This is a genomic window from Citrobacter sp. wls706 (assembly GCF_005281305.1).
In the GTDB taxonomy this organism is placed as follows: Bacteria; Pseudomonadota; Gammaproteobacteria; order Enterobacterales; family Enterobacteriaceae; genus Citrobacter; species Citrobacter werkmanii.
Window position 1 is genome coordinate 1 of sequence record NZ_SZXG01000012.1, and the last position, 41,858, is coordinate 41,858.

32 protein-coding genes are annotated in these 41,858 nt (G+C 52.7%); 11 read left to right on the forward strand and 21 right to left on the reverse strand.

The features are described from left to right. The first annotated feature begins 170 nt into the window (after positions 1–170). Genes ssuE through ssuB form a run of 5 tightly spaced genes read left to right on the forward strand, consistent with a single transcriptional unit; the run spans position 171 to position 4,422 of the window. Positions 171–746 carry an NADPH-dependent FMN reductase gene (ssuE, locus tag FDW92_RS04445; RefSeq protein ID WP_042309410.1) on the forward strand — a complete coding sequence of 192 codons (576 nt, stop codon included), beginning with the start codon at positions 171–173 and terminating at the stop codon, positions 744–746. Beyond that, the gene (locus FDW92_RS04450; protein ID WP_042309412.1) at positions 739–1,713 is read left to right on the forward strand and encodes a sulfonate ABC transporter substrate-binding protein; all 975 of its coding nucleotides are present in this window, start codon (positions 739–741) and stop codon (positions 1,711–1,713) included. Before ssuE ends, FDW92_RS04450 begins: the two co-directional genes overlap by 8 nt. Beyond that, entirely contained in the window at positions 1,710–2,855 is a 1,146-nt protein-coding gene (gene ssuD, locus FDW92_RS04455; protein ID WP_042309414.1) for an FMNH2-dependent alkanesulfonate monooxygenase, read from the forward strand. The genes FDW92_RS04450 and ssuD overlap by 4 nt, the downstream gene beginning before the upstream one ends. Positions 2,856–2,866: 11 nt before the next feature. Further along, complete coding sequence (gene ssuC / locus FDW92_RS04460; protein WP_042309415.1) at positions 2,867–3,658, forward strand: aliphatic sulfonate ABC transporter permease SsuC; 792 nt, start codon at positions 2,867–2,869, stop codon at positions 3,656–3,658. Then, the gene (gene ssuB / locus FDW92_RS04465) at positions 3,655–4,422 is read left to right on the forward strand and encodes an aliphatic sulfonates ABC transporter ATP-binding protein (protein ID WP_042309417.1); all 768 of its coding nucleotides are present in this window, start codon (positions 3,655–3,657) and stop codon (positions 4,420–4,422) included. Before ssuC ends, ssuB begins: the two co-directional genes overlap by 4 nt. A 96-nt stretch (positions 4,423–4,518) precedes the next feature. Here the strand turns inward: ssuB and pepN are convergent, their stop codons facing one another. Continuing rightward, a complete protein-coding gene (gene pepN, locus FDW92_RS04470) occupies positions 4,519–7,131 on the reverse strand; it encodes an aminopeptidase N (RefSeq protein WP_042309419.1) in 2,613 nt (870 codons plus the stop codon). A gap of 266 nt (positions 7,132–7,397) precedes the next feature. Between pepN and pncB the strand changes: the two genes are divergently transcribed. From pncB to aspC, 4 genes are all read left to right on the forward strand, one after another. After that, on the forward strand, positions 7,398–8,600 hold the full coding sequence (gene pncB, locus FDW92_RS04475) for a nicotinate phosphoribosyltransferase (protein ID WP_042309421.1): 1,203 nt from the start codon (positions 7,398–7,400) through the stop codon (positions 8,598–8,600). A 166-nt stretch (positions 8,601–8,766) separates the two neighbouring features. After that, complete coding sequence (asnS, locus tag FDW92_RS04480) at positions 8,767–10,167, forward strand: asparagine--tRNA ligase (RefSeq protein WP_042309423.1); 1,401 nt, start codon at positions 8,767–8,769, stop codon at positions 10,165–10,167. 605 nt (positions 10,168–10,772) lie between these two features. Then, a complete protein-coding gene (gene ompF, locus FDW92_RS04485; protein WP_042309425.1) occupies positions 10,773–11,846 on the forward strand; it encodes a porin OmpF in 1,074 nt (357 codons plus the stop codon). Positions 11,847–12,029: 183 nt separating this feature from the next. Then, the gene (aspC, locus tag FDW92_RS04490) at positions 12,030–13,220 is read left to right on the forward strand and encodes an aspartate transaminase (protein ID WP_042309427.1); all 1,191 of its coding nucleotides are present in this window, start codon (positions 12,030–12,032) and stop codon (positions 13,218–13,220) included. Positions 13,221–13,274: 54 nt separating this feature from the next. Here the strand turns inward: aspC and FDW92_RS04495 are convergent, their stop codons facing one another. The 7 genes from FDW92_RS04495 to cmoM form a co-directional block, all read right to left on the reverse strand. Further along, on the reverse strand, positions 13,275–13,922 hold the full coding sequence (locus tag FDW92_RS04495; RefSeq protein ID WP_042309428.1) for an MBL fold metallo-hydrolase: 648 nt from the start codon (positions 13,920–13,922) through the stop codon (positions 13,275–13,277). A gap of 28 nt (positions 13,923–13,950) precedes the next feature. Beyond that, the gene (locus FDW92_RS04500; RefSeq protein WP_003831948.1) at positions 13,951–14,499 is read right to left on the reverse strand and encodes a YcbK family protein; all 549 of its coding nucleotides are present in this window, start codon (positions 14,497–14,499) and stop codon (positions 13,951–13,953) included. Positions 14,500–14,676: 177 nt separating this feature from the next. Then, entirely contained in the window at positions 14,677–16,428 is a 1,752-nt protein-coding gene (gene ldtD / locus FDW92_RS04505) for a L,D-transpeptidase (protein WP_042309431.1), read from the reverse strand. 259 nt (positions 16,429–16,687) lie between these two features. Then, the gene (gene mukB, locus FDW92_RS04510; RefSeq protein WP_042309432.1) at positions 16,688–21,148 is read right to left on the reverse strand and encodes a chromosome partition protein MukB; all 4,461 of its coding nucleotides are present in this window, start codon (positions 21,146–21,148) and stop codon (positions 16,688–16,690) included. Continuing rightward, entirely contained in the window at positions 21,148–21,852 is a 705-nt protein-coding gene (gene mukE, locus FDW92_RS04515; RefSeq protein ID WP_042309434.1) for a chromosome partition protein MukE, read from the reverse strand. The genes mukB and mukE overlap by 1 nt, the downstream gene beginning before the upstream one ends. Next, positions 21,833–23,155: a chromosome partition protein MukF gene (gene mukF / locus FDW92_RS04520; RefSeq protein WP_042309436.1), complete on the reverse strand. Its 1,323-nt coding sequence runs from the start codon at positions 23,153–23,155 to the stop codon at positions 21,833–21,835. The genes mukE and mukF overlap by 20 nt, the downstream gene beginning before the upstream one ends. After that, positions 23,148–23,951, reverse strand: a complete 804-nt coding sequence (gene cmoM, locus FDW92_RS04525) for a tRNA uridine 5-oxyacetic acid(34) methyltransferase CmoM (RefSeq protein ID WP_137400552.1) — start codon at positions 23,949–23,951, stop codon at positions 23,148–23,150. Before cmoM ends, mukF begins: the two co-directional genes overlap by 8 nt. Before the next feature lie 135 nt (positions 23,952–24,086). Between cmoM and elyC the strand changes: the two genes are divergently transcribed. Next, positions 24,087–24,851, forward strand: a complete 765-nt coding sequence (gene elyC / locus FDW92_RS04530; RefSeq protein WP_042309440.1) for an envelope biogenesis factor ElyC — start codon at positions 24,087–24,089, stop codon at positions 24,849–24,851. A 58-nt stretch (positions 24,852–24,909) separates the two neighbouring features. Here elyC and FDW92_RS04535 read toward each other — a convergent pair whose 3' ends face one another. The 13 genes from FDW92_RS04535 to FDW92_RS04595 all read right to left on the reverse strand — a co-directional run bounded on the left by FDW92_RS04535 (position 24,910) and on the right by FDW92_RS04595 (position 39,881). Beyond that, positions 24,910–25,803, reverse strand: a complete 894-nt coding sequence (locus tag FDW92_RS04535; RefSeq protein ID WP_038639330.1) for a YcbJ family phosphotransferase — start codon at positions 25,801–25,803, stop codon at positions 24,910–24,912. Positions 25,804–25,968: 165 nt separating this feature from the next. Further along, positions 25,969–26,715: a 3-deoxy-manno-octulosonate cytidylyltransferase gene (kdsB, locus tag FDW92_RS04540; protein WP_042309444.1), complete on the reverse strand. Its 747-nt coding sequence runs from the start codon at positions 26,713–26,715 to the stop codon at positions 25,969–25,971. After that, a complete protein-coding gene (gene ycaR / locus FDW92_RS04545; protein WP_003035793.1) occupies positions 26,712–26,894 on the reverse strand; it encodes a protein YcaR in 183 nt (60 codons plus the stop codon). Before ycaR ends, kdsB begins: the two co-directional genes overlap by 4 nt. A gap of 51 nt (positions 26,895–26,945) precedes the next feature. Then, positions 26,946–28,178: a winged helix-turn-helix domain-containing protein gene (locus FDW92_RS04550; RefSeq protein ID WP_042309446.1), complete on the reverse strand. Its 1,233-nt coding sequence runs from the start codon at positions 28,176–28,178 to the stop codon at positions 26,946–26,948. Positions 28,179–28,219: 41 nt separating this feature from the next. Beyond that, complete coding sequence (lpxK, locus tag FDW92_RS04555) at positions 28,220–29,197, reverse strand: tetraacyldisaccharide 4'-kinase (RefSeq protein WP_042309447.1); 978 nt, start codon at positions 29,195–29,197, stop codon at positions 28,220–28,222. Then, complete coding sequence (msbA, locus tag FDW92_RS04560) at positions 29,194–30,942, reverse strand: lipid A ABC transporter ATP-binding protein/permease MsbA (RefSeq protein WP_042309449.1); 1,749 nt, start codon at positions 30,940–30,942, stop codon at positions 29,194–29,196. Before msbA ends, lpxK begins: the two co-directional genes overlap by 4 nt. Before the next feature lie 36 nt (positions 30,943–30,978). After that, positions 30,979–33,243, reverse strand: coding sequence for a ComEC family protein (locus tag FDW92_RS04565; protein ID WP_137400553.1), 2,265 nt, complete (start codon positions 33,241–33,243; stop codon positions 30,979–30,981). Between the two features lie 205 nt (positions 33,244–33,448). After that, on the reverse strand, positions 33,449–33,733 hold the full coding sequence (gene ihfB, locus FDW92_RS04570; protein ID WP_003035780.1) for an integration host factor subunit beta: 285 nt from the start codon (positions 33,731–33,733) through the stop codon (positions 33,449–33,451). A 159-nt stretch (positions 33,734–33,892) separates the two neighbouring features. Continuing rightward, complete coding sequence (gene rpsA / locus FDW92_RS04575) at positions 33,893–35,566, reverse strand: 30S ribosomal protein S1 (RefSeq protein WP_003035776.1); 1,674 nt, start codon at positions 35,564–35,566, stop codon at positions 33,893–33,895. 113 nt (positions 35,567–35,679) lie between these two features. Then, positions 35,680–36,363, reverse strand: a complete 684-nt coding sequence (gene cmk, locus FDW92_RS04580) for a (d)CMP kinase (RefSeq protein ID WP_032939922.1) — start codon at positions 36,361–36,363, stop codon at positions 35,680–35,682. 171 nt (positions 36,364–36,534) lie between these two features. Further along, positions 36,535–37,818, reverse strand: coding sequence for a 3-phosphoshikimate 1-carboxyvinyltransferase (gene aroA, locus FDW92_RS04585; protein ID WP_042309453.1), 1,284 nt, complete (start codon positions 37,816–37,818; stop codon positions 36,535–36,537). 68 nt (positions 37,819–37,886) lie between these two features. After that, positions 37,887–38,975, reverse strand: coding sequence for a 3-phosphoserine/phosphohydroxythreonine transaminase (gene serC, locus FDW92_RS04590; protein ID WP_042309454.1), 1,089 nt, complete (start codon positions 38,973–38,975; stop codon positions 37,887–37,889). Between the two features lie 213 nt (positions 38,976–39,188). Further along, entirely contained in the window at positions 39,189–39,881 is a 693-nt protein-coding gene (locus FDW92_RS04595) for a DUF421 domain-containing protein (protein WP_042309456.1), read from the reverse strand. 135 nt (positions 39,882–40,016) lie between these two features. Between FDW92_RS04595 and ycaO the strand changes: the two genes are divergently transcribed. Then, positions 40,017–41,777 (forward strand): 30S ribosomal protein S12 methylthiotransferase accessory factor YcaO, encoded by a 1,761-nt coding sequence (ycaO, locus tag FDW92_RS04600; RefSeq protein ID WP_042310147.1) that lies wholly within the window; start codon positions 40,017–40,019, stop codon positions 41,775–41,777. Positions 41,778–41,858 lie beyond the last annotated feature (81 nt).

Consider the following 41,858-nt stretch of genomic DNA (forward strand, 5'->3'; position numbering starts at 1 on the left):
CTGCGGCAATAAATAGCAATCGTTTTCCTGCTTCAGCCGTTTTATTCACTTTTCAACTTTTCTATGCCGTATAAATCATTTCGATAAACAAAATCTCTCTGCCAGACTGCACAAATTGTTATCAAGGTTAAATAAAAGCGAACAATTGGTTATAAGGGGAGATTGAACTTATGCGCGTCATTACTCTGGCGGGAAGCCCACGCTTCCCCTCTCGCTCCAGCGCGTTACTGGAATACGCCCGAGAAAAACTGAACAGCCAGGATGTCGAAGTCTGTCACTGGAATCTGCACAACTTTGCCCCAGAAGACCTGATTTATGCGCGCTTCGACAGCCCGGCGCTGAAAACCTTTGTCGAACAACTACACGACGCCGACGGATTGATTGTGGCAACACCAGTCTACAAAGCAGCTTACTCCGGTGCGTTGAAAACGTTGCTCGACCTGCTTCCCGAACGCGCACTGGAAGGCAAAGTGGTTTTGCCACTGGCAACAGGCGGTACCGTTGCGCATTTACTGGCCGTTGATTACGCACTTAAGCCGGTGCTGAGCGCGTTAAAAGCCCAGGAAATCCTGCACGGTGTTTTTGCTGATGATTCACAGGTGATTGATTATCAACATAAACCGCAGTTTACGCCCAACCTGCAACTGCGTCTGGACAATGCGCTCGACACCTTCTGGCTGGCGTTGCATCGTCGCGACGTCCAACTCCCTCAATTGAATGCTCTGCGAGGTGCCGCCCATGCTTAATCTGCTCAAACGTCACACGCCTTGGCTGGCGTTGACCGGATTGCTGTCACTTTCAACGCTCGCCCATGCCGCAGAGTCTGCACCAGACGCGCTGCGCATAGGCTACCAGAAAGGGAGCGTCAGCATGGTGCTGGCTAAAAGCCATCAGCTACTGGAGAAACGCTACCCACAGACCAAAATCTCGTGGATTGAGTTCCCGGCAGGGCCGCAAATGCTGGAAGCACTCAATATTGGCAGTATTGATCTCGGCAGTACCGGTGACATTCCACCGATTTTCGCCCAGGCCGCTGGAGCCGATCTGGTTTACGTTGGCGTCGAGCCGCCCAAACCAAAAGCCGAAGTGATTCTGGTGCCCAAAAACAGCCCGATCCAGAGCGTGGCGCAGCTCAAAGGGCATAAAGTCGCCTTCCAGAAAGGTTCCAGCGCCCACAATTTACTGCTGCGAGCCTTACAACAGGCCGGGCTGAAATTTACCGATATTCAACCAACATATCTGACACCCGCAGATGCCAGAGCAGCCTTCCAGCAAGGTAACGTTGATGCGTGGGCTATCTGGGATCCTTACTATTCCGCCGCGTTGCTGCAGGGTGATGTGCGCGTGCTAAAAGACGGCTCAGATCTCAAACAGACCGGCTCCTTTTATCTCGCCGCGCGTCCTTATGCCGAGAAAAATGGGGCATTTGTGCTTAGTGTGCTGGATACCTTTAGCCAGGCCGATGCGTTAACCCTCAGCCAGCGCCAACAAAGTATTACCCTGCTGGCCAAAACCATGGGGCTGCCAGAGCCGGTGATTGCGTCTTATCTTGATCACCGGCCGCCAACGACCATCTCGCCCGTCAGCGCCTCTGTTGCCGCTCTGCAACAACAAACCGCCGATCTGTTTTATGACAATCGTCTGGTGCCGAAAAAAATCGATATTCGCCAGCGTATCTGGCAACCCACTCAGCAGACAGGAGCAAAATTATGAGTCTGAACATGTTCTGGTTTTTACCTACCCACGGGGATGGCCACTATCTGGGGACGGAAGAAGGCTCGCGTCCGGTCGATCACAGTTATCTGCAGCAAATCGCACAGGCCGCCGATCGCCTGGGATTTACCGGCGTGTTGATCCCAACCGGTCGCTCCTGTGAAGATGCCTGGCTGGTAGCCGCCTCCATGATCCCTGTTACTCAGCGGCTCAAGTTTTTGGTCGCGCTGCGTCCAAGCGTAACATCGCCAACGGTTGCCGCGCGCCAGGCAGCAACGCTCGACAGACTCTCTAACGGCCGGGCGCTGTTTAACCTGGTGACCGGTAGCGATCCACAGGAGCTGGCTGGCGACGGCGTGTTTCTTGATCATACCGAGCGCTATGAAGCTTCTGCTGAATTCACCCAGATCTGGCGTCGGCTGTTACAGGGGGAAACTGTCGATTTCAACGGCAAACATATGCACGTCCGCGGCGCGAAGCTGTTTTTTCCTCCCGTACAACAACCCTGGCCGCCACTTTATTTCGGCGGTTCTTCCGATGTCGCGCAAGACCTGGCTGCCGAGCAGGTTGATCTCTATCTGACCTGGGGCGAGCCGCCTGAACAGGTGAAAGAGAAGATTGAGCAAGTGCGGGTCAAAGCGACAGCGCTTGGACGTAAGATCCGCTTCGGTATTCGTTTGCATGTGATCGTGCGGGAGACGACTGATGAGGCGTGGCAGGCAGCGGAACGTCTGATTTCTCATCTTGATGACGACACGATTGCCAAAGCTCAGGCCGCCTTCTCAAGAACGGATTCGGTTGGCCAGCAGCGGATGGCCGCACTGCATAACGGTAAACGCGACAAACTGGAGATTAGCCCAAACCTGTGGGCTGGCGTTGGACTGGTGCGTGGCGGCGCCGGGACCGCGCTGGTCGGTGACGGCCCTACCGTCGCGGCGCGTATCAACGAGTATGCCGCGCTGGGTATCGACAGTTTTGTGCTGTCGGGGTATCCGCATCTGGAAGAGGCATACAAAGTTGGCGAGCTACTGTTCCCGCATCTGGATGTATCGATCCCTGAAATTCCACAGCCACAGCGTCTGCACCAACAAGGCGAAGCGGTGGCTAACGAATTTATTCCTCGTAAGGTCGCGCAAAGCTAAGGAGCACGCTGATGACAACACCGAAAAACAGGTGGTTATTGCGCCTTGCCCCCTGGTTTTTGCCGGTAGGTCTGGTGGCGCTCTGGCAGATAGCCTCGTCAATGGGCTGGCTATCAACCCGCATCCTGCCCTCCCCGGAGGGCGTGGTCGAAGCCTTCTGGACGCTCTCCGCCAGCGGCGAGCTTTGGCAGCATCTGGCGATCAGCTCCTGGCGCGCGCTGATCGGATTCTCGATCGGTGGATCGTTAGGTTTGATGCTGGGACTCATTAGCGGTCTTTCACGCTGGGGGGAACGCCTGTTGGATACGTCGGTACAGATGCTGCGTAACGTCCCCCATCTGGCGCTGATCCCGCTGGTGATTTTGTGGTTCGGCATTGATGAATCCGCCAAAATCTTTCTCGTCGCCTTGGGCACTCTGTTCCCGATTTACATCAACACCTGGCACGGGATCCGCAATATCGATCGCGGCCTGGTGGAGATGGCGCGCAGCTATGGGTTGTCCGGCTTTTCACTGTTTATCCATGTGATCCTCCCCGGCGCCCTGCCCTCGATTATGGTTGGCGTACGTTTTGCTCTCGGCCTGATGTGGCTGACGCTGATCGTTGCGGAGACTATTTCAGCCAATGCCGGCATTGGTTATCTGGCGATGAATGCCCGAGAATTTCTGCAAACCGACGTGGTGGTAGTGGCCATCATTCTCTATGCCCTGCTCGGCAAACTTGCCGATGTCAGCGCCCAACTGCTGGAGCGGATCTGGCTGCGCTGGAACCCGGCTTACCATGTGAAGGAGGCTACTGTATGAATACCGCTCGCTTGAATCAGGGTACGCCGCTTTTGCTGAGCGCAGTGACCAAACAATACGCCGCCAATACGGTGCTGAATCAATTAGATCTGCATATTCCGGCAGGGCAATTTGTTGCCGTAGTGGGCCGCAGCGGCGGTGGCAAAAGCACCTTGCTGCGCCTGCTGGCTGGGCTGGAATCGCCCACTTCAGGCGCATTACTTGCCGGAACCACCCCACTGGCAGAGATTCAGGATGATACACGCATGATGTTTCAGGATGCGCGTCTGCTGCCATGGAAAACGGTTATCGATAACGTTGGTCTGGGGCTGAAAGGTCAATGGCGCGATGCGGCCCGTAATGCGTTGGCCGCTGTTGGCCTGGAAAACCGGGCACAGGAGTGGCCTGCCGCCCTGTCTGGCGGGCAAAAACAGCGCGTGGCCCTGGCGCGGGCATTAATTCACCGCCCTGGTCTGTTGTTACTGGATGAACCGCTCGGCGCGCTGGATGCGTTAACCCGTCTTGAGATGCAGGATCTGATCGTCTCGCTGTGGCAGGATCACGGCTTTACGGTGCTGCTGGTGACGCACGATGTCAGTGAGGCCGTCGCGATGGCAGACCGCGTGCTGTTGATCGAAGATGGCAAAATCGGGCTGGATCTGACGGTGGATATTCAGCGCCCCCGCCGTTTGGGATCGGTGCGGTTAGCCGAGCTGGAAGCGGAAGTGTTGAACCGGGTTATGAAACGCGGCGAGACGGAACAACCGATCCGTCGACATGGATAAACACTCAGAAAACAAGGCCCGGTAGCGCTTACCGGGCCTTTTGCCGGATGGCGGCGTTACCGCCTTATCCGGCCTACTAAACTACAGGTCAACGTTTCAGGCTAACGCTTTGTCAATCTTCTCAAACAGATCGCCGGAGAGATTCTCGAGGCCTTTCAACTGTTCCAGCGCCGCACGCATCTTCGCCTGACGTTTGGCATCATAACGTTTTAAACGAATCAACGGCTCAATCAGACGTGACGCCACCTGCGGATTGCGGCTGTTCAGTTCAGTCAGCATGTCGACCAGGAACTGATAACCGCTGCCATCTTCCGCATGGAAAGCCGCCGGGTTGCTGCCCGCAAAAGCACCAATCAGCGAACGGATGCGGTTCGGATTACTCATACTGAAGGAACGATGCTTCAGCAGACCGCGTACCGTTTCCAGCACGTTTCTCGCCGGGCTGGTGGATTGCAGGATAAACCATTTATCCATCACCAGACCGTCATGATGCCACTTATCGTCATACTCCTGCATCAATGCGTCGCGGCATGGCAGTTGCGCCGCCACAGCAGCGGACAGCGCCGCCAGGGCGTCAGTCATATTGTTCGCTTCACGGTACTGCTTGCTGACCAGCGTGTCAGCCAGATGGGTTTCGCCAAAGGCCAGGAAGCGCAGGCAGGCATTGCGCAGCGTACGTTTGCCAATATCAGCATGCTCAACGCGGTACTCGTCAAGATGATTAGCGTTATAGATGGCGAGGAATTCATCCGCCAGTTCAGCCGCCAGAGTGCGGGTCAATGCTTCGCGAACCTCCGTTATCGCCACGGGATCAATGATGTCGAACAGTTCGGCAATTTCATTCACCGAAGGCAACGTCAGGATTTCTGCCGCCAGCGCCGGATCGATTTTCTCATCGAGCAAAATCGCGCGGAATGCATCGGCCACATGTACCGGCAGCGACAGCGGCTGTCCCTGCTGATGACGGGCAACGTTGAGCTTAATATAGGTCGCCAGCAGACTTTGCGCCGCATCCCAACGCGAGAAATCGTTACGCGCATGACGCATCAGGAAGGTTAGTTGCTGATCGCTCCATTTGTATTCCAGTTTTACCGGTGCGGAGAATTCGCACAGCAGTGCCGGAACCGGCTGGAAGTAGACGTTATCAAAGACAAACGTCTGTTCTGCCTGGGTCACGTTGAGCACGGCATTCACCGGATGCCCGCCTTTTTGTAGCGGGATCACTTTCCCTTCGTTGTCATACAACTCGAGGGCGAAAGGAATATGCAGCGGTTGTTTCTCGGCCTGATCCGGCGTGGCTGGCGTACGCTGACTGATGGTCAGCGTGTATTGTTCCGTTGACGGATTGTAGTCATCACGCACGGTCAGAATCGGCGTACCGGACTGACTGTACCAGCGACGGAAATGTGAGAGGTCGACGTTGGACGCATCTTCCATCGCCTGCACAAAATCATCACAGGTAGCAGCGCTGCCGTCATGACGCTCAAAGTACAGCTGCATCCCTTTCTGGAAGTTAGCCTCACCCAGCAGGGTGTGGATCATACGAATGACTTCAGCACCTTTTTCGTACACGGTCAGGGTATAGAAGTTGTTCATTTCGATGACCATATCCGGGCGGATAGGGTGCGCCATCGGACTGGCGTCTTCGGCAAACTGCAAGCCGCGCATGGTACGTACATTGCTGATACGGTTTACCGCGCGTGAGCCGAGATCGGAACTGAACTCCTGATCGCGGAACACGGTTAAACCCTCTTTCAGACTCAACTGGAACCAGTCGCGACAGGTCACACGGTTGCCGGTCCAGTTATGGAAATATTCGTGACCAATAACGCGTTCAATATCGAGATAGTCTTTGTCGGTGGCCGTATCGGTGCGGGCCAGCACATATTTGGAGTTAAAGATGTTCAGACCTTTATTCTCCATCGCGCCCATATTGAAGAAATCAACGGCGACAATCATATAGATGTCGAGGTCATACTCGAGGCCGAAACGCTCCTCATCCCATTTCATGGAGTTTTTCAGCGAGGTCATTGCCCACGGCGCACGGTCCAGATTGCCGCGATCGACGTACAGTTCCAGCGCCACTTCTCGTCCTGAGCGGGTGGTAAAGGTGTCACGCAGGACATCGAAATCACCGGCTACCAGCGCAAACAGATAGCACGGTTTCGGGAACGGATCCTGCCACTGCACCCAGTGCCGACCGTTTTCCAGTTCACCCTGCGCCACGCGGTTGCCGTTAGAGAGCAGGAACGGATATTGGGTTTTATCGGCGATAATTTTGGTGGTAAAACGCGCCAGAACATCGGGTCTGTCGAGATACCAGGTAATATGGCGGAACCCTTCCGCTTCACACTGGGTGCACAGCGCATCGCCGGACTTATACAGTCCTTCCAGCGCGGTATTGGCCGCCGGACTAATCTCATTCACGATCTGCAGCGTAAAACGTTCCGGCAGCTGACTGATAACCAGAGCGCCCTCTTCTTCTTTATATGCTGTCCACGGTTCGTCGTTCACGTGGATTGACACCAGGGTCAGATCTTCGCCATTCAGCCGCAGGGGCGCATCGGACGCACCATGACGGACAGCCTGGCTCACTGCGGTGACCACGGTTTTTTCAGCATCCAGGTCAAAGGTCAAGTCAATATCAGTAATCTGGTAATCCGGCGCACGATAGTCGTGACGGTATTTGGCTTGTGGCTGTTGTGTCATAAAAAAACCTTTAGCATCTTTGGTAGAGTCTCGGCTTCAGTCTATTCCTGTTGCGTAAATCGCGCTACGCAGAATGTTCATCTTTTCAGGCACAAACACCCTTTTTGCTACATTTTCATAACACGTGGCACGAATTGCCCTCGACCAGAAAGAGAGCTTATGGTGTGATCGGGGTTCAATAAATCGCTAAACAGGGTATACTCCAGCGGTTTTCTTAGTTGTTTATTGTACTAAACGCTCCCGTGAGAGGATGCTACTGCGCACCTATGACACAATTCGCTTCTCCTGTTCTGCACTCGCTGCTGGATACAGACGCTTATAAGTTGCATATGCAGCAAGCCGTTTTTCACCACTACTATGATGTACAAGTAGCGGCTGAATTTCGTTGCCGTGGCGATGACCTGCTCGGTATTTACGCTGATGCTATTCGTGAGCAGGTGAATGCTATGCAGCACCTGCGGCTGCAGGAGGACGAGTACCAGTGGCTCTCCGGCCTGCCTTTCTTTAAAGCTGATTACCTCGCCTGGTTACGCGATTTCCGTTATAAGCCGGAACAAGTTTGCGTCACCAACGATAACGGTAAGCTGAACATCCGCTTAACCGGTCCATGGCGTGAAGTGATCATGTGGGAAGTCCCGCTGCTGGCAGTTATCAGCGAACTGGTGCACCGTTACCGTTCGCCCGAATCAGGCGTTCCACAGGCACTCAATGAGCTGGAAAGCAAACTAGTCGAATTCTCTGCTTTAACGAAAGATGTCGATATGTCCCGCTTCCATCTGATGGATTTCGGTACGCGCCGTCGTTTTTCACGCGAAGTACAGCAGGCCATTGTTAAACGCTTGCAGCAAGAATCCTGGTTTGTCGGCACCAGCAACTACGATCTCGCCCGCCGTCTGTCATTAACCCCGATGGGTACACAGGCGCATGAGTGGTTCCAGGCTCATCAGCAAATCAGCCCAGAGCTTGCCACCAGCCAGCGTGTTGCGCTGGCCGCATGGTTAAATGAATATCCTGACCAACTCGGGATTGCACTGACCGACTGCATCACCATGGACGCGTTTTTACGCGACTTTGGCGTCGAGTTTGCGACCCGTTACCAGGGCTTACGTCACGACTCAGGCGATCCGGTAGAATGGGGTGAAAAAGCCATTGCCCATTATGAAAAACTGGGGATTGATCCGCTGAGCAAAACGCTGGTGTTCTCAGATAACCTCGATCTGAAAAAAGCGATTGAGCTCTACCGCCACTTCTCTTCTCGCGTACAGTTGAGTTTTGGCATTGGTACACGGCTAACGTGTGATATTCCGCAGGTTAAGCCACTCAATATTGTTATCAAGCTGGTGGAGTGTAACGGTAAACCGGTGGCGAAGTTATCTGACAGCCCCGGCAAAACCATCTGCCACGATAAAGCGTTTGTTCGTGCGTTGCGCAAAGCTTTCGATTTGCCGCATATTAAAAAAGCCAGTTAATCCTCACAGGGAGCCACATCGGCTCCCTTTTCGCGTTTATTTCCGAAATCTTTCACTCCAGCAACGAATTCTGCTTGTCTGATTGCAGATGCCAGGTAACATAGGTATCCCCCCCATTACGGGTGGACATGTGTTTATATATCCGACTATTAACAGAGAGAATATTATGAGCGTTGTGCCTGTAGCCGACGTACTCCAGGGCCGCGTAGCCGTTGACAGCGAAGTCACCGTGCGCGGATGGGTGCGTACCCGCCGAGATTCAAAAGCTGGCATCTCCTTCCTCGCCGTTTATGACGGTTCCTGCTTTGATCCTGTACAGGCCGTCATCAATAATTCTCTGCCCAATTACAATCAGGACGTATTGCGCCTGACAACGGGCTGTTCAGTTATCGTAACGGGTAAAGTCGTTGCGTCGCCTGGACAGGGACAGAGCTTTGAAATTCAGACCACTGAGGTTGAAGTCGCGGGCTGGGTTGAAGATCCTGACACCTACCCGATGGCGGCCAAGCGTCACAGCATTGAGTATCTGCGTGAAGTCGCGCATATGCGTCCGCGTACCAACATGATTGGTGCGGTAGCGCGTGTACGTCATACGCTGGCGCAAGCGCTGCATCGTTTTTTCCACGAGCAGGGTTTCTTTTGGGTATCCACGCCGCTGATTACAGCTTCCGATACGGAAGGTGCGGGTGAAATGTTCCGCGTTTCTACGCTGGATCTGGAAAACCTGCCGCGTAACGATCAGGGAAAAGTTGATTTCGATAAAGACTTCTTCGGTAAAGAAGCCTTCCTGACCGTTTCTGGTCAGTTGAACGGCGAAACCTACGCCTGCGCCCTGTCCAAAATTTATACCTTTGGCCCGACGTTCCGTGCAGAAAACTCTAACACCAGCCGTCACCTGGCGGAGTTCTGGATGCTGGAGCCAGAAGTGGCTTTCGCCAACCTGGACGACGTGGCAGGCCTCGCTGAAGCCATGCTGAAGTATGCTTTCAAGGCCGTACTGGCAGAGCGCGCGGATGATATGAAATTCTTCGCTGAACGTGTCGACAAAGATGCGATTTCACGCCTGGAACGTTTCATTGACGCCGACTTCGCGCAGGTGGACTACACCGACGCGGTAAGCATTCTCGAAAAATGCGGCAAACAGTTTGAAAACCCGGTTTACTGGGGTGTGGATCTCTCTTCCGAGCACGAACGTTATCTTGCTGAAGAGCACTTCAAAGCGCCAGTCGTGGTTAAAAACTATCCGAAAGATATTAAAGCGTTTTATATGCGCCTTAACGAAGACGGTAAAACCGTTGCGGCAATGGACGTACTGGCCCCGGGAATCGGTGAAATCATCGGTGGTTCTCAGCGTGAAGAGCGTCTGGACGTGCTGGATGCCCGTATGCTGGAGATGGGTCTGAACAAAGAAGATTACTGGTGGTATCGCGACCTGCGCCGCTACGGTACTGTTCCGCATTCCGGCTTCGGCTTAGGCTTCGAGCGTCTGATTGCCTACGTTACTGGCGTGCAGAACGTCCGTGATGTCATTCCGTTCCCACGTACTCCGCGTAACGCCAGCTTCTAAAGCTGAATTTTTAATTCAAAGGCCAGCATTCATTGCTGGCCTTTTTTGTAACCGCTCCACGTAACAGGGATCCCCATCACACGTTAAATACAACCCTTCGATTCCCCTCTTCCTGTTACGTAATATTTCACCGCAACACATTTGCACAAAAAATAATCAGCAATTTTATTGTGGATTAGCATTTTCTGATTAAATAGTACATTTTTTAACCTTTTACATAGCAATCCAGATGTCCATAAATTGCCTTCGGTAAAATCAGTCCTTTTAGTCACAGCAGAGAAAAAGCGGTCTTAGCAAAATTAAACATAAGAAAATCATATAAATAGAAATAACGGCGGCGATTTTTAGCGCGCAGACATCTGAACTTTGAAGTTGTTCACAAAGTTGCACAAAAATAACATCTTGTTACATATTTTTTCTTTTTGAAACTAAATCTTTATATTTGTAGCACTTTGAGAGTAGCGAAACGGTAGTTTGAATGGAAAGATGCCTGTCAGACACATAAAGACACCAAACTCTCATCAATAGTTCCGTAAATTTTAATTGACGGAATTTATTGGCGGCAGTGGCAGGTGTCATATAAAAACCGATGAGGGTAATAAATAATGATGAAGCGCAATATTCTGGCAGTGGTTATCCCTGCTCTGCTGGTAGCCGGGGCAGCTAACGCTGCAGAAGTTTATAACAAAGATGGCAACAAAGTAGATATCTACGGTAAAGCCGTAGGTCTGCACTATTTTTCCAAGCACAACGGTGAAAATGCCTACGCTGCTAACGGCGATCAGACATACGCCCGTCTTGGTTTCAAAGGGGAAACTCAGATTAACGACCAACTGACCGGCTACGGCCAGTGGGAATACAACTTTGCCGGCAACAATGCTGAAGGCTCAAACGCGCAGGACGGTAACAAAACTCGTCTGGCGTTTGCCGGTCTGAAATTCGGCGATGCAGGCTCCTTCGACTACGGTCGTAACTACGGTGTCGTATACGATGCACTGGGTTACACCGATATGCTGCCAGAATTCGGTGGTGATACCGCCGCTTCTGACCAGTTCTTCTCCCAGCGTAACGGCGGTCTCGCAACCTACCGTAACTCCAACTTCTTCGGTCTGGTTGAAGGCCTGAACTTCGCCGTTCAGTACTTGGGCAAAAACGAGCGTGATGACGTTCGTCGCTCTAACGGCGATGGCGTTGGCGGTTCTATCAGCTACGAATTCGACGGCTTCGGTATCGTAGGTGCTTATGGTGCGGCTGACCGTACCGATGCTCAACAAAACCCGGCTCTGCGCGGTCATGGCGACAAAGCTGAGCAGTGGGCGACCGGCGTTAAGTACGATGCGAACAACATCTACCTGGCGGCGAACTACAGCGAAACCCACAACGCAACCCGTATCGCTAACGGTTATGCTAACAAAACTGAAGACGTGCTGTTGGTTGCCCAGTATCAGTTCGACTTCGGCCTGCGTCCGTCCCTCGCCTATACCAAATCTAAAGGTAAGGACATTGAAGGTATCGGTGACGTAGATCTGGTGAACTACTTCGAAGTGGGTGCGACTTACTACTTCAACAAAAACATGTCCACCTATGTTGATTACATCATCAACCAGATCGATTCTGACAACAAACTGGGCGTAGGCTCTGACGACACCGTTGCAGTGGGTATCGTTTACCAGTTCTAATAGCAGACCTCTTTGTTAAATGCCTAAAAAACAGGACTTCGGTCCTGTTTTTTTATCTCTGCTAGCGGATTCTTGCGTCTTAAAAAAACACCTCAGCTTTTCGTCAGTAACGGTTGGCATTTTGTAAATCTACCGTTAACCTGATAGCGGACTTCTCTTCTGTAATCACTATGGAACCTCGTCATGTTTGAGAACATTACCGCCGCTCCTGCCGACCCCATTTTGGGTCTGGCTGATTTGTTTCGTGCCGATGACCGCCCAGGAAAAATAAACCTCGGGATCGGTGTATATAAAGATGAGACAGGCAAAACGCCGGTACTGACCAGCGTTAAAAAAGCCGAGCAATATATACTGGAAAATGAAACCACCAAAAACTACCTTGGCATTGACGGTATTCCAGAGTTTGGTCGTTGCACTCAGGAATTACTGTTTGGCAAAGAGAGTTCGCTTATCAACGACAAACGCGCACGTACGGCACAGACCCCAGGCGGCACTGGCGCACTGCGTGTAGCAGCTGATTTCCTGGCAAAAAACACCTCGGCTAAACGCGTTTGGGTAAGCAACCCGAGCTGGCCGAACCATAAGAGCGTCTTTAACTCTGCCGGTCTGGAAGTTCGTGAATATAATTATTACGATGCGGCAAACCATTCATTAGACTTTGATGCGATGCTGGCAAGCCTCAGCGAAGCGCAGGCAGGCGACGTGGTGTTATTCCACGGCTGCTGCCATAACCCAACCGGTATCGATCCTACGCTGGAGCAGTGGCAAACGCTGGCTCAGCTTTCCGTCGATAAAGGTTGGTTGCCGCTGTTTGACTTCGCCTACCAGGGTTTTGCCCGTGGTCTGGAAGAAGATGCGGAAGGTCTGCGCGCATTCGCGGCACTGCACAAAGAGCTGATCGTCGCCAGCTCCTACTCCAAGAACTTTGGTTTGTACAATGAGCGCGTAGGTGCCTGTACGTTGGTTGCAGCCGATGCTGAAACCGTTGACCGCGCGTTTAGCCAGATGAAATCAGCCATTCGTGCTAACTATTCCAACCCGCCTGCACACGGCGCATCCGTAGTCGCTACGATTCTGAGCAACGACGCGCTGCGCGCCATCTGGGAACAAGAGCTGACTGATATGCGCCAACGCATTCAGCGCATGCGTTTACTGTTCGTGAATACGCTGCAGGAGAAAGGTGCAAGCCGCGACTTCAGCTTTATCATCAAACAAAACGGCATGTTCTCATTCAGCGGCCTGACCAAAGAGCAGGTTCTGCGCCTGCGTGAAGAGTTTGGTGTCTATGCCGTCGCTTCCGGACGTGTAAACGTAGCCGGAATGACGCCAGATAACATGGCGCCGCTGTGCGAAGCGATTGTCGCAGTACTGTAATCAATAGCGCACAAAAAAAGGCCGCAATCGCGGCCTTTTTATTTATCTGCGGTTTTACCAGACAGGCATTTCATCCTGCAGAAACGGGTTATGTAACCGTTCGTGGCCCAGCGTAGAAAGTGGACCGTGGCCCGGAATAAACGTCACGTCATCGCCCAGCGGCAACAGTTTACGTTTAATCGAATCGATCAATTGACTGTGATCGCCGCGCGGGAAATCACTGCGCCCTACGCCACCTTTGAAAATCACGTCACCCGAAATCAGTAACTTTGACTGCTCATCAAAGAAGACCACATGCCCTGGCGTGTGACCGGGACAATGGAGCACCTGTAATGTGACATTACCCACGCTTACCCGATCGCCTTCATTTAACCAGCGATCGGGCGTCAGCGGCTCACAATCTCCCAGGCCAAACATCCGGCTCTGAGCAGGCAACCCCTGTAACCAGAACTCATCTTCTTTTTCCGGGCCAATAACCGGTACACCATAATGCTGTGCCAGTTCAGCCGCCGCCCCTACGTGGTCAAGATGACCATGGGTAAGCAGGATCTGCATAAGCGTCAGACCGCTGGCATCCACTTCCTGTTTGATTTTCCCGGCATCGCCGCCGGGATCGACCAGCGCGGCCAGACGTGTCTGCTCACACCAGATTAACGAGCAGTTCTGGGCAAATGCAGTGACCGGAATAATACGATAGTTCATACAGCTCCTGTTTCATTAAGCTTACGGATCACCAGTGCCGTGCAGGTCCGGTGTCAATATGCACAAAGTTACTGCTGGGGTAGTATCCTACACCACCTGCGCGCATAGATAACGCAGCTTTGCGAATATTACTTAATGCGATGCCTTCAATATGGAAATCCATAGCCTGGCCTTTCGTGTGGTAGCTTTTCTTAGCGACACCACGGCTGCGCGCACGGAGTTCATTATTGGTATCGATTGAGCGATAGCCAGAGATCAGCTGTACGGGTTTACGCGTGCCCAGCAGACCCTGCAGACGGAAGAGTTGGTCAAACAATCCCGGGTCAATGGATTTCACTTTATTGGCCCGAAAATCACGGAAAAAGTGGTTAAGTTTTGCTAATTCGTCCTGAATATAGCCCCTGCCATCAAAAAACTCTGCTTTTATTGACTCACCGGTATGCAGGTTATTCAGAGTCAATATACGCGGACGTGGGGTGGAGAGTGTGGCAAACGCAGGCGTAGGCAGGATGGCAGCGCCGAGGGCAATGCCACCAAGCGCCAGCAGTTTGCGGCGATTAGCGTCAAATTTGTCCATGGTATTAAGGTCTACAAGGTCAATGTTATCGTATGTATGCTCTAGCGCACGCGGGAAACCTTATCTGGCTAAGTAGTCCACGTCAAGGCTCCCAACCCCAGGAAATACGGGGCTTGCAGCCATTTAGCCCCATTTCCAACATAACTTACGACAATCATTTTCCTCGAACTGCTTCATTTATCTGATTAATTGTTCGGCTTTTGACACAATTTGTGCGCTGGATCGCGCTGTCAGATCGTAATTGTAAATATCTGTACGATACTGCGTCCGCCCATCCGCCCCCACAAACGCGGTCAGGTAGTAAAGATTGACCGGAATATTCTGACGAATATTCACGTACCGCGTATCCCCTTGCTTCAGGGCGTCCGAGATGCGCGTATCATTCCAGCCCGCATCCTGTAGCAGCATATTCGCCAGCTCAGATGCCTTATTCACACGCACGCAGCCTGAGCTAAGCGCCCGCGTATCTTTCTGGAACAGGTTGTGGTTTGGCGTATCGTGCAGATAAATAGCATCTGAACTCGGCATATTAAATTTATAACGGCCGAGCGAGTTACGCGCGCCCGGCGCCTGCTGGAAGCGGAACGGCAGATTCGATGCGGTAATGGTCGCCCAGTCAACCTGCCATGGATCTATCGTCTCTTTGCTATTCCAGCCGCGCATTACGGTATAGCCGTGACGCTCAAGGTATCCCGGGTCATTCCACACCTTAGGCAGAATATCTTTACGTGCCAGCGTCGGCGGTACGTTCCACGGTGGGTTAACGACCACATTATTCAGCGCACTGCTCATCATCGGCGTTTTGCGATCGGGACGCCCGACAATAACGCGTGAGGCTAGCACCTGATTGCCGTTCTGATAATAAACCAGCGAGTAGGCAGGAATATTCACCATGATACCGGTAGACAAATCACTCGGCAGCAGGCGCAAACGCTGAATATTCAACGCCAGCACACCTGCACGCTGAGCGGGCGTTACGTTCAGCCAGTCACGCGTTGCGGGTCCAATGGCGCCATCGGCCCCCAACCCCTGCCACGTCTGGAAACGCTTCACTGCCGCAACCAGTTCACTGCCGTAAGCGCTACGCCCTTCTTTAGCAGCCGTACTGACGACTGATTCAAGCATCCCGGTGCGGCGTAAGATTTCACGCAACGCGGGGATATCGTTACTCCACTCGCCAGGACGCAGCGTCGCGGTACTGGTTAACTGCGGCCAGGGACGCGTATCGCTCACCAGTTTTAACAACGATTCATGCATGGCTGCATACTGCGGATGCTGAGGCGCCAGGCCGGTAATAAACGACGTCAGTTGCCCATTATCCAGCGCCACCTGCCATTGGTTGATCACGGAAATCGGCGGAGTTGCCAGCGCATAGGGCTTATTACTGTAGAGCCAGCGATTACCTTTGACGGGGATATTTGCGATAAAGTGCAGATATCCCATCAGGGCATCAGAAAGCACGATGTCTCGCGCCTGACCCGTTACCGCCGGGTCGGTAAGCAATGCGACCCAGGTGGTAAATTGCGGCTGAAATCCGGCAATCGCCACCTCGGCTAACTGTTGCTGAAACGCTTTTACCGCATCTCGATTTTCCCACATCGGTTTCATTTCGCGAGCGGCATACAGCAATTCCAGCTGGCTCATATAAACCGGCGTGAAGCCCGCGGGAAGTTGAGATTGTAATTTGGCGCGAGCGCTATCGACAGACACGCCCTCCGGCAGCGGTTGAATACCCGCCATGATAGCAGTCGCGGAAGATTGAACCTGCGGTTGCGGTAACGCTGTTGGCTGTTCACTGACGGACGCTGAGCTATCGCCAGGGATCATTTCAGGCTCATCGGCCTGCGCATTGAACAGTGGAGCGAATGTTACGGCCAGGCACAAACTAATTGCCGACAGCCGACGACCACACATTTTATTAAGCAACATCCCTTGCCCCCTGTTTTCTTTATCATACTTTGAGTAGCCAGGCCGTAGCATTCCCCTTTTGTTTGCTGGGGTCGGACCTGTAAAACGCCAATACACGCTGAAGTATGACTAGCAAGCCTGCCACGAGTTAGGCTTACCTTTAGTATATAAACATCAAATAGTTTTTGCCTAACCTAATGTAAAGAAGTCTAAAGAAATTACACCAGGCATTATGTGCTTTTCAGAAAAGAAGAAGGCGGCTATTTAGCCGCCTTCTTACTTAGCTTGCCTGCGAGGAAGCGTCTTCCGTTCCTGGCAGTGGCTCAGGTAACTGCGGGGCAAACCCGCGCAGGCCCACCACGTGAACATGCTCGGTGTTCTGGAAGACTTTACGTACCAGTTTATAGGTGGTGCCTTTCTCCGGGCTGATGTTTTCCGGCGCAGCGATAATCAGTTGCATCTGCAAACGCTCGCACAGTTCAAACAGGGTCGCGATAGATCGGGCATCAAGTCGCGCAGCTTCATCAAGGAACAGCAGACGACAAGGCGAGATATCTTTACCGCGCAGTCTGCGACCTTCGTCTTCCCAGCTCTGCACAACCATCACCAGAATAGACATCCCGGTACCGATCGCCTCACCCGTTGACAGTGCGCCAGATTCAGCACGCAGCCAGCCGTCTGAACCACGGTTAACCTCGACTTCCATTTCCAGATAGTTACGGTAGTCCAGCAGCTCTTCACCAATGGTTTGCGGCGTGCGTTGCCCCATATCAATCTGCGGATTCAGACGCTGATACAGCTTCGCCAGCGCTTCAGAGAAGGTCAGACGGTTGCTGTTAAACAGATCCTGATGCTGTTCATGCTGCTCGGAAAGTACGTCCAGCAAGGTGGCGTGGGTTTCACGCACGTTGACGTTCAGACGAACGCTATTTACCTGGCCAAACGATACGCTTTGCAGACCCTGGTTCAACATACGGATACGGTTTTGTTCGCGCTGAATCGTCTTACGAATGATGTTCGCCACGCTGCGGGAGCTGATCGCCAGCTTCTGTTCACGCGAGGTTAATTCTTCCGTCAAACGGCTCAGTTCGATCTCCATCTGTTCAATCGCTTCCACCGGATCGTCGGTACGAATAATATCCTGACGAATACGTTCACGCAGATGCTGATAAACCGCGACAAAGAACTGAATTTTACGCTCCGGGCGCTTCGGATCTTCAGACATGCGCAACACATCACGCAGGTGTTCGTTATCCGCCACCGCCAGACGCAGCGCGCCCAACGCCTTATCCGACATCGAACGCAGTTCATCGCCAGAAAGATACGCCAGCTCGCGACGGTGCAGACGGCGTTCAACGCCATTGTCTTTCACCATGCGCATGACCGCACACCAGCCGGCTTTCGCGGTGACTACCTGTTCGCGCATCTCAAAATAATCGCGTTCCAGTTTGCGCAATTTGCGGGTCAGGTTATCCATCTCCGCTTCGCAGAAGGTCAGCGCTTTTTCCAGTTGGTTACGGCGCGCACGGTTGTTACTGAGCTGCGCATGCAGTTCATCACGACGGATACGGGCACGCTCTTCCGCGCCGCTGTCAGCACGAACGCCGATATCCTGCAGTTCACGTTGTAAATCGTTGAGCAGTTCTTTTTTAGTGTCATAGGAGCTTTTCAGCGACGCCATGACCTGGTTGTACTGGCTTAACTGCGCGGCGTGGCTGCGCAGCGCTTCACGAGCGCGGGTACGTTCAGCTTCCGCCTGTTCCAGACGCTGGCGCAGTTTTTCGTTCAGATCGCTGTTGCCGCTCAGCATTTCGGCTGAATCGGAATAGCTAAAGTGCGCCCGGCGTTGTACGACCTCAGTCAGCGCAAACGCCTGCTGACGCGCATCACGCTGCATCTGCTGGGAATACGCGTAATCTTCCTTCAGTTGTTCAAACTGCTCAGGGTCATTTTGCAGAACCGAAACCATCGGTTCCAGTTTGGCTAACTGATTACCGTGCTGCTGCACAAAACGCGCCGCTTCCTGAGCTTCATCCAGACGCTCGCGAATTTCGTCCACGCGATCGGCCAGCGTTTCATCGGCCAGCAGATTCAAACGCGGCAGCAGGCGGTTCAGCGCAGAAACCCCCTCTTTCGCCTGTTCAAACTGCATACGGCTTTGCTGGTTATCATTTTCATGATTGGTCAGCGCACGCTCCAGCTCAACGCGGCGGCTGTTCAACTGACGAATTTCGGCTTCTGGATCGGCTTCAAACGCCACTGACAAATGGCTGCCGATAAAGCGGCTGAACGCCTGATGCAGACGCTGGGTTTTCTGGACGTCAAAAGAGAGCGTGGCAAAACGTTCAGACAGCCCTTCACGCTCGGCATGCAGGGTTTCGATACGGCTTTCGCGCGCCGCACGACCAAAAATCGGCACCGTCGGGAAGCGGGAATAACGCCACTGGCGCTCGGCGGTTTTCACCACCACCGCTTTTTCCAGCTCATCGACGCTGAAAACGCTGTCATCAAATGACTGCGGATCCCCTTCGATAAAATAGAGATCTTCCGGACAATCCGTCAGTCCTTCAAGCTGTTCGGTAATCAGCGACAGATCCGGCACCACGATAGCATGGCGTGAGGGGCCGTACAGCGCGGAGAAGTACGGCGCATCTTCAAGGCTAACGTCGTCATAAATTTCTGACAGCAGCACGCCACCGAAGCGTTCCGCCAGCGCGTTCAGACGTTGATCTTCCGCCCCGCCCGGCTGACTTAAACGTTCAATTTCTTCATCAACCGCGTTTTTGCGCGCGCCAACTTCATCGCGCTCAACAATGGCTTCACGCTCGCGCTCCAGCAATTGCTGCAGATACTCGGTCACGTCCTGGCTGGAGGTAAACTCTTCGCCGCACTGTTCGCTAAGTTGATTCAGGCTATTTTGCGCGGCCAGCCAGACCGGTGCGCGTTTCATCAAATGCTGGATACGCGACTGCAGCTGTTCCTGTTCCTGACGCAACGTCATTCGCTGTTCGCTGGCGGACGATACGCTGTCCGACAAGGCGGCGATACGCGCTTCCAGTTCCTGATGTAGCGCTTCCAGTTCATCAATATCGAACTGTTTACCCTGGCGTTTGCAGAATTCAGCCAGCAGCCGCTCGGCGTCCTGCTGCTCGCGCAGACGCTGCTCCAGTTCGCTAAGACGCATACGCAACGGCTGAACCTGTTCCGCCAGGTGACGCTGCTCAACACCTTCCCGCAGCAGTTCACGCGCCACGCTCCAGGCCTCACTACGCGCCAGTGGGCCGTTGATCGCCGCCACCAGCTGATAAGCCTGTTCAAACTGACTGTGCGCGGTTTGCGCCACGCTCATTTTTTGTTCCAGCGTCAACAGTTTTTCTGTAGCTTCCTGCTCTTTGGCCTGGAAGGTTTCCAGCCATTCAGCAGCGCTGTCGGCTGTCAGATCCGGTAAGTGACACAGCTCTTTGGCCCGGCTTAACGCCTGAATTGCCTGGGCATACTGGATAGCTCGCGTTTGCTGGACATCCAGCGCCTGCTGGTAATCGGCAAGCTGACTTTTCAGCTCATCCACCTCCAGCTCAGCAGCTTCCGCGCGGGCTTCGTTTTCATCCTGGCGGTCAACGGCTTCCGCGACCACTTCATTTTGCTCTTCGAGACGGACCTGTAATTCTTCGAGATCCGCTTCATAGCGTTCAATTTTTTCCTGCTGACGCAGCGCGGTTTGCACCAGATTGAGGTGATCGCTTGCCGCCTGGTAATCAGCTTCCAGATCGCCTTCCGCACCGTTGTGCTCGCCCAGCTCGCGCGCCATATCTACGTGTTTATACTGCTCAGCAGCCAACTGCTTGCGTGAGGTATGCAGTTCACGACGATATTCCAGCGCTTTATCCAGATGAATACGGCGCTCGTTGGCATGGCGCATATAATCCGCTGCCACATAGTTGGTCGCTTCGCTGATCAAATGCTTAAACAGATCGCGGTCAGACTGGGTTACGCGAATCGCTTCCAGCGTCATGCGGTTTTCACGCAGCGCGGCTTCCATATCCTGGAACGCTTTGCGCACGCCACCGTTTTCTGGCAGCAGGTAATCACGCAGTGAGCGAGTAATGGCGCTGGAGATACCGCCATACAGCGAGGCTTCAATCAGACGATAGAATTTACTACGATCGGACGCAGAGCGCAGACGACGGGCAATGATGCCCAGATCGAACATCAGCGAGTGATAATCCGTTATCGAGTTGAACTGCTTAAACTGCACGCCTTCCATCTCATCAAGCTTCTCTTTCAGCTCAGGGAGAGACAGGACGCGCGCCTGGCGTTCATTCAGCGTTTCCGTAACCAACTGAGTGGGCTGCACCGACATCGGTAGCCCCTGAATGGCAAACGGCTTGATATCCACTTTACGATCGCGACCGGCAACCTGTTGCAGACGAACGCCGACAACCACGCGCTGATGGCGGGAGTTGAGGACGTCAAGCATTGAGTAACAGACACCCGCTTTGAGCTTACCGTGCAGACCTTTGTCACGTGAACCGCTGGTCGCACCGGCTTCGGTGGTATTACGGAAATGCAGCAGGGTTAAATCCGGGATGAGCGCCGTAACAAATGCCGCCATGGTCGTGGATTTACCCGCACCGTTACCACCGGACAGCGTGGTAACCAGTTCATCCAGGTCGAACGTACGGGCAAAAAAACCATTCCAGTTAATCAGCGTAAGTGAGCGAAATTTACCGCGTTCAATCATTATTCTTCTTCTCCACTGTCCGGCTGATTCTCTTCGGGCTCATCGTTAAGCTGCAGGCGGTTTTCGACCGGCATCGCTTCGCCATCACGAATTAAGCGACGCTGGGCTTCACGCGGATCGTCACCGCTGCGCACGTCCGCGCCAAAGCGGAAGACCGATTCCGTAATACGGAATTTGCTGCTGTCGTGGCCCAGAAACCACACCATGCCTAAGCGACGCAGACGGTTTAGCGAAGAACGTACCTTTTCCTGTAGCTTCTGACGGTCAACGTCCGAACCGGTTGAACGATTGTTCACCAACTTCAGCAGTTTCGCTTCGTCCGCCAGCGTCAACAGCTCGTCGTACAACTCTTGTTGGGTAAAAATCCCTTCATTCGCCAGGCGTTCCGGGCTGAGATAGAGATAGCAAAGAATTTTACCCACCATCATGTCCAGTTCGGACAGAACCGAACGCGGAATGAGCGTCGTTGAACGCGGGCGAAGATAGAAGAACCCTTCCGGCGCGCGGATCAGTTCCACGTTATAGCGGCTGTAAAATTCTTCAAAATACTCCTGAAAATCCATCAGGAAGGCATGATTATCCAGTTCATCCAGGCCGATATGTCGGCCCGAACGTAAGGCGCTATCCAGCGCCGGAAATAACGGATTCGCCAGCGCCTGCGCCAGCTTTACCGGCATCACTTGTTCAATATTTGTCAATGACATGCGCCTGTACCTTGGCTCCGTAATCATTAATCGGCTGCCATTTAGCTGGCAGTCCGGTGAAATCTGCTTGCGCTACGCCAAGACGTACCGCCTGATCGATAACAATACGCGCGACGTCGAAGTGACGCGCACGTGGATATTGCGCCAGATACTCGCGCACTACCAAACCGAGATCCAGTGGCGTTTGTCTGGATTTGTAGATAGCCAACTGTTCTTCGATGATCGCCGCCAGTTGCTCACGGATCTCGTTAAACTCTTCATATTCCAGATCTGTCGGAAGTTCACCGGTGACCTCTTCGTCACGCAGGACCATCTCTTCATCACGCATATCGAGCAGACGGTCGGCATTGGCATAAGTCAGCGCCCACGGTTCGTCAAAATAAGTCTGCACGGACTGGCGCAAACGCTGGGCAAAGACGCGGTTTTTATCCATATCAATCGCGGTACGGATAAACTTATGCACATGACGATCGTAACCAATCCACAAATCAATAGACTGCTGACCCCAACTGATAATGCGGTCGAGTTTGCTTTGTAAGTCAAACACCAGCCTGTCGACAAAATGCAAATCGTCATGCGTCATCGTGGCATCCTGGATGCGTAACAGGTTTGCCTGTAGCTTATCCCCCGCCGCTTCCAACGTATCCTGCAGTTCGCGCAGCGTCCCGGAAGTTTCAGAAAGCAGCAGTTCACAGCTGGAAATCGCCGCCCGCCAGTCTTTGTTCAGCAACTGCGCGATATCGTCTTTCACCTGCTGCTGCTGTTCATCCATGATGCGCTGGGTGAGATCGATACTGTCAAAAATCTCCGCCACCGAATATTTCAATGGCGCATATACATTGCGATGCCAGTGAAACTCATCGCCACCTTCCGCTGCCGCATCCGCCGCGCGCTTCAATTCACCGGCCACAATCGACAACTGCATAGAAAGACGCAGTGTAGAGAATTCGCGTTGACGAATATAATAATCGGTGATGCCAATGCCGAGCGGCGTCAAACGATAAATCGCGTTTCCTTCTGCCTGCTCGCTGGTAAAGCGGTTCAGCAGACGTTGACGCACCATATCGTTGATCGCGTTGTTCGCGCGTACACCAATGGTTTCGCTGGTTTGCTCAAACGCATCACTCACATGGCGGAACGCATCCACCAGCTCACCTTCACTCATCTCGCCGTCAAGTCGCTCGCCGTTCAGAGTGGCGACCGCCAGCAGGAACGAAAGTCTGTCTACCGGCAGAGAGATGGAGAAGTCATTTTTTCTGGCCCAGGCAACCAGTTCGGGGACTGTCTGGGAAAATTCACTCATAGGTTATCCTTGCATCTGCGGCTCGGGCCGGACTTTTAATCGCGGTGACATGAATATAGCGCCCAAGGCTGATATACGGTTCCTGGCGGCAATAGCGCGTTTCTAACTCAAGTAACATTTCGTAGTCGTCATGCTGTTTATGCTTATCCCGCAGATAATCATGAAACACACGGACGCCTGTTTTACTCGTTACCTGCCAACCGATCTCTTCCAGCCACTGGTAAACCTGCCCCGGATCGCGTGGGTAGTCCGGTGAAAGCGTACGCTTTTTACGTTTCGGCATCCCCACCTGCACATAGTCAAAGTTCCCTGCGACCATGTTATGCATCAACAGACCGTTAGCATTGTAGAACATTAACGACAGCGCGCCGCCGGGACGCAATACTGACCACAGCGTCTGTAATACGCTGACGGGATCCGTCACCCATTCCAGCACAGCATGAAACAATATCAGATCAACCGGGGTTTCCAAATGCGCAGTAACGTCCTGAGCGGCGCATTGTATAAAATGCATGTTTCCGCTCACACCTTTTGCCTCTGCCGCCTGTTTCGCACGGGCGATCATTTCGCCTGACAGATCGCATAATGTCACGAAGTGCCCACGTTGCGCCATCTTGATGGCCGTTTGCCCTTCACCACCGCCGGCATCCAGAATGTGCAATTTTTGCTCACCGAATGTCGCTAATAATCGATCCAAATCCTGCCAAAGGATAGCCTGTCTTAATTGACCTTTGGTGGTGCCGTAAATGTTACGGGAAAACTTCTCTGCAATGTCATCAAAATTGCGATCCCGCATCGGGCTCTCCACATGCTGGCTTTAGGGTGACTAAGTAAAACCGCTATTTTGTCACACCCACGCCGAGAATGAACCTTCCTGGTGTAATATCCCTGCAGATCCCCTGCTGTATGGTTAAAAAAGGAACCAAAAAGGATGCTTTTTACGCTGAAGAAAGTGATTGGCGGTATGATGCTGCCGCTTCCGCTGATGCTAACGATGATGGGTATTGGCCTGGCGCTGGTCTGGTTTAGCCGCTTTCAAAAAACAGGGAAAGTGTGTATCAGCCTGAGTTGGCTGGCGCTATTACTCCTGAGCTTGCAACCCGTCGCCGACAGCTTGCTGAAACCTATTGAGGATAGCTATCCCACCTGGCAGGATACGCAAAAAGTAGAATATGTTGTGGTGCTGGGCGGAGGATATACCTGGAACCCACAGTGGGCGCCGAGTTCAAACCTGATTAGCAATAGCCTTCCACGTTTGAATGAAGGTATTCGCCTATGGCGCGCGAATCCAGGGTCGAAGCTTATCTTTACCGGTGCCGCCGCAAAAACGAATAACGTTAGTACCGCGGAAGCCGGCGCCCGCGTAGCACAGTCGCTGGGGGTGCCGCCGGGTGACATCATCACGCTGGATCAACCCAAAGATACTGAAGAAGAAGCAGTGGCAGTAAAGCAGGCCATCGGCAACGCGCCGTTTCTGCTGGTGACCTCCGCATCGCACTTACCGCGTGCCATGATTTTCTTCCAGCAGGCCGGGCTACACCCGCTGCCAGCACCTGCCAATCAGTTAGCGATTGATTCCCCGCTTAATCCATGGGAGCGGGCAATTCCCTCGCCCGTCTGGTTAATGCACAGCGATCGTGTCGGATACGAAACGCTGGGACGCATCTGGCAGTGGCTGAAAGGAAGGGAACATTGACAGAAATGTTGCCTCTTATCAGGCCTACAGATTCAGCGCAGAATTCCAGGCCGGATAGTCAGGCGAGCCACGGCAGCAGTGATTTTGTCGCCAGATCAAAGTTGGAACGATTAAAGCGTCCGGTATTGACCAGTTGCGCCACCTCATCCCATAACACATACAACCAGCGCCGCCAGATGAATGACTCCGCCACTGGCGCGCGTTGCAGATATTGCCAAAGCAGGCTTTCCGCCAGCGCATTGTCCATTAAGCGGAACAATTCATATTCTCTTGGCGCCCATAGCATCAAGCCCGGTCCCACCATCGCCAGGAGCTGATCGCTACGAGCATCTTTGAGCATGCTGCGTAAACTGAAATTGCCGTGGATCAGCACGCAGTTATCATTAAATCCGGCAAATAAGTCGGGTAAACATTCACGGGTACGGAACAGAATCCGCTTGTCCTGCATCGTCAGCCCAGTATTGTTGAACTGATTCAACGTGCTCCACAATACCTCGACACGCTGGCGATACCAGGACGGCCAGATATTCTCTTGCGTGTTATCCACCGCTCCCACGCAGCCGCGGCTATCCTGCCGATGCCATGACAGCAAACCTTCTACGATTTGATCTTTTAAATGTTCCCAGCGCTCGGGCGTTCGGGCAGGCGCTTCCACCGGCACGCCGCGTAGACGCTCAAGCAAGAGCACATCAGGACCGGGATGCTCCTCATGCGTTAAGACGCCATAAATGACCGGCATACGTACCGTGCCACTGCGCGCCAGCATGGAGGTTTTCCATGCCAGCTGCTGCGCCATCCCCGGCGTGGTGAAACTTCTCGCCATCAGCGGCATCGGATTACCCTGACTGTCGTACAGTGACCACAGAGCGGTATCCACTTTCTCATTCACGCATTCAATACGACTGAGTTTTTCACCCAGCAGATGGCTGAGTTCGGCACGCAACTGTTCCATTTCAGATTGCCCTCATAAAAGCTACTGCTTTCATAATGAGCGTCGCGCAGACAGATGTCACCCGGATGAGATCAATTGATGAAAAGAAAAGCACAGGGAAAACGTAACGATACGACACTCCTCCCAAAAATACGCGGCATTATGGGGGGAGTGCCATGAGAAAAACTAACGCATTTCGGCGCGAACGCGCTCAAGATCCTCGGCAGTGTCTACGCCAGTACCCGGTACTTCTTTAGCGACGGCCACGTGAATTTTTTCGCCGTACCACAGCACACGCAGTTGCTCCAGCATTTCAATATGCTCAAGCGGGCTGGGCTGCCAGTTAACATAGCGGCGAATAAAACCTGCGCGATAACCGTAAATCCCCAGATGACGCAGGAAGGTATCGCCTACCGTTTCCAGGCTTTTGGCAAAACGGTCACGATCCCAGGGGATGGTTGCGCGTGAAAAATAGAGCGCATAGCCTTCGTTGTCCAGAACGACTTTAACCGCATTCGGATTAAATGCTTCTTCCGCACTATGAATGGGAGCCGCAAGGGTCGCCATGCCAACCTGGCGTTGCGCCAGATTTTCGGCCACCTGACGAATAATGACCGCTGGGATCATCGGCTCATCACCCTGAACGTTCACAATAACGGTATCATCGCTAAAGCCACATTTCTCGACGACTTCCGCCAGACGCTCGGTACCAGACTGGTGATCGGCACGGGTCATGCAGACTTCCCCCCCCACCGCTTCTACCGCACGAGCGACATCTTCATGATCGGTGGCAACGATAATGCGTTCAGCGCCAGATTCACGCGCACGCTCCAGCACATGCACGATCATCGGCTTGCCGTTAATATCCAGCAGCGGCTTGCCCGGCAAACGTGTGGACGCATAACGCGCAGGAATAATGACCACAAAACTCATGATTTACTCTCATCCGCAGTCAGAACACGGGCTTCGGTTTCCAGTAAAACGGGAATGCCATCACGCAGTGGGAAAGCAAGGTTATCCAGTTTACAAATCAGTTCCTGTTTTTCCTGGTTAAACCAGAGTTTGCCATTGCATACCGGGCAGGCAATGATTTCAAGCAGACGATGATCCATAGTTCCTCCAGATGGACCGGATTGTGAATCCGTAAATATTAACATAATCGCTTAACGGGCTGGGGCTATTTCCCAACCATGACGTGCGCCAGCAAATAAACCTTCTGGGCAGCGCCCCAGCGTCACGCGCGTTGCCTGCTGCCAGCGGGCAAAATCATCAATCGCCTGGAACAACCCTTTTTGCAGAGTAACGCCAGGTTTGACCCCATCCTGTAACCATAGAGAAATCACCTCCAGCACACCTGTTTTACGGTGCATTTTGGCATCCATCCTCCCCACTAACTGTCCACGATGCAGCAACGGCAGGACAAAATAACCGTACTGACGTTTCGCTGCTGGCGTATAACATTCCAGCCGATAGCTAAAATCGAATAGCTGCTCTGCCCGTTTGCGATCCCAGACCACCGGATCAAAAGGTGATAAAACCGTGCTATGCGTTGCCGTTAATTTCCCCGCCAGTGCCTGCTCAAGCTGCGGTTGAAGATCGCTATGCAACCACAGGGTTCCCAGCCCTTCAACATCGACAGGAATAATTTGTTGCTGTTCCTTGCGCACGTCACACCAGTTTTTCAACGCCGGGCGCTTCAGGCGGTAGTAGTCTGCCAGCCACTGCTCGCGAAAAATCCCCAGACTGCGGGCGCTGTTATCCAGCATGATAATTTCGGCTTCCTCTTGTGAAAGCCTGTCACGTTCATCATCCCAGTGCGGCATGACGCGATGGGTTAAATCATAGACTCGCTGGAAACTACGCCGCTCCACCACCATCACTTTCCCGGCAGTAAACAGTCCTTCAAGGTGTCGCTTATGCGGCTTCCATTCCCACCAGCCGTTGGCTCCCTTACGTGGATGTTCAAAATCGACTGAGCGTACCGGCCCGTTATGGTGGATATGCTGGAGCAATTGCTCAATCTCATGGGCATGTTCTGTCATCCACGCCGCTTTATATTTCCAGCCCATTTTCTCCGGCGCCAGCATGCGGTGGCGTATCAGCATAAAGTCACTGCGCGGCATAAAACAGGCCTCGTGCGCCCAGTACTCCATCAGTTCACCCTGCCGTAGCGAGTCATCCAGCCATTGCGGGGAATAATCACCCAATCGACTGAACAGCACCAGGTAAGGACTACGCGCCACAATATTAATGGTATCGATTTGCAATAAAGACATGCGCGAAATGGTGGCAAGAATATCGGCAGGAGATGCCCGGCGGCGTGTTTTTTTCAGCAGTCCTTGGGCGGCAAGATGAAGATGACGAGCATCCGTCAGAGAAAGGTGCGGCAACGACATTTATGACCTCATAAATGATTCGCTGCCGCAGCTTGAATCCGTTAGCGAGTCAGCGAGATTAAGCTATCCAGCAACATATCAGGCCGTTCGCCTGACAAATGTGCGTCCACGGGTAAATACCACCAGTTATCATCAGCAAATGCGCGGCATTTAACCGCATCTTTTTCCGTCATCACCAGCGTTTGCCCTGCGTCTGAAAACGCACTGACGTCACTGTAGGTCAGAGATTGATGATCTGCCAGCGCAATACATTTTTGTGGTTTGGCTCCGCACGCTTCAAGCGTGGCAAAAAAACGGGGCGGATGGCCAATACCCGCCATGGCAACTATATTGCTTAGCTTTGCCACATCACGACGTTCACCCGTGCGTAAATTAACGGCCAGCCCGGGTTCAAGTCGCATGGGGATCTCCCCCGGCTGCGGACTGCCACCGTTAACGATTGTCGCATCCACCGATTTAAGCCGACCTGCGCGTTCCCGCATTGGACCGGCCGGAAGCCACCAGCCATTGCCAAACCGACGTTCGCCGTCAATCACCACGATTTCAATATCTCGCGCCAGACGATAATGCTGTAGACCATCGTCCGTCACAATAATCTGCACATCATGATGCGCCAAAATGGCTTTTACCGCATCCGCTCTGTTCGGAGAGACCGCTACAGGCACGCCTGTACGCTGGTAGATGAGCACTGGTTCATCGCCCGCTTCTGCAGTTGTGGTATCCGTTGTCAGCAACAGCGGGTAAGCCGCGGCTTTTCCGCCATAACCACGAGAAACCACGCCCACGCGGATACCACGTTGCTGTAGTCGTTCAACCAGCCAAATCACCACCGGCGTTTTACCGTTCCCGCCTGCGGTAAGATTTCCCACTACGACAACGGGTACTGGCGCGCGCCATGCGCGCTTGAGCCCAAGCTTGTAGCATAAGCGGATCCCCCCACTCACCAGACCATACAGCCAGGAGAGTGGAAGTAATAAGCGCCACAGCGGCGATTCACCAGACCAGATACGTGCGATCATTGACCAAATTGCATTTTGTGTAATTGCGCATACACGCCGCGTTGCTCAATCAGCTCGTTATGGGTTCCGCGCTCAACAATCACCCCGTCTTCCACCACGATGATTTCGTCCGCCTGCTCAATGGTAGAAAGACGGTGTGCAATGACCAGAGAAGTACGGTTTTTCTGTAGCTCATCCAGTGCAGCCTGAATCGCGCGTTCAGATTCAGTATCAAGAGCCGACGTAGCTTCATCAAGGATCAGGATCGGGCTGTCACGCAGTAAGGCACGAGCGATAGCGATACGTTGACGCTGTCCGCCGGAAAGCAATACGCCGTTTTCACCAATCACCGTATCCAGACCATTATCCATCTTATTGATGAAATCCATGGCATAGGCCATCTGCGCCGCTTTTTCAATCTGCTCACGGCTGTATAAATCGGTACGCGCGTAGGCGATGTTATTCGCGACCGTATCATTAAACAGGTGCACATTCTGCGAAACCAAAGCAACCTGATCGCGCAGTGATGCCAGGGTATATTCGCGCAGATCGTGTCCGTCCATCAGAATCTGCCCTTCATCGATATCGTAGAAGCGCGTGATCAGACTGGCGATGGTAGATTTACCTGAACCCGAACGACCAACCAGAGCGACGGTTTTACCCGCCGGAATATTCAGGTTGATGTTACGCAGCGCAGGGACTTCACGTCCTGGATAAGTAAAGGTCACATTGCGGAATTCCAGATCGCCGGTAGCGCGTTCGATAACGCGTTTACCTTCGTCTTTCTCCTGTTCGCTATCCAGAATCGTGAATAAGGTCTGGCATGCCGCCATACCACGCTGGAACTGCGCGTTGACGTTAGTTAGCGATTTCAACGGACGCATCAGCGCGATCATTGACGAGAAGACAACGGTAATGGTCCCTGCCGTCAGGTTTTCCATGACGCTTGGGAAACTGGCTGCATATAACACGAAGGCCAGAGCCAGAGACGCAATCAACTGGATGATAGGATCGGAGATCGAAGAGGCGGAAACCATCTTCATACCCTGTAAACGCATCTTGTTGCTGACTTTATCAAAGCGTTTAGTTTCGACTTCCTGCCCACCAAAAATCAGAACTTCTTTGTGGCCTTTCAGCATCTGCTCCGCACTGGTCGTAACCTGCCCCATGGTGTTTTGCATGTTTTTACTGATGCTACGAAAGCGCTTAGAAACCACACGAATCGCCACTGATACAATTGGCGCCAGTACTATCAGAATCAATGACAGCTGCCAGCTGTAATAGAACATCATGATGAACAGGCCAATAATTGAGGCCCCTTCACGTACCACGGTGATCAGCGCGCCGGAAGACGATGACGCTACCTGCTCTGAATCATAGGTAATACGTGACAGCAACGTACCTGTAGACTGTTTATCAAAAAAGGAGACTGGCATGCCCATCATGTGACCAAACAGGCGACGGCGCATGGTCATAACCACTTTACCCGACACCCATGAGATACAATAGCTGGAGACATAGCTGGTTAAACCACGAACTATCATCAGCCCAATGACCACCAGCGGCATCCACAGCAGCACCGAGCGGTCAGTTTTACCAAAACCATCATCCAGTAATGGCTTGAGGAGCGATAACATGAAGGTATCGCTGGCCGCGTTAAGGACTAACGCTATACCCGCCACGATCAGACCCGATTTAAAAGGCGCTATGGTTGGCCATAGTCGGCGAAACGTCTGCCACGTAGAGAGATCTTTATCGTTATGCATTCAAAAAACCAGCATTTGTTAGAATAGCCGCATATTCTACCCGTTATCCTCCGACACGCCAAACCACTGATGATACCAACGGGGTAAAATCTGATCCCGCATGCTGCGCATTTGCCAGGTTTGTGGGTAAAAATCCAGCGTAATCTGCCCCTGATGTGGCGTGTCCAGCCATTGATAATCTTGTTGCCGATAGCGCCGCTTCACCTTCCAGGATGGCAGTCGCCAGGCATTGTAACGGGATGCCGAGGCCAACGCCGCCTGTCCGCCAACACGCTGAATCAGCGCCAGTGATGACGAAGTATTGCTGCCATGGTGTGGAACCTGCATGACAGTTGACTGCAGATGAGACCAGTAGTGACTTAGCATTTTTTGTTCAGCGGGAGACTCAATATCACCGGTCAGAAGAATACTCTGGTATCCGTCATCGACTTTAACCACGCAGGATTGGTTATTCCCCCGCGCTTTATTTCCGCGCAGGGGCCAGTGTGCACTGAACGTTAATCCTTGCCATTGCCAGCGTTCCCCGCGAAAACACGGGAGATGACCTTTCCAGCCTAGTGGGCTTCTTATCCATAAGAATGGCCATGCTTGTTGCAGCGAGCGCAACCCACCCCGGTGATCCATATGCTCGTGGCTTAAAATTATCCCTTCTGGCTTGAGGTTGTGCCAGCGTAACCAGGGAATGATCAATTGCTGCGCGCTATCTCCCTCAGGCCATGCCAGCCCCGTATCATATAGAATTGCTTTCCCATTGCGGGCGATCACCATCGCCAGTCCCTGCCCGACGTCCAGCATATGCACTTGCCATGCATCCGTGCGTGGCGCCCGCCAGAGCGGTTCACTCAGCAAAAATAGCACTGTGAAACAAAGCATCGGTAGAGTACGCCAGGCATTCAGTCGCCATGCGATGAGCATCAGCCCAGGTGCCAATGCAAGCCATTGCCAGCGAGCATCTATATTGATCCAGCCTTGAGGCAGAGCATTAAGTCCCCAAAATAACAGCGCCAGAGAGCGATCGGCTAAATACCACAGTCCCGATTCCAGCCCTCCCAGACTGGTTAAATGCACCAGCATGCCGGCTAATATCAGCGGTACGGAAACAAACGTGACCAGCGGTACGGCAAATAAATTAGCCACCAATGAAGTCAGGCTGATGCCGTGAAACATCGAAATTTGCACAGGCAGAAGCAGAATCGTGATCCCCAGTTGCAGATGCGCGAGGGCCAGCAGTATGCGTCCAATGCGAGAGAGAGACCAGGCAGGTAAAGGTACCCACTGATACCAGAATATCAGCGCCGCGACGGCAAAAGCAGATAACCACAGACTCTGTGACAGAATAGCGAGAGGATCCGCCACCACGATGGCTGCGAGACAACAGACCCAGACCGACCATCCGCTCCACTGCCTGCCGCTTAGCTTCAGCGCCCCCCAGACCATCAGCGCGACAATCGTGCGCAATGCAGGAGGCTGAAGCCCCGTTAACCAGGCATAGAATGTCGCGCAGATAATCCCGCCAACCAACGGAACCTGCCAGCAAATCCATTTGGTTGGCATAAAAAATTGTCCACCGCGAATCAGTCCTCCCGCCAGAAGTGCGGCAAACGCAATATGCAGCCCGGAGATAGCCATCAAATGCGCTGTGCCGGTATCACGCATAATGGCTTTTACCTCTTGTGACACGGACAGGCGCTCCCCCATACCCAGCCCCAGTATGACCTGCTGCCAGGGATAGTTGGCGAGCTGGATTTTCAACGAAGAGAGATACTTCGAACGTAAGCTACATTGTGGCGCGATGACCGAAGCCTGCAAGAACCGTCCCGTCAGCGGCTGATGCTGTGCTAACGCATAACGTTGACTGTCAAATCCCCCCTCGTTCAATTGGCCGTGTACAGCGCGAACTTTAAGCGTCATCGCCCATGTCTGGCCCGCGCAAACGTCGCCGGGCAGGTACTCCCCATACAGAACAATTCCTTGCGCTGGAAAGATTCGCCGCCCCTGCAGGTGCGTGATCTGACCATAGTGCGTGGTCATATTGTCGGTTCCGGTTATGCGCACGATTGCCTGCTGGTTTTTAGCAGGAAGCGTATTACCCGCCCAAAGCGCATCTTTCGCCGCCATTATTCCCCAAAGTAAAAACAGCAGGGTTAATCCGGCGAGACGCATATGTTTGTGGGGAAAAAGACAGAGCAGACATGCCAGACAAAATACAACGCCGATGCTCAGCATTTCAGGCAGCGCGGGTAATAGCATCAGAGGGAGAATGCCGCACAATGCACACGTACTCACCGTTGTTATTTTCATCAATACCTCCCTGTTGCGGGAAGTGTGCAGTAATACTCAACGGTTGTCTGGCGACAATTTACTGTTATACGGCACGCGTTCCGCTGATATTCAGCAGCGGATGTAACGTGCGAATTAACTGGGATGAGGATTCCAGTATGAACCTGCAGAAATGAAAAAAGCACCCATACAGGTGCTTTTCTCGGCGTTAAGTCTCGCTAAAAACTTAACCGTAAATATTGGCGCGATCGCGCAGTTCTTTACCTGGTTTAAAGTGCGGAACGTATTTCCCTTCCAGATCCACTTTATCGCCGGTCTTCGGATTACGTCCGGTGCGAGGTGCGCGGTAATGCAAAGAGAAGCTGCCGAAACCGCGGATTTCAATACGCTCGCCCTGCGCAAGAGTCGAGGCCATATGTTCCAGCATCTCTTTTACTGCATCTTCAACCGCTTTCGCGGGAATATGAGGTTGCTGGGTTGCAAGTCTTTCAATCAATTCTGACTTGGTCATGATTCCTCCGGTTCCTTAAAGGCATAATTAGCTGCTGCATTGATTAAGGGCGGCCGTAGCCGCCCTTTGTCATTGATTACAGGACGAATCCTGTAATCTGTCAAGCTACTCGTCACCCTTTGTGCTGTTAACGGCACAAAGGATTTAGAGAACTCGATATTACTCGCCTTTAGCTGCTTTGAAAGCTTCAGCCATTGCGTTGTTAGAGAAGTTTGCATCTTCCTGTTTGTTAACAGTTGCGATTGCATCTTTCTCATCAGCTTCGTCTTTAGCACGAACAGACAGGCTGATTGCACGGTTCTTACGATCAACGCCGGTGAATTTAGCTTCAACGTCGTCGCCTACGCTCAGAACCAGAGTTGCATCTTCAACGCGGTCACGGGAAGCTTCAGAAGCGCGCAGGTAACCTTCAACGCCGTCAGCCAGTTCTACGGTTGCGCCTTTAGCGTCAACTGCAGTGACTTTACCGTTTACGATTGCGCCTTTCTTGTTCAGTGCAACCCAGTTGTTGAACGGATCTTCTGCGAGCTGTTTAACGCCCAGAGAGATACGCTCACGCTCTGCGTCAACCTGCAGAACAACTGCTGCGATTTCGTCGCCTTTTTTGTATTCACGTACTGCTTCTTCGCCTGCAACGTTCCAGGAGATGTCAGACAGGTGAACCAGGCCGTCGATGCCGCCGTCCAGGCCGATGAAGATACCGAAGTCAGTGATAGACTTGATTTTACCTTCAACACGGTCGCCCTTGTTGTGGGTTTCCGCGAACTGCTGCCATGGGTTGTTTTTGCACTGCTTCAGACCCAGGGAGATACGACGACGTTCTTCGTCGATATCCAGAACCATAACTTCCACTACATCGCCAACGTTAACAACTTTGGACGGGTGGATGTTTTTGTTGGTCCAATCCATCTCGGAAACGTGAACCAGGCCTTCAACGCCTTCTTCGATTTCAACGAAGCAGCCGTAGTCGGTCAGGTTGGTCACGCGACCAGTCAGTTTGGTACCTTCCGGATAACGCTTAGCGATAGCTACCCATGGATCTTCGCCCAGCTGTTTCAGGCCCAGAGATACACGAGTACGCTCGCGGTCGAACTTCAGCACTTTAACAGTGATTTCGTCGCCAACGTTTACGATTTCGCTCGGATGCTTAACGCGTTTCCATGCCATGTCGGTGATGTGCAGCAGGCCGTCAACGCCACCCAGATCAACGAATGCACCGTAGTCAGTGAGGTTCTTAACGATACCTTTAACTTCCATGCCTTCCTGCAGGTTTTCCAGCAGCTGATCGCGTTCTGCGCTGTTTTCGGATTCGATAACGGCACGACGGGAAACAACAACGTTGTTACGCTTCTGATCCAGCTTGATGACTTTGAACTCAAGCTCTTTGCCTTCCAGGTGCAGCGTGTCGCGGACCGGACGAACGTCTACCAGGGAACCCGGCAGGAACGCGCGAATACCATTCAGCTCAACAGTGAAGCCACCCTTGACTTTGCCATTGATAACACCAGTAACGGTTGCAGCTTCTTCGTAAGCTTTTTCCAGCGTGATCCAAGCTTCGTGACGTTTAGCTTTCTCACGGGACAGCAGGGTTTCACCGAAGCCGTCTTCTACTGCATCCAGAGCAACGTCAACTTCGTCACCAACCTGGATTTCCAGTTCGCCCTGGGCGTTTTTGAACTGCTCTGCCGGAATGGCGGACTCAGATTTCAGACCGGCGTCAACCAGTACTACGTCTTTGTCGATAGCAACAACAACACCACGAACGATGGAACCCGGACGGGTTTCGATTTCTTTTAAGGATTCTTCAAACAGTTGAGCAAAAGATTCAGTCATGTTTAATCTTCAGGTTTCATATTTAACGTCCACCTGGCTCCATGCCGGATGGGGTTGTTTAACATACCCGCTGTCAGTCCATTGCAACGGGGGTACTGCAAATTCGGTCGCACTTAAGCGAGTGCCAGTTTTTGGCGCGCATATTGTAACGCTTTTTCAATCACTTGCTCAATGCTTAATCGGGTTGAATCCAAAACTAAAGCATCAGCAGCGGGAACCAGCGGCGCTACAGCGCGGTTACGATCGCGGTAATCGCGTTCTTCGATCTCGGCCAAAAGGCGTTCAAAGTTAACACTAAAGCCCTTCTCCTGCAACTGTAGCATACGTCTATGCGCACGTTCGTGCGAGGAGGCGTCCAGAAAAATTTTCACCGGCGCATCCGGGAACACGACGGTTCCCATATCGCGTCCGTCGGCAATCAGGCCAGGCGCTTCGCGAAACGCGCGTTGACGACGTAAAAGCGCTTCGCGCACGCGGGGAAAAGCAGCCACCTGGGATGCGGCGTTCGCCACTTCCTGAGTGCGGATTTCGCCACTAACATCTTCACCTTCCAGAATGACTTCCAGGTTGCCGTCCGTTGAGATAAAACGCACATCCAGGTGTGAGGCAAGCGGTACCAGAGCATCTTCAGAGGTAACATCGACATGATGATGTAACGCTGCGAGCGCCAGTACGCGATAGATCGCGCCTGAATCTAACAGATGCCACTGCAATGCTTCCGCCATTGCCTTGCACAAGGTGCCTTTACCTGCACCGCTTGGGCCATCAATGGTAATAACCGGGGCAATTGCCGTCATCTTTTTCTCCTTAAACGGGCATACGTTAACGTGAACGCCGCGCATTATACGCGCCAACGGCAACGATCGTTATCTTTGTGTGAAAAATGCAGAATCATTGAAGCTGAGTGTAGAAGAAATAGACAATCAGGGATGACAGAATGTGCCGCACCTGATAGTGCGGCAATAAAATCAGGCCGGCGCGCTAATACGCGCCAGTTGTTCGAAATAATCCGGGAAGGTTTTGGCGGTACATTTGGGGTCAAGAATGGTCACAGGGGTGTCAGACAGCGCCACCAGCGAGAAACACATCGCCATACGGTGATCGTTATAGGTTGCGATATCCGCAAACTGCAGCGTCGCTGGTGGTGTGATGCGGATGAAGTCATGCCCCTCTTCAACTTCCGCGCCCACTTTGCGTAATTCCGTCGCCATTGCAAACAGACGGTCGGTCTCTTTGACGCGCCAGTTGTAGATGTTGCGTAGGGTTGTGGTGCCTTTAGCAAACAGCGCGGTCGTGGCAATAGTCATCGCCGCGTCGGGAATATGGTTCATATCCATATCCACAGCGTTCAGTTCACCGTGAGTACAGGCAATAAAGTCATCGCCCCAGGTAATGGTCGCGCCCATTTTTTCCAGTACATCAGCGAAGCGAATATCGCCCTGCATACTGTTGCGGCCAATGCCAGTGACTTTTACTGTACCACCTTTAATGGCGCCTGCCGCGAGGAAGTATGAAGCAGAAGAAGCATCGCCCTCAACCAGATAGGCACCCGGTGACTGATACTGCTGCTGCCCCTGCACAACAAAGCGCTGGTAGTTCTGATTCTCAATTTCAACACCAAACGTCTTCATCAGATTCAGGGTGATATCAATATAAGGTTTGGATACCAGCTCGCCTTTAATGGCGATCGTTGTATCCTGCGGCGCCAGCGGTGCAGTCATCAGTAACGCAGTGAGGAACTGGCTGGATACGCTGCCGTCCACCTCAACCTGACCGCCGCTAAAACCACCGCGCAGACGAAGCGGAGGATAGTTTTCCTGCTCCAGGTACTCAATGCCGGCCCCCCCCTGGCGCAACGCATCAACCAGATGGCCAATCGGACGCTCCTTCATGCGCGGTTCGCCCGTCAACACGATGTCATTACTGCCCAGACACAGCGCCGCGGCCAGTGGACGCATAGCGGTTCCGGCATTGCCAAGAAACAGTTCCACTGCCCCTTCGGCATGTAATGCGCCACCGTTGCCGATAATCTCGCAGCGAGTGCGATCGGCGGAAAGGGTATAGCTAATCCCTAACGCATTCAATGCATTGAGCATATGACGGACATCGTCGCTGTCCAGCAGGTTGGTCAGAACAGTGGTGCCATTTGCTAATGCGGCCAGCAGCAAAGCGCGGTTAGATACACTTTTGGATCCAGGCAGATTGATGGTGCCATCCACCCGCGCAATGGGTTGTAACGTCAGGGATTCCATGAAACTCAACTCTCAAAACAGATATAAAAACCCCACAGGCGGGCTGTGGGGATGAAAAGTACAGCAGATTAACCGCGGCGGCGTTCGAAATCGACCATGAAATCGGTCAGTGCTTTTACGCCTTCAAGCGGCATCGCATTATAGATAGACGCACGCATACCGCCGACCACACGATGGCCTTTCAGCGCATGCAGCCCCGCAGCGAAAGACTCCTCCAGGAAGAGTTTATCCAGGGCGCTGTCAGCCAGTTGGAACGGGACGTTCATACGTGAACGGTTCGACTTCGCGACATCGTTACGATAGAAGTCGCTGTTGTCGATCACGCCATACAACAGCTCTGCTTTTTGCTGGTTAATTTTATTCATCGCATTAACACCGCCCTGCTCTTTCAGCCACTTAAAGACCAGACCAGACAGATACCAGGCAAAGGTTGGCGGCGTGTTGAACATGGAGTCGTTGTCATTCAGCACGGTGTAGTCGAGGATTGACGGGCATGAAACATGCGCTTTACCCAGCAGATCTTCTCGTACAATGACAATCGTCAGTCCCGCAGGACCAATGTTTTTCTGCGCCCCGGCATAGATTACGCCATAGCGGTTAACATCAAGCGGCGCGGAGAGGATGGTAGAAGAGAGATCCGCCGTGACGACCACATTGCTGGCAAAGTTCGGCGTTTCATCAATCGCAATGCCATCGATGGTTTCATTCGGGCAATAGTGCAGATAGGCGGCGTTGTCAGAAAGCTGCCATTCGCTCATTGGCTTAACAGCGCGCAGACCGTCAACGGTGACTTTGGCATCGATAACGTTTGGCGTGCAGTACTTTTTCGCTTCTTTAATTGCACTGGCGGCCCAGTAACCGGCATCGACGTAATCCGCCGTCGTTTTATCACCGAGAATATTTAACGGGATACCGGCGAATTGTCCACGGCCACCGCCATGACAGAACAACACTTTATAGTTGGAGGGGATGCTGAGAAGATCGCGAAAATCCTGCTCTGCTTCCTCTGCCACCTGGATAAACTCTTTGCCCCGGTGGCTAATTTCCATGACCGACGTGCCAAGACCGTTCCAGTCGCGAAGATCCTGTTGAGCCAGTTTAAGTACTTCCGCCGGTAGCATTGCCGGACCTGAACTAAAATTGAAGACCTGAGCCATTTCCCCTCACCACGTTGTGTTGTTATCCAATCAACATCCTGTCATTGACGATAATCCTGCGACAGACATTGGGTATAAGTTATTCCTGTGGATATCGGTTTTATCATTCAGTGACACGCGCCGCAATGGGTAAAACTGGCTGGGGTAAAAATGAGTCATCGATCACACAACAGAATCTATCGGATTGACGGACAAAAACCGATATTTTCGCTGTCAGGTGACCCGTTTTGCCCGACTGGCCTTCGACCATTCTGGATTTGCGCAGCGCGGACATAATTGATGATCCCCCGCGCTCATTTGCACCACTTCACTACACCGTACACATGCATAGTCGCCTGTTTCAGGCACCACCTTAAATCGCTGTGTACAATGTTTAGGCAGGATACTGAGTCCCGGTTTTACGTCTTCATCGGCAAAGAAGTAAACGCTGATCTGCCCATTCGTCTCCAGAATAGCGAGTTTCACCTGCCCCAGTTGCTCTACGCCGTTCAAACGCAGCTCCATAAAGAATTCGAATTCCGTCATATTGGCGCGATTAAGCTTTGACCATGACAATTCACCGTCTTCAATGATGACCACTGGCTTGCCTTCCAGTAGATCTTCCAGCTTTTCGCTGTGTGACATCAGCCACATGACAATACGATAAAGCAGCGCCAGGGTAATAAAAACCACCAGCACCGGAATCATCGGCACATCGTCATAAAATGCAACATCGCCCGCCGCAGAGCCCAGCGTAAGAATAATCAGCACTTCAAAAAGCGACATCTGCCGTACGCCACGCCGCCCTGTAAGCTTTAAAAACAGAAAAACCAATATAAAGGTATAGAGACTGCGCAGCGCAACCTCACCAAGAAACTCCATTGGCACCTTATCCAGTGCCATACGCTGTAAATCGAATGCTTTCATTTTGTGCTCTTAACATTGTTGACTGTGTGAAAGCATAGCCAATAGTTTTATTTACGCCTGGGCTCCGGCGGCGATAGCGCCGTTCATTGAAAACCCGTATCATTGCGCGCTTTCCGTACGACAAAAGTGATTTTCATGACGCAAACATTTATTCCCGGCAAAGATGCCGCTCTGGAAGACTCCATCGCTCGCTTCCAGCAAAAATTACTCGACCTTGGTTTTCAGATTGAAGAAGCCTCCTGGTTGAACCCTGTGCCTAACGTTTGGTCTGTGCATATTCGCGACAAAGAATGCGCGCTGTGCTTTACCAACGGTAAAGGCGCGACGAAAAAAGCGGCGCTGGCCTCCGCGCTGGGTGAATATTTTGAGCGTCTGTCTACGAACTACTTCTTTGCAGATTTCTGGCTCGGCGAAACCATCGCCAACGGCCCGTTCGTGCATTATCCGAACGAAAAATGGTTCCCGCTGACGGAAGACGACGACGTGCCGGAAGGTCTGCTGGATGCGCGTCTGCGCGCGTTTTACGATCCAGAGAACGAATTGACCGGAAGCATGCTTATCGATCTGCAATCCGGTAATGAAGATCGTGGCGTCTGCGGCCTGCCGTTTACCCGTCAATCTGATAACCAGACCGTCTATATTCCGATGAATATTATCGGCAACCTGTACGTTTCTAACGGCATGTCTGCGGGTAACACGCCTAATGAAGCGCGCGTTCAGGGCCTGTCTGAAGTCTTTGAACGTTATGTGAAGAACCGCATTATCGCGGAAAGCATTAGTCTGCCGGAAATCCCGGCCGAGGTGATGGCGCGCTACCCGGCGGTAGTGGAGTCTATCGCCAAACTGGAAGCGGAAGGTTTCCCGATTTTCGCCTACGATGGCTCGCTGGGCGGCAAGTACCCGGTGATTTGCGTTGTCCTGTTCAACCCGGCCAACGGTACCTGCTTTGCGTCCTTCGGCGCGCACCCGGATTTCGGTGTTGCGCTGGAGCGTACCGTTACCGAACTGCTGCAGGGTCGTGGCCTGAAAGATCTTGATGTCTTCACCCCGCCGACCTTCGACGATGAAGAAGTGGCTGAACACACTAACCTTGAAACCCACTTCATTGATTCCAGCGGTCTGATCTCCTGGGATCTGTTCAAGCAGGATGCTGATTATCCGTTCGTTGACTGGAATTTCTCCGGCACTACGGAAGAAGAGTTCGCCACCCTGATGGCCATCTTCAACGCAGAAGATAAAGAAGTGTATATCGCCGACTACGAACATCTGGGGGTATACGCCTGCCGCATTATCGTTCCGGGCATGTCTGACATCTATCCGGCTGAAGATCTGTGGTTAGCCAACAACGCAATGGGTGCCCATCTGCGCGAAACAATCCTCTCTCTGCCTGGCAGTGAGTGGGATAAAGAAGACTATCTCAATCTGCTCGAGCAACTGGATGAAGAAGGTTTTGACGACTTCACCCGCGTACGCGAACTGCTTGGTCTGGCGACCGGTGCGGATAACGGTTGGTACACCCTGCGCATTGGCGAGCTTAAAGTGATGCTGGCGCTGGCCGGTGGTGACCTGGAGCAAGCGCTGGTATGGACAGAATGGACGATGGAATTCAACGCCTCCGTGTTTAGCGCTGAACGTGCAAACTACTACCGTTGCCTGCAAACGCTGCTGCTATTGTCGCAGGAAGAGGAGCGTCAGCCGCTGCAATATCTGAACGCGTTTGTCCGCATGTACGGCGCCGATGCGGTTGAAGCGGCAAGTGCGGCATTGAGTGGTGAAGCCGCATTTTATGGTCTTCAGCCAGTAGACAGCGATCTGCACGCGTTCCCGGCGCATCAGTCTCTGCTGAAAGCCTATGAAAAACTGCAGCGCGCGAAAGCAGCGCACTGGTCAAAATAGTGCCAAACAGCCTGCGTTAAGTAGGCTAAATGTATTGTCTGGGCTATATTACGGGGCGCTTTAAGCGCCCTGTTTTTTATT

Excerpts from the sequence above, each read along its gene's own strand:
- ssuE (WP_042309410.1), top strand. The coding sequence starts at position 171 with ATGCGCGTCATTACTCTGGCGGGAAGCCCACGCTTCCCCTCTCGCTCC.
- FDW92_RS04450 (WP_042309412.1), top strand. The coding sequence starts at position 739 with ATGCTTAATCTGCTCAAACGTCACACGCCTTGGCTGGCGTTGACCGGA.
- ssuD (WP_042309414.1), top strand. The coding sequence starts at position 1,710 with ATGAGTCTGAACATGTTCTGGTTTTTACCTACCCACGGGGATGGCCAC.
- ssuC (WP_042309415.1), top strand. The coding sequence starts at position 2,867 with ATGACAACACCGAAAAACAGGTGGTTATTGCGCCTTGCCCCCTGGTTT.
- ssuB (WP_042309417.1), top strand. The coding sequence starts at position 3,655 with ATGAATACCGCTCGCTTGAATCAGGGTACGCCGCTTTTGCTGAGCGCA.
- pepN (WP_042309419.1), bottom strand. The coding sequence starts at position 7,131 with ATGACACAACAGCCACAAGCCAAATACCGTCACGACTATCGTGCGCCG.
- pncB (WP_042309421.1), top strand. The coding sequence starts at position 7,398 with ATGACACAATTCGCTTCTCCTGTTCTGCACTCGCTGCTGGATACAGAC.
- asnS (WP_042309423.1), top strand. The coding sequence starts at position 8,767 with ATGAGCGTTGTGCCTGTAGCCGACGTACTCCAGGGCCGCGTAGCCGTT.
- ompF (WP_042309425.1), top strand. The coding sequence starts at position 10,773 with ATGATGAAGCGCAATATTCTGGCAGTGGTTATCCCTGCTCTGCTGGTA.
- aspC (WP_042309427.1), top strand. The coding sequence starts at position 12,030 with ATGTTTGAGAACATTACCGCCGCTCCTGCCGACCCCATTTTGGGTCTG.
- FDW92_RS04495 (WP_042309428.1), bottom strand. The coding sequence starts at position 13,922 with ATGAACTATCGTATTATTCCGGTCACTGCATTTGCCCAGAACTGCTCG.
- FDW92_RS04500 (WP_003831948.1), bottom strand. The coding sequence starts at position 14,499 with ATGGACAAATTTGACGCTAATCGCCGCAAACTGCTGGCGCTTGGTGGC.
- ldtD (WP_042309431.1), bottom strand. The coding sequence starts at position 16,428 with ATGTTGCTTAATAAAATGTGTGGTCGTCGGCTGTCGGCAATTAGTTTG.
- mukB (WP_042309432.1), bottom strand. The coding sequence starts at position 21,148 with ATGATTGAACGCGGTAAATTTCGCTCACTTACGCTGATTAACTGGAAT.
- mukE (WP_042309434.1), bottom strand. The coding sequence starts at position 21,852 with ATGTCATTGACAAATATTGAACAAGTGATGCCGGTAAAGCTGGCGCAG.
- mukF (WP_042309436.1), bottom strand. The coding sequence starts at position 23,155 with ATGAGTGAATTTTCCCAGACAGTCCCCGAACTGGTTGCCTGGGCCAGA.
- cmoM (WP_137400552.1), bottom strand. The coding sequence starts at position 23,951 with ATGCGGGATCGCAATTTTGATGACATTGCAGAGAAGTTTTCCCGTAAC.
- elyC (WP_042309440.1), top strand. The coding sequence starts at position 24,087 with ATGCTTTTTACGCTGAAGAAAGTGATTGGCGGTATGATGCTGCCGCTT.
- FDW92_RS04535 (WP_038639330.1), bottom strand. The coding sequence starts at position 25,803 with ATGGAACAGTTGCGTGCCGAACTCAGCCATCTGCTGGGTGAAAAACTC.
- kdsB (WP_042309444.1), bottom strand. The coding sequence starts at position 26,715 with ATGAGTTTTGTGGTCATTATTCCTGCGCGTTATGCGTCCACACGTTTG.
- ycaR (WP_003035793.1), bottom strand. The coding sequence starts at position 26,894 with ATGGATCATCGTCTGCTTGAAATCATTGCCTGCCCGGTATGCAATGGC.
- FDW92_RS04550 (WP_042309446.1), bottom strand. The coding sequence starts at position 28,178 with ATGTCGTTGCCGCACCTTTCTCTGACGGATGCTCGTCATCTTCATCTT.
- lpxK (WP_042309447.1), bottom strand. The coding sequence starts at position 29,197 with ATGATCGCACGTATCTGGTCTGGTGAATCGCCGCTGTGGCGCTTATTA.
- msbA (WP_042309449.1), bottom strand. The coding sequence starts at position 30,942 with ATGCATAACGATAAAGATCTCTCTACGTGGCAGACGTTTCGCCGACTA.
- FDW92_RS04565 (WP_137400553.1), bottom strand. The coding sequence starts at position 33,243 with ATGAAAATAACAACGGTGAGTACGTGTGCATTGTGCGGCATTCTCCCT.
- ihfB (WP_003035780.1), bottom strand. The coding sequence starts at position 33,733 with ATGACCAAGTCAGAATTGATTGAAAGACTTGCAACCCAGCAACCTCAT.
- rpsA (WP_003035776.1), bottom strand. The coding sequence starts at position 35,566 with ATGACTGAATCTTTTGCTCAACTGTTTGAAGAATCCTTAAAAGAAATC.
- cmk (WP_032939922.1), bottom strand. The coding sequence starts at position 36,363 with ATGACGGCAATTGCCCCGGTTATTACCATTGATGGCCCAAGCGGTGCA.
- aroA (WP_042309453.1), bottom strand. The coding sequence starts at position 37,818 with ATGGAATCCCTGACGTTACAACCCATTGCGCGGGTGGATGGCACCATC.
- serC (WP_042309454.1), bottom strand. The coding sequence starts at position 38,975 with ATGGCTCAGGTCTTCAATTTTAGTTCAGGTCCGGCAATGCTACCGGCG.
- FDW92_RS04595 (WP_042309456.1), bottom strand. The coding sequence starts at position 39,881 with ATGAAAGCATTCGATTTACAGCGTATGGCACTGGATAAGGTGCCAATG.
- ycaO (WP_042310147.1), top strand. The coding sequence starts at position 40,017 with ATGACGCAAACATTTATTCCCGGCAAAGATGCCGCTCTGGAAGACTCC.